The 46,952-nt window shown below is 39.7% G+C and carries 46 protein-coding genes (1 of these 46 only partly in view); 24 read left to right on the forward strand and 22 right to left on the reverse strand.

The features are described 5' to 3' along the window. A protein-coding gene (gene porU / locus ACED20_RS12930; protein ID WP_378104997.1) for a type IX secretion system sortase PorU crosses the window boundary here: on the reverse strand, window positions 1-3,288 show its 5' portion. It extends 618 nt beyond the left edge of the window; 3,288 of the gene's 3,906 nt are visible here — the first part of the coding sequence; it begins with the start codon at window positions 3,286-3,288; the stop codon falls past the left edge of the window. Between the two features lie 164 nt (window positions 3,289-3,452). Between porU and gldJ the strand changes: the two genes are divergently transcribed. After that, window positions 3,453-5,048 (forward strand): gliding motility lipoprotein GldJ, encoded by a 1,596-nt coding sequence (gldJ, locus tag ACED20_RS12935; RefSeq protein ID WP_294203367.1) that lies wholly within the window; start codon window positions 3,453-3,455, stop codon window positions 5,046-5,048. Window positions 5,049-5,112: 64 nt separating this feature from the next. Then, window positions 5,113-6,384 (forward strand): UDP-N-acetylmuramoyl-tripeptide--D-alanyl-D-alanine ligase, encoded by a 1,272-nt coding sequence (gene murF / locus ACED20_RS12940; RefSeq protein ID WP_378104999.1) that lies wholly within the window; start codon window positions 5,113-5,115, stop codon window positions 6,382-6,384. On the opposite strand, the gene ACED20_RS12945 is transcribed toward murF, so the two are convergent. Next, window positions 6,377-6,988, reverse strand: coding sequence for an NUDIX hydrolase (locus tag ACED20_RS12945; protein WP_378105002.1), 612 nt, complete (start codon window positions 6,986-6,988; stop codon window positions 6,377-6,379). The two genes, murF and ACED20_RS12945, sit on opposite strands and share 8 nt — an antisense overlap. A 39-nt stretch (window positions 6,989-7,027) precedes the next feature. Between ACED20_RS12945 and ACED20_RS12950 the strand changes: the two genes are divergently transcribed. Then, window positions 7,028-7,417, forward strand: coding sequence for an SRPBCC family protein (locus ACED20_RS12950; RefSeq protein ID WP_294203372.1), 390 nt, complete (start codon window positions 7,028-7,030; stop codon window positions 7,415-7,417). A gap of 67 nt (window positions 7,418-7,484) precedes the next feature. Here ACED20_RS12950 and ACED20_RS12955 read toward each other — a convergent pair whose 3' ends face one another. Beyond that, window positions 7,485-7,607 carry a hypothetical protein gene (locus ACED20_RS12955; protein ID WP_294203373.1) on the reverse strand — a complete coding sequence of 41 codons (123 nt, stop codon included), beginning with the start codon at window positions 7,605-7,607 and terminating at the stop codon, window positions 7,485-7,487. A 195-nt stretch (window positions 7,608-7,802) separates the two neighbouring features. Here ACED20_RS12955 and ACED20_RS12960 point away from each other — a divergent pair, with 195 nt between their 5' ends. Beyond that, window positions 7,803-8,234, forward strand: a complete 432-nt coding sequence (locus ACED20_RS12960; RefSeq protein ID WP_378105007.1) for a hypothetical protein — start codon at window positions 7,803-7,805, stop codon at window positions 8,232-8,234. A gap of 115 nt (window positions 8,235-8,349) precedes the next feature. On the opposite strand, the gene ACED20_RS12965 is transcribed toward ACED20_RS12960, so the two are convergent. The 3 genes from ACED20_RS12965 to ACED20_RS12975 are packed head-to-tail and all read right to left on the reverse strand — an operon-like array spanning window position 8,350 to window position 11,279. Continuing rightward, window positions 8,350-9,393, reverse strand: a complete 1,044-nt coding sequence (locus ACED20_RS12965; protein ID WP_294232736.1) for an anhydro-N-acetylmuramic acid kinase — start codon at window positions 9,391-9,393, stop codon at window positions 8,350-8,352. Window positions 9,394-9,397: 4 nt separating this feature from the next. Continuing rightward, window positions 9,398-9,991: an LPS export ABC transporter periplasmic protein LptC gene (gene lptC, locus ACED20_RS12970; RefSeq protein WP_294232734.1), complete on the reverse strand. Its 594-nt coding sequence runs from the start codon at window positions 9,989-9,991 to the stop codon at window positions 9,398-9,400. Between the two features lies 1 nt (window position 9,992). Then, window positions 9,993-11,279 (reverse strand): hypothetical protein, encoded by a 1,287-nt coding sequence (locus tag ACED20_RS12975; RefSeq protein ID WP_294232732.1) that lies wholly within the window; start codon window positions 11,277-11,279, stop codon window positions 9,993-9,995. A gap of 457 nt (window positions 11,280-11,736) precedes the next feature. Here ACED20_RS12975 and ACED20_RS12980 point away from each other — a divergent pair, with 457 nt between their 5' ends. Beyond that, the gene (locus ACED20_RS12980; protein WP_295212633.1) at window positions 11,737-12,852 is read left to right on the forward strand and encodes a DNA polymerase III subunit delta'; all 1,116 of its coding nucleotides are present in this window, start codon (window positions 11,737-11,739) and stop codon (window positions 12,850-12,852) included. Between the two features lie 25 nt (window positions 12,853-12,877). Here the strand turns inward: ACED20_RS12980 and ACED20_RS12985 are convergent, their stop codons facing one another. Next, a complete protein-coding gene (locus ACED20_RS12985; RefSeq protein ID WP_378105012.1) occupies window positions 12,878-13,870 on the reverse strand; it encodes a hypothetical protein in 993 nt (330 codons plus the stop codon). 361 nt (window positions 13,871-14,231) lie between these two features. Here ACED20_RS12985 and ACED20_RS12990 point away from each other — a divergent pair, with 361 nt between their 5' ends. The 6 genes from ACED20_RS12990 (at window position 14,232) to ACED20_RS13015 (ending at window position 20,517) form a co-directional block, all read left to right on the forward strand. Beyond that, window positions 14,232-14,858 carry a TetR/AcrR family transcriptional regulator gene (locus ACED20_RS12990; protein WP_345766167.1) on the forward strand — a complete coding sequence of 209 codons (627 nt, stop codon included), beginning with the start codon at window positions 14,232-14,234 and terminating at the stop codon, window positions 14,856-14,858. Then, a complete protein-coding gene (locus ACED20_RS12995; protein ID WP_294220074.1) occupies window positions 14,842-16,152 on the forward strand; it encodes a TolC family protein in 1,311 nt (436 codons plus the stop codon). The genes ACED20_RS12990 and ACED20_RS12995 overlap by 17 nt, the downstream gene beginning before the upstream one ends. A 19-nt stretch (window positions 16,153-16,171) precedes the next feature. Next, on the forward strand, window positions 16,172-17,275 hold the full coding sequence (locus tag ACED20_RS13000; RefSeq protein WP_294225712.1) for an HlyD family secretion protein: 1,104 nt from the start codon (window positions 16,172-16,174) through the stop codon (window positions 17,273-17,275). A 179-nt stretch (window positions 17,276-17,454) separates the two neighbouring features. Beyond that, window positions 17,455-17,604 (forward strand): hypothetical protein, encoded by a 150-nt coding sequence (locus ACED20_RS13005; RefSeq protein ID WP_294241025.1) that lies wholly within the window; start codon window positions 17,455-17,457, stop codon window positions 17,602-17,604. A 544-nt stretch (window positions 17,605-18,148) separates the two neighbouring features. After that, the gene (locus ACED20_RS13010) at window positions 18,149-19,723 is read left to right on the forward strand and encodes a DHA2 family efflux MFS transporter permease subunit (protein WP_294203393.1); all 1,575 of its coding nucleotides are present in this window, start codon (window positions 18,149-18,151) and stop codon (window positions 19,721-19,723) included. 242 nt (window positions 19,724-19,965) lie between these two features. Then, entirely contained in the window at window positions 19,966-20,517 is a 552-nt protein-coding gene (locus tag ACED20_RS13015; protein ID WP_378105019.1) for a DNA-3-methyladenine glycosylase I, read from the forward strand. A 166-nt stretch (window positions 20,518-20,683) separates the two neighbouring features. On the opposite strand, the gene ACED20_RS13020 is transcribed toward ACED20_RS13015, so the two are convergent. The 7 genes from ACED20_RS13020 to ACED20_RS13050 form a co-directional block, all read right to left on the reverse strand. Then, complete coding sequence (locus ACED20_RS13020) at window positions 20,684-21,058, reverse strand: glyoxalase (RefSeq protein WP_294241030.1); 375 nt, start codon at window positions 21,056-21,058, stop codon at window positions 20,684-20,686. Between the two features lie 31 nt (window positions 21,059-21,089). Continuing rightward, window positions 21,090-21,425 (reverse strand): hypothetical protein, encoded by a 336-nt coding sequence (locus ACED20_RS13025; protein ID WP_294241031.1) that lies wholly within the window; start codon window positions 21,423-21,425, stop codon window positions 21,090-21,092. Between the two features lie 10 nt (window positions 21,426-21,435). Further along, window positions 21,436-21,936: a DUF2199 domain-containing protein gene (locus ACED20_RS13030; RefSeq protein WP_294203400.1), complete on the reverse strand. Its 501-nt coding sequence runs from the start codon at window positions 21,934-21,936 to the stop codon at window positions 21,436-21,438. A 146-nt stretch (window positions 21,937-22,082) separates the two neighbouring features. Continuing rightward, window positions 22,083-22,424 (reverse strand): hypothetical protein, encoded by a 342-nt coding sequence (locus ACED20_RS13035; RefSeq protein ID WP_294203401.1) that lies wholly within the window; start codon window positions 22,422-22,424, stop codon window positions 22,083-22,085. A 12-nt stretch (window positions 22,425-22,436) separates the two neighbouring features. After that, window positions 22,437-23,129: a hypothetical protein gene (locus tag ACED20_RS13040; RefSeq protein ID WP_378105023.1), complete on the reverse strand. Its 693-nt coding sequence runs from the start codon at window positions 23,127-23,129 to the stop codon at window positions 22,437-22,439. 166 nt (window positions 23,130-23,295) lie between these two features. After that, window positions 23,296-24,882, reverse strand: a complete 1,587-nt coding sequence (locus ACED20_RS13045; RefSeq protein ID WP_294241036.1) for a patatin-like phospholipase family protein — start codon at window positions 24,880-24,882, stop codon at window positions 23,296-23,298. A 127-nt stretch (window positions 24,883-25,009) separates the two neighbouring features. Beyond that, a complete protein-coding gene (locus ACED20_RS13050) occupies window positions 25,010-25,909 on the reverse strand; it encodes a CorA family divalent cation transporter (protein WP_294225697.1) in 900 nt (299 codons plus the stop codon). A 73-nt stretch (window positions 25,910-25,982) separates the two neighbouring features. Here ACED20_RS13050 and ACED20_RS13055 point away from each other — a divergent pair, with 73 nt between their 5' ends. Then, on the forward strand, window positions 25,983-27,005 hold the full coding sequence (locus ACED20_RS13055) for a 3-oxoacyl-ACP synthase III family protein (RefSeq protein ID WP_294241038.1): 1,023 nt from the start codon (window positions 25,983-25,985) through the stop codon (window positions 27,003-27,005). A 69-nt stretch (window positions 27,006-27,074) separates the two neighbouring features. Here the strand turns inward: ACED20_RS13055 and ACED20_RS13060 are convergent, their stop codons facing one another. Beyond that, window positions 27,075-27,461: a helix-turn-helix domain-containing protein gene (locus ACED20_RS13060; protein WP_294241040.1), complete on the reverse strand. Its 387-nt coding sequence runs from the start codon at window positions 27,459-27,461 to the stop codon at window positions 27,075-27,077. A 175-nt stretch (window positions 27,462-27,636) separates the two neighbouring features. Between ACED20_RS13060 and ACED20_RS13065 the strand changes: the two genes are divergently transcribed. The 4 genes from ACED20_RS13065 (at window position 27,637) to ACED20_RS13080 (ending at window position 29,878) form a co-directional block, all read left to right on the forward strand. Continuing rightward, window positions 27,637-27,885, forward strand: coding sequence for a hypothetical protein (locus ACED20_RS13065; protein ID WP_378105030.1), 249 nt, complete (start codon window positions 27,637-27,639; stop codon window positions 27,883-27,885). A 17-nt stretch (window positions 27,886-27,902) separates the two neighbouring features. Next, the gene (locus ACED20_RS13070) at window positions 27,903-28,685 is read left to right on the forward strand and encodes a GLPGLI family protein (RefSeq protein ID WP_294241042.1); all 783 of its coding nucleotides are present in this window, start codon (window positions 27,903-27,905) and stop codon (window positions 28,683-28,685) included. 114 nt (window positions 28,686-28,799) lie between these two features. Beyond that, the gene (locus tag ACED20_RS13075) at window positions 28,800-29,564 is read left to right on the forward strand and encodes a GLPGLI family protein (protein WP_378105033.1); all 765 of its coding nucleotides are present in this window, start codon (window positions 28,800-28,802) and stop codon (window positions 29,562-29,564) included. 26 nt (window positions 29,565-29,590) lie between these two features. After that, complete coding sequence (locus ACED20_RS13080; protein WP_294315505.1) at window positions 29,591-29,878, forward strand: hypothetical protein; 288 nt, start codon at window positions 29,591-29,593, stop codon at window positions 29,876-29,878. Window positions 29,879-29,995: 117 nt separating this feature from the next. Here ACED20_RS13080 and ACED20_RS13085 read toward each other — a convergent pair whose 3' ends face one another. Further along, window positions 29,996-31,165 carry a thioredoxin family protein gene (locus ACED20_RS13085; RefSeq protein ID WP_378105037.1) on the reverse strand — a complete coding sequence of 390 codons (1,170 nt, stop codon included), beginning with the start codon at window positions 31,163-31,165 and terminating at the stop codon, window positions 29,996-29,998. A gap of 268 nt (window positions 31,166-31,433) precedes the next feature. On the opposite strand from ACED20_RS13085, the gene ACED20_RS13090 reads away from it, so the two are divergent. Together ACED20_RS13090 and ACED20_RS13095 are read left to right on the forward strand one after the other, a co-directional pair. Then, window positions 31,434-32,336, forward strand: coding sequence for an AraC family transcriptional regulator (locus ACED20_RS13090; protein WP_294333298.1), 903 nt, complete (start codon window positions 31,434-31,436; stop codon window positions 32,334-32,336). Between the two features lie 258 nt (window positions 32,337-32,594). Continuing rightward, on the forward strand, window positions 32,595-33,485 hold the full coding sequence (locus tag ACED20_RS13095) for a hypothetical protein (protein WP_294224944.1): 891 nt from the start codon (window positions 32,595-32,597) through the stop codon (window positions 33,483-33,485). Window positions 33,486-33,579: 94 nt separating this feature from the next. Here the strand turns inward: ACED20_RS13095 and ACED20_RS13100 are convergent, their stop codons facing one another. The 6 genes from ACED20_RS13100 to ACED20_RS13125 form a co-directional block, all read right to left on the reverse strand. Further along, window positions 33,580-33,783 (reverse strand): hypothetical protein, encoded by a 204-nt coding sequence (locus ACED20_RS13100; RefSeq protein WP_294199520.1) that lies wholly within the window; start codon window positions 33,781-33,783, stop codon window positions 33,580-33,582. A 254-nt stretch (window positions 33,784-34,037) separates the two neighbouring features. Further along, entirely contained in the window at window positions 34,038-34,241 is a 204-nt protein-coding gene (locus ACED20_RS13105; RefSeq protein ID WP_294224942.1) for a cytochrome C551, read from the reverse strand. Window positions 34,242-34,488: 247 nt separating this feature from the next. After that, complete coding sequence (pruA, locus tag ACED20_RS13110) at window positions 34,489-36,114, reverse strand: L-glutamate gamma-semialdehyde dehydrogenase (protein WP_294241051.1); 1,626 nt, start codon at window positions 36,112-36,114, stop codon at window positions 34,489-34,491. Window positions 36,115-36,749: 635 nt separating this feature from the next. Then, on the reverse strand, window positions 36,750-37,853 hold the full coding sequence (locus ACED20_RS13115; protein WP_294224680.1) for a DNA topoisomerase IB: 1,104 nt from the start codon (window positions 37,851-37,853) through the stop codon (window positions 36,750-36,752). Between the two features lie 9 nt (window positions 37,854-37,862). Further along, window positions 37,863-38,030: a phosphatidate cytidylyltransferase gene (locus ACED20_RS13120; RefSeq protein WP_378105044.1), complete on the reverse strand. Its 168-nt coding sequence runs from the start codon at window positions 38,028-38,030 to the stop codon at window positions 37,863-37,865. A 30-nt stretch (window positions 38,031-38,060) separates the two neighbouring features. Then, window positions 38,061-38,498 (reverse strand): DUF6526 family protein, encoded by a 438-nt coding sequence (locus ACED20_RS13125; RefSeq protein ID WP_294241053.1) that lies wholly within the window; start codon window positions 38,496-38,498, stop codon window positions 38,061-38,063. 194 nt (window positions 38,499-38,692) lie between these two features. Here ACED20_RS13125 and ACED20_RS13130 point away from each other — a divergent pair, with 194 nt between their 5' ends. The 6 genes from ACED20_RS13130 (at window position 38,693) to ACED20_RS13155 (ending at window position 46,912) form a co-directional block, all read left to right on the forward strand. Continuing rightward, entirely contained in the window at window positions 38,693-39,553 is an 861-nt protein-coding gene (locus ACED20_RS13130) for a GLPGLI family protein (RefSeq protein ID WP_294198980.1), read from the forward strand. Between the two features lie 242 nt (window positions 39,554-39,795). Then, the gene (locus ACED20_RS13135; protein ID WP_378105049.1) at window positions 39,796-41,565 is read left to right on the forward strand and encodes an aminopeptidase P family protein; all 1,770 of its coding nucleotides are present in this window, start codon (window positions 39,796-39,798) and stop codon (window positions 41,563-41,565) included. 801 nt (window positions 41,566-42,366) lie between these two features. Then, window positions 42,367-43,752: a tRNA uridine-5-carboxymethylaminomethyl(34) synthesis GTPase MnmE gene (gene mnmE, locus ACED20_RS13140; protein WP_294241061.1), complete on the forward strand. Its 1,386-nt coding sequence runs from the start codon at window positions 42,367-42,369 to the stop codon at window positions 43,750-43,752. Window positions 43,753-44,224: 472 nt separating this feature from the next. Beyond that, entirely contained in the window at window positions 44,225-45,172 is a 948-nt protein-coding gene (locus ACED20_RS13145; protein WP_378105053.1) for a site-specific integrase, read from the forward strand. A gap of 192 nt (window positions 45,173-45,364) precedes the next feature. Then, window positions 45,365-45,649, forward strand: a complete 285-nt coding sequence (locus ACED20_RS13150; protein WP_027374281.1) for an AlpA family transcriptional regulator — start codon at window positions 45,365-45,367, stop codon at window positions 45,647-45,649. A gap of 102 nt (window positions 45,650-45,751) precedes the next feature. Then, window positions 45,752-46,912 carry a VapE domain-containing protein gene (locus tag ACED20_RS13155; RefSeq protein ID WP_294315541.1) on the forward strand — a complete coding sequence of 387 codons (1,161 nt, stop codon included), beginning with the start codon at window positions 45,752-45,754 and terminating at the stop codon, window positions 46,910-46,912. Window positions 46,913-46,952 lie beyond the last annotated feature (40 nt).

Here is a 46,952-nt window from a genome sequence, read left to right on the forward strand (position 1 = left end):
ATCATCGGTAATACACGCCAGCAGCATCGGGTTCTGATCGGTAATACCGCCGTCTGCAAAGTTGGTATTGTTCATGTACAATTTTACCTTCGGCGGCTGATTGTCATTAATCCCGTTCGGGTTAAGATCTCCTACCTGTACCGCCTGGTTATTGAATACATCACTGGCTTTGTTATCCGCATAGGCCAGGATTCTTCCCGTACCTACAGCATAATTGATGTCTTTCGGAACATAGAACTCTACGGTGAATACTCCGTTTACGGCTGTTCCCGAAGCTTTGACGATGGCACTTCCTTCTTCGGTGTACTGAAGAATAGGAGTAAGTCCGTTACTATTATTTAAAGTGGATTTATTTAATCTCTTATCAAAAATGTTGATTACCACTCTTCCGTTAAAGGTAGTATTAACCGTACCGTTCGGGTTATTTACATGGCCTTTGATTTTTACGAAATCTAATCCTCTGATCAGGCCAGGAACCGGTGTATCGATATTATCGATCACCAGTAGCCTTTTCGGTCTGCTGAGCTTCATAGCCGGATCTCCAAGGAAATTTACCTTCAGGTGTTCTGTAGAAGCGCCTTCCTGTTTTTTAGCATTTAAGTGCGCATAGCCCAGCGTATCAAAATCATCGCTGGTAAGCTTGAACATATTCTGGGTAAAGGTATTGGTAAAGGTTACTCCATAAGACACGTCGATGGCACGGCTTGAAGTGATCATCGTGGCGGGGCCGCCCTGTTTCAGCTTAATGAACTGCTCACCTGCCGAAGAGGTGTCGGGATCGTCCCAAAGGGTAAATTCGCAGGTAATGGTAGATACAAAGGGGAATCTACTGTACACCGTTGAGAAATTATTCGCATTCTGAACCTCGCTTAAGGTTAAAACCCTTTCCTGAGCCCAGCCGTTAATCCCTCCGTGCCCGAAGTAAAACATATATAAACTGTTTCCGATATCGTTGGAGATCGCTTGGTTTACCTGCGGATATCGCCGTCCGCCTGCCGTACTCTGTGCCGGGAATGCATCCAGGTAGAGCTTTCTTATATTGTATTCTTTAAGATTTGTAGAGTTGGACTGCTCGAAAACAGACACCAGGGTATTGTTCATTACCGTATGGAAAGGAGTAGAATTTGGTCCGTCGTTGTCATCATCTACGATAAAGTCCAACTTCATTTTCCATTCTCCGAACGGCGTGGACTGTCCCGGTAAACCATTATAATAAGCAAGGGTTTTGTCGATCATATTTCCTGCTTCTGTCACATTTCCTGCCGGAAGCCTTCCTACGGGAAGATCGGGAAGATTGAAATCGATAAACTGGGTAGTCTGCGGTTTGGTCATTACGATGTAGTCGTCTGTAATGAAAGACCGGATCACATCCTGCGAAATCTCACTTTCGTAGCTGGAAACAATATTTGAGTTGCCGGAAATTCTGTTTTTATAATCATAGGAAGCGTCTCCCAAAATAAAAACATATTTAAGGGTTCCGGAAGGTGTATTCAGTCTGGTCACAAAATCACGGATTGCTGTAAGATCCCTGCTGCCGCTGCCAAATTCATTATAAATCTTATCCGTATCTACGATCTGTACATTATAATTGTTTTTGGTCTGATGATAATTGGCCAGCCGCTGGGCCTGTCCCATCATTTCCGGAACCGTAATGATAAGGTAATCCACATTCTGCAGTGCCGAAAGGTTCTGGTTATTGATCCTTCCTACAAACTGGGGGCTGTATGCCGCATCTGCTTTAAATGCCACGAATTCATTGTTGAAATTAGGATCGGAAGCGGTATATCCGAAATTGAAGGTCGTATTTCCTGTTGCTTTATTCACCCTTCTGTTGGCATTCGTAATATCCGTAACATCCCAGATCTGCTCTGCTGCGGAAGCATTGGATAAACTGAAGCCATACGTTGTATTGCTTCCGCTTACGATGGAATAATCCCTGAAATTCATCTGAGTTCCGTTGAAGCTCAGGTTATCTTTATATTGTACCTCAAAATAATCGGGATAGAAAGTTCCGTTCGGGTTTACCGAAATATTCGGTTTTAAATTGAAGGTAATCTGGCTTCCGCTCAATCCGGAAATCGTTCCGTTGTACCGGGTGGTGAAAAATTCATAAGTTCCGCTGGAGTTTGGAGCCGGAATCGCAACAGGAAAAGGATTCTGATTGTTGATATTATACGTAATGCTGTTCTGCTGTGATTTGTAGGCAATTACCTGTGCCCGGTAACGGATCTGGTCACCACTCTGTATAGGAGACGCCGTATTAAAGGTAATCGTTTTATCTGTGGTAAACGGGGTATCTTCCACCCAGATACGGCCCACCTTCATGAGGTTTTTCTGGTCGTTGTTGATAAACTGGTAGTTGTCAAATCTGGTGATCAGTGGAGTAGAAGGCAGGTTCACATCCACAGGCTGCACTCTCTTTCCAGGACCTTTATCGAAATTAATATAATAATAGGAATAATCTTCGTAAATATTTTTAACGTTTTCGCTTCTGTCGTTTCTTGTATCTACTCTTTTATAACCATTACCGTTGGCGGTATTGTACAGGTTATAGCCGTTCGGCCCCTGGGCGTAAAAAAGGGCGTAATCACTGTCATTCCATACCCCGTCATTTTCTCCCACTACCTGGATCGCGTTTTCCTGAAGCGCGCTGTATTTCACATCCTGGTTGTACTCCGGGAGCATAATGCCTCCGTTCCCGTAGATCCTGAAGTTTTTTGGGTTTACGGACGACGGATTGATGCCATTATCCTGCAGGAACTGCTTGGTAATTTTAAAAATCCCTGATTTGTCGACTTTTATTTTATAGAAATTTCCGGCGGAAAGAGGATTGTTGGCGGTTCCCACTTTCATCGTGCTGCCAATGCTGTTGGGTATGTTGCTTTCTGAAATTTCAAATGAAGACAGCCGCTGCACCTGCCCTTTTACATTTTTAAATAAGGAAACATTAATGCTGGCGTAACGGTCTCCATCGAGGTTATAATAAGCCACATCCTTTATTTCATAGTCCGGTAGGAGATCTTTGCTTATTTCATACAAAGCTCCGGCAGAGATGTTTTCCCAAACAGGATTGGAAATTTTCAGCTGCTTTTCGCCAACCTGTTGTTTGGTTGTGATAAAAATGTTATTTTGGCTGAATAAAAATCCTTGATTTTTGAAATTTGGGAGATTAAGTTTTGTATCTCCAAAGTCTCTGATCTTAGAGCCATCCCATTCGATGGTGACCCTTTGAGCCCAGAGCATTGATACAAAGCATAATAGAAATAAAAGTGAGATTTTTTGTTTCATGTTTATGGTTGAAATTTCTGAATTACAAAATAAATGAAAATTTTATAATTAAATTGTGATACAATAAAATTAATTTGTTAACGTTTTTCAAAAAAATCAACTCTTTACTTGATTTATTGAATAATTTACTTTTTCTTTGTACTTTGAAAATATTTATATCGACTATGAAAAAACTAAAGTTGTTTTCATTAATAGCATTAAGTTCTACACTTGCATTAACCAGTTGCGGAGGATCTAATAATGGCGGCGGTACGAAAAAATTTGTCAGCAAAACAGGTTGGAAACCAAACGAGAAACAAGGTTGGTTTTTTGCAGGAAAGCAACAAAAACAAAAAGGTTGGCCGGGAATGGTATATGTAGAAGGTGGAACTTTTACAATGGGATTAGTGAAAGATGATGTTATGCACGATTGGAATAACGCACCGCGCAGAATGCAGGTAAGTTCATTCTTCATCGGGGAAACTGAAATTACTAACTACGAATACCGCGAATACCTTACATGGTTGAAGTATGTATTCCCTCCGAGTGACCCAAGCTTTAAGGAAATCTATAACGGTGCATTGCCGGATACCTTATTGTGGGACAACAAACTATCTAGAAATGATTTCAACGAAACGTATTTCCGTTCTCCTGAATTCGATTACTACCCTGTAGTGGGCGTAACCTGGACCCAGGCCAACAGATATTGCGAATGGTTGTCTGACAGAGCTAATGAAAAAGCGCTGATGCAGGCCGGTATTATTGCGAAAGACCTGTATATCAACGAATCCAATAATCAAGGTGGAACGGCATTCAACATGGATAAATTCAAATCGAATGATCCTGAAATGCAAGGCTACATCAATGAAAAGAGAATGCAGCAGAAAACAGGTATGAAAACTACCAACCAGAGACTGCTTGCTGCAAACAGAGCACCTAACGCTGCCATGGTAACGAAATTCAGGCTTCCTACAGAAGTGGAATGGGAATATGCAGCTCTGGGTATGGCTAAAAACAGAGAGTATAACCAATACCTAGGTAAAAAGCCTGAAATCGATAAGTTAAGAGGTACCAAAGGAAGAGAAAGAGGAATGTTCCTTGAAAACTTCAAGATGGGCGCCGGTGACTATTCTGGTCTTCCAGGATGGAAAAACGACGGATCTGCCAAAACTTCAGACGTAAGACAATATCCTTCCAACGATCTTGGAATCTATGGAATGTACGGAAACGTTGCAGAATGGACGGCTGACGTATACAGACCGATCATCGATGAAGATTTCAGCGATTTCAACTATTACAGAGGAAACATGCCTCAGGCTGTAGTGAAAAATGCAGACGGAACGTATAAAATGGTAGACGAAAGCAGCATCAAATATGATACTTTGGCCGACGGAAGACTGGTTTACAGAAACCTTCCGGGACAGTTTGAAAAAGAAACGATTGCTGATTACAGAAACTATAGAGACGGAGACAGAATGTCTTCCCTGAACTACAGAAATGCTTCGGATTCTGCTTCTTCTTACAACATGTACAATGCTCCTAAATCCAGATTTATTGTAGATGCTAACGGTAAAGTTGTATTGCAGAAAGATAAAAAAGAAAGAACTTCTGACATTACCAACGATATCAGAGTAGTAAAAGGTGGTTCTTGGCAGGATACGGCTTACTGGCTGGATCCGGGACAAAGAAGATACAAATCTCAGGACAGAGCTTTCGGATGGATCGGTTTCCGTGTTGCACAGGATGCCAGAGCTAACGATAAGAGTAGAACAAGAAGATAATTTTATCTAAATAATTTTCAAAAAAACCTTCCAAAATACTGGAAGGTTTTTTTATTTTTGAAGTATGAATATAGAACAGTTTTATCCTTTGTTTTTACAGGCGAATCAGGTGACCATCGACAGCAGGAAAGTAGAAAAAAATGATATTTTCTTCGCTTTCTCCGGAGAAAATTTCAATGCGGCAACATTGGCCGGGGAGGCTTTAGAAAAAGGAGCTTTGGCGGTCATCGTAGAGCAGAAGAATTTTGAAGACAAAGCAAAGAATATTTTTTATGTTCCTTCCACATTAGAATTTTTACAGGAACTGGCCATTCATCACAGAAGGCAGCAGCAGATTCCGGTCATAGGACTTACAGGAAGTAATGGTAAAACTACGACAAAAGAAATTATTCATGCGGTCCTTTCAGAAAAATTCAGCGTTCAGTATACGTTGGGAAACCTTAATAATCATATCGGCGTTCCGCTTACTCTGCTTTCTATTAAGCCTGAGCATGAAATGGCTGTGATTGAGATGGGTGCGAATCATCAGAAAGAAATCGAATTTTTATGCTCCATCGCTCAACCCAATTTCGGGTATATTACCAATTTCGGAAAAGCGCACCTGGAAGGATTCGGCGGGTTTAAAGGGGTGATCAAAGGGAAATCCGAGCTTTACGGTTATCTTAAGAATAACGGACAGACCATTATCGTCAATGAAAACGACCCTGTTCAAGTGGAAAAAACAGAGGGGTATACGCCGAAAATCACTTTCGGAAAGAAAGATTCAGAGTATTATTTTGAATTATTTTCAGAAGGAAATTTTGTAGGCCTGTTCTATGAAGGTGACAGCGCGGTTTCAAAACTTACCGGTGACTACAATTTTACCAATCTGTGTGCTGCAGCAAGCCTGGGACTTCATTTCGGGATCGGTTTCGGTAAAATAAAGGATGCCATCGAAAATTATATGCCGACGAATATGCGTTCCCAGATCGTAAAAAAAGAAGGGAGAACGCTGGTACTGGATACCTACAATGCCAATCCAAGTTCCATGCAGGCTTCTCTTCATAATTTTATTACGTTTGAAGGCTCTAAAACCATCATTATCGGCGATATGCTGGAACTGGGTGATGAAAGTGAAAAAGAACATGCAGCCATCCTGAAACTTGCAGAAGAATTAGGGTTTGACCAGATTATCACCGTAGGCAAAAATTTCAGAAATGTACATTCATCACCTTTAAGCTTTGAGAATACGGCAGCATTAACCGAATATTTAAAGGTTAACAAAATTAAGTCGGAAAATATATTGCTGAAAGGTTCCAGAGGAATCGCGCTGGAAAAATCAGTTAATTTTATTTAGTTTTAAGATCCCAGAATTCCTTTACGATCAGTTTGATATTTTTGAATGTGCTTGGGAAAACTTCATCTTTGATCTGTGCGGTGTTTTTCCAGGCCACTTCGGTGATTCCTTCTTCGATCTGTGGTTTTGAGGTGTCTTCTCCATCAAAGCTCATTTCAAACCAATGCGTGCACTTCAGAACTTTATCTCCATTTCTTTCCACATAAATATGATAGGTGGTATTGATGAATTGTATCAGTTCAACATTTGCCAGTCCGGTCTCCTCTTCAATCTCGCGAACAGCAGATTCCTCGCGCGACTCGCCTTTCTCCATTTTACCTTTCGGAAGATCCCATTTGCCCAGTCTTTTAATGAAAAGAAGGTCTCCCTGTGTATTGTTCACTAATCCTCCCGCCGCTTCAATAATCCTGAAGAGCTTTTGGAATTCGTTCCAAATTTTATCAAGGTTTTCGCCGAAAACATTTAATTCCTTTACCGATGTATTTTCAAGAAGATCAAGGGCGATCTCCAGGCTTGTGACGTTTTCGTATCCAAGCGTTTTTTCTAAGTTTTCAGATTGCTTAGACAACAGTAATTTTTTTTCGTTCACAAAAACTTTATACATATATTTGTAAGAATTAAGAATTTAATACAAAAATAAAAAATGAATTTAGAAGGACGAAAGATTATTGTCAATAAATCATCTAAAGAATTGGTGGAAATCCTGAAATCGCCGGAAAATTACAAAGATTTTATGCCGGATGGTCTTCAGAAGTTTGAGACAAGAGAGGATGGATTTAAATTCGGACTGCAGGGAATGCCGGAAATCGCCCTGAAAATCGATGAAGTGAACGATCAGAAAGCAGTATTGAAATCGGCAAGTTCAAGTCTGGATTTCTCTTTAACGGCAACCATAAATCCTCTGAATGAAAGCCAGACCGAAGTACAGATGCTGTTCGAGGGAAAATTCAACCCGTTCATCAAAATGATGGTTGAAAAGCCGCTTCAGAATTTCATCAATACCTTAACGGATAAGATCGAAGCTTATAAATAATAATAGAAAAACCTTCACTGCTGAAGGTTTTTTTCATTTAATAAGTACCTGTATTAGCTATTGATCCTTATTTCTTAAAAAGTCCGGCATTCAGGTCTTTACCTGTCGAACTTTCTGCCAATTGTAAATAATTGCGCTTGCTCTGGTCTTTTTCGATAACAACGGTTCCGGAAGTCCGTACGTTTTTCATTTCCAGGAAATCCGTTGATGTTGCGTCACTGTCGCTTAACGGCCCGATTCCGTAGCCTGCTGGTTTTTTAAAATCGGTAAAAATACATTCGGTTTAGGTTGCAAAGCACAAAATACAGCAATGGTTCCGTCTGATATAGTAACGTTTCAGGTAACTGTCTAAAAATCTGTTCATAAGGGTAAAGATGCGCTGGCCTTGAAAATAAAAGGCGAACCCGAAGGAGACAAAACCGTCGCAATCCTTAAAAACACTAATTTTTATAATGGGACGATCGAAGCTACCGTTTCCGGACAACCGCTTGCCAACGCCGGAGAGAAGGCCCGTGAATTTGTAGGGATTGCTTTCAGAGCAGCTTCGGATGCTTCTAAAATGGAGGTCTTTTACGTGCGTCCTACCAATGGGCGGGCCAATGACCAATTGCGCAGAAACTATTCCAGCCAGTATATTTCCATTCCCGGATATCCGTGGGAAAAACTCAGGAAGGAAACGCCGGGGGAATATGAAGCTTATGTCGATTTAGTGCCAGCGGAATGGACCGGAATAAAAATTGTGGTAAAGGATGAAACGGCCAGGCTTTACGTTAACGATGCTTCTCAGCCAACATTGATCGTCAACGACCTGAAGTAGGGGAAAGATATGAGGGAAAGTATCGGTTTGTGGATAGGTCCGGGAATATTGGGACATTTTACAGATATAAAAGTAACCAAAGAAGATTGATGTATTAAGCTGTGAAACTGTATTGTTATGCAATAACTCCTGAACAATGATCGGCAGTACTTCCCGTAGCGGAAGATAATACATTAATCTCGTTATTCAGTCTTAAAACGCCCATAAAAGCAAAGATCAGAGCTTCTTTGAAATCAATAATATCTTTATATGGAATAATGATCTCAGCTTTTGTTTTGGCTTTGATTTTTTCGATTAAATAGGCATTATAAGTTCCTCCTCCCGTAAAAAGTACTTTTTTTAACCGGTTTTCATTCAAAACCTTTGAAATCTGTACGGCCGCATGTTCTGTGAAGGTTGCCAGCAGATCAAGCGTATCCGTTTCCTGAAATAAAGGAAAAATACAATCGTTGCACCACTCAATTCCCAGAGATTTCGGATGGGCCTGCTGATAAAATGGCAATGCGTTCAATTCATCCAATAAGGGTTGATTAATTTTTCCTTGTCTCGCCAGATCACCATTTTCATCGAAGTTTTTATTGAATGGCTGGGCCAATGCATTTAAAATAATATTGACGGGTGCAATATCAAAGGCAATCCGCTGATGATTAACTTTCAGGGAAATATTGGAGAAGCCGCCGAGGTTAAGACAGGCATCATACTGTGAAAATAAAAGCTCATCACCAATCGGGACCAGTGGCGCACCGTTTCCGTCCATCAGAATATCCTGGCTCCGGAAATCATAGATCACAGGTAACTGTGTTTCCAGCTTAATGGCCCTGCCGTCGCCGATCTGGAGCGTAAATTTTTTATGGGGTTGATGAAAAACCGTATGACCGTGGGAAGCGATCAGACCTATATGCTCCGGCTGATATTTTTCAATAAAACTTTTAACCGATTTTCCAAGGTAAAAGCCATATTCCGAATGCAGTGCCAATAATTCCTCCGCAGAAAGATGCATGGAATTTCTGAGTTTCTCTTCCCATTCTTCAGGATAGGGAAGGGTTTGGGCTTCCAGGATTTCAAAGCTCCATGCCGTCTGCTTTTCAAATCTTGCGAGACAGATATCAAGCCCGTCTAAGCTTGTTCCGGACATTAATCCGATGGCATGGAAAATCATGATGTTATTTTTTGTTTTGGGAAATTTCAGGAGCGGCAAAATCACCGGAATTCTGGAAGAATACATATTCCGAAAAATCATCTTTAGCTCTCATACCATGGGAGCCGATCAGTGTACTGCCGTCTTTTCTGGTTACATATACCGTATCGCGGGTATAGATGCTTTTCTTGATCTGGTCCCAGTACACACTCTGCATGGCAAATTTATCGCCTTCATTCGTAGTGATCCTTACATTGCCTTTGGCTTCGTAGAATTTTTTATAATCGTAGAACTTGGCATACTTTGCTTTGATGGTTCCCGGGATTTTCGGCTTCTTTTTATCGAAAAACTGAATGTCAATCCCTTTTCTCGCAACCGTATAAGGACTGTCGATGAGCTCATATTTTTCAATGATGGGAGCCTTTGCCCTCATGGTTACAAATCCCGAATCCCGCTGGATAATATAGGCATTGTTAATAATCTGTGAGGCGAAGTTTTTACTTTGCTTGGAATTGGATTTCGTAAGATCTTCTTCACAGGAAGTCATAATAAAAAATATAGCACAACTAAAAAGGCATGCTATATTTTTTTTATGGAGTATGTTTCTAAAAAACATCATATTAGTTGTAAAGCGTTTTTCTGAACCACCTGTCAGCAAAATTGAAGCCGACCTTCAGGTTAATGAAGTTCTGGTTGATCAGATTATTCTTAAGCGTTCCTCTTTTTCCCAGCTCAAGACCGATTTCCAATCCGCTCATCCTGGTGATGCTGCTGTTTTTGAATGGAAGAAGAACCCCTCCGGAAACCCCGAATTTATTGATGTTCTGCCCGGCGATCTGAAGATTTCCTTTTTCATAAAAGGCCCCGTAACGGTAAACGATTCTGGAAAAATAGCTCCTGAAGTTGTTATAGTTCGGCAGATACCATCCTCCTGCAGAAATCCTGTAGGAATTCTGAAGATCCAGGGTATTTCCGAAATACGTTATGCTTTCCCCTTTTTTATAATCTCCCTGTAAGGAAACGAACCATTGGTTCTCCTCACCGTAACCGACTCCTACAGAAGCCTGCAGTGGAAGCAGGTTTTTAGACTTGGTACTTTTCTGTTCAATGATGCTTTCATTGCTCTTTGTATTACCCGCAGCATCCGCATAAAAATAAGTGCTGTTTACATAATCCGTCGTCATGTTGCTGGTGTTTCCGAAAGTTGTCGTGGCACCGATGGTAAACTTACGGTCTGTACTGGTATTCAGGTTCTGGTAACTAGCCCCTAAGGTAAAGTTGAAATTGTGGATGCTGTTTCTGGTCTCATAACCGTTGATCAGTTCCGCATTAGGTTGTGCCAGCTCATTCAGGTCATAAAGATTTCCGAAATAATAATTGGCTCTTGCTCCCAGGGCGAGTTTATCCGTTACCTTATATCCCAAAGCGATCTGGGCGGTATTTAATGTTCCGCTTCCTTTGAACCTGTTGAATCTTATGATTTCACCATTTTCATTTTTATCTTCATGAAGGATGTTGTAGCTTTTTGAGCTGTACGGCTGATAGGAAAGACCCATTTTCAGCTTTGGAGACAAAGGGAAAGCCAGTGAAATATTGGATAAATACGTAGAGTGTTTGGTAGACTTCGTATTGTTATAATCTGTTTTAAAGTAATTGTTTTCGTTGGTAGCCTCCAGTTTGATGCTGGTAAGCTCGAAGTTGGCGTTGTTTGCAGGGTTTGCAAAATTGAAATTACTTGTAAAATCGCTTATAAAAGCGGTTGATATACCTCCCATAGAGGACGTTTCGATCGTATTATCATATTTTACATCTCCGATTCCGTAAGTTGCATAAGGTGAATTACTCAGATTCTGCGCATTAAGGAAATACCCAACTGATATGAATGATAGTACAAAGATTTTTTTCATTCTTTATTTTTAAAACAATGCGCAAATATCTTAAATATTAATGAATTGTAAAAATTATATGAGGTTAAAGTTTGTTAAGGCAGATGCAGAGGGAAACCGCAGGCTTATTATGGTGAACGGTGAATCGTCAATTCACTTCGCTTGTCAATTTTTAGTTTGCTGTATTCTGGAATTTCCAACGCTAAGACCCGCAAAGTTTTATTGTAAAATGCTTCGCCTGTCAATTATCCATTGCTATCATTTGCTGAGTGAATAGTTTACGCTGAGCTTGTCGAAGTACCTTCGCGACCGAAAAATCTACGTTATGCTATTTATGCTATTAAACAAAACCTAGCGATCCCTGCGTTAAAAAATCCGCTACAGGTACTTCACAATTCACCATTGGTTTGCAGTGCAAAATTCACTTATGAAATAAAATTGACATCACAATAACCTACAATTTTTTTATCTTTGACCCATGAATTGGGAAAATATCGCCGGCCAGGAAAACCTTAAAAAACTTCTCAGAGACAGCATCGCCGAAAACAGAGTAAGCCATGCCCAGCTTTTCACAGGAAAAGAAGGATACGGGACGCTGCCTGTCGTTCTGGCGTATGCCCGGGAGGTTCTGAGCCGTGAGAATGAGCACGCCGCTTCAAAAGTAGAACATCTTAACCATCTCGATCTGCATTTCAGCTTTCCCGTTTTTACAGACAATAAAAATTCTTTGAGTAAAAATAAATTTGAAGAATTCCGGGAAATGGTAATGAAATCTCCGTATGCAAGTTATGACGACTGGACTGCTTTTTTACAGTCGGAGAACAAACAGCTGTTTATTTCGGCAGATGAAATCGATGACCAGAACCAGAAGTTTTCATTAAAAAGCTATGAAGGCGGGACCAAGATCCTGATTGTCTGGAGAGCGGATAAAATGAATATTGCTGCGGCCAATAAATTCCTGAAATTCCTGGAAGAGCCGCCGGCTAAAACCATCATTTTGCTTACCGCAGAATCGGTTAACGACATTTTGCCGACCATTCTTTCCAGGACACAGATCGTAGAAGTCCCAAGGATTACCGATGGAGATTTGGAAGCCTATTTGAAAAAAAAATTCAGCATTCCGGAAGAAAAGATCAGAGAAATCGTCCATGAAGCCCAGGGCGATCTGAATGATGCCCTTAAACTGTTACAGTCGGGAAGTAAAAATGAAGAGTTTGAAAAACTGTTTGTACAGTGGGTACGCGATGCTTTCATGGTAAAAAAGAAACCGGAATTTTTAAAAAGCATCATTTTATGGGCGAGGGAAATTGCAGGCTGGAACCGCGAAAAACAGAAGAATTTTTTGAATTACTGTTCGGAGATTTTCAGGCTGGCACTGCTTCAGAATTATCAGTCGGAGGTGCTGGTATACAAAAAAATCGATGCCAACGGTTTCAACTGGACCGGTTTCTCAAAATTCATTTCCGGAGCTAATATAGAAAGCATCCTGGAAGAAATCAGCACTGCCGATCTGCACCTTACCCGAAACGGAAATCCCAAGATCGTATGGACCGACCTTGGGATTAAACTTTCAAGATATATTCATAAAAATTAACGAAACTTCAGTTATAAACCCTTTTTTAATGATTCTTCAGGCTTTGGAATTCCTGAAGTTCCTTTTCCATGAATTCCGGCGAATTCATCTGTTTTCTCATCGAATGGATATTGCTTATCGTGGTTTCGACAGCTTTATTGAACCACGGAAATTCCTGGCTCAATGAAGTAAGCTTTGCCAAAGCCCGCAAAGGCTCGTCTGATTTGGAAAGCTTTACAGCGTGTTCGTATCTGAAAAGCGGACAGTAATAATATTCTTCTGCCAGGATATCCCACTGATCATTTTCTGCTTCGGCAGCTATAAGATAAGACAGGGCAAAAACAGAAGAGTCTACATAATCCTCGGAAAACAGGAAGCATCCGAAAAGGCTGTCCGTATCTTCTCTCTTTAATTTTTTTTCTAAAACTTCCCTGAAAATCTTATGTGCATTTTCCCGTTCATCATGATTTTCTGACAGGTGTAAGACGGTGGCATATTCCACTTTTACCGGATCCTGGTCCGGAAATCTGCGGTAAGCTTCTTTAATATATCTTTGGGCGGTATCATTCTGGATCAGAGAACGATACATTTTTGAAATGGCCACCAGTTCTCTGGCTTCAAATTCTACCTTATCCTTTAAAAATTCTTCCAGATACCGCAGGGCGATCTTGGGATAGCGGTCTTTCGTATACCGTTCCAGTACCTGCCAGTGTTCGGGCCTTTGCGGTTGAGACTGATCCCAGAATTTGTACAGCAGCGACATTCTGTCCCATTTTGACCGGATTCCGGCCCACTCGGCAAAAAGTTCTTCGTAAACCATATGCGGAGGATAAATGTTTCCTTTGTCGTCTTTTATTTCAATCTCTACAGTAAGGGTAGGGTCGGAATAGTATCTCTGAAATGCTTCGGTAATTTCAAGATCAAATTTTTTTCCGGCTTCTGTCAGGGCTTTTACTTGTTCTTCCTGTTGTAATTTCGTTTCTGCAGTTTGTTCCGACTTGTTTTTTTTATTCCCGAAAAGGGAACTGAATAGACCCATAATTAGTTTTTTCCGGTAAATATAATTATTAATTCATTTTAATTGGATTCAATGTTCAAATGAAAGTGGGCATAATCTAGGAAAAGGTCGTTTTTTTCCATGAATACGAATATAAATTCAAATAGAGATATTTCTGAAAAATGATCAGCTGCCTCCTTAAAATAGTAAAACAATTACAGGTAAAATTCTAAAATATTACCCCTCTATAATTATTATTAATATTTTGAATTAATATTAAATATCTGATAGACATATGTTTAAATAATTTAACTTTAAAATTATATTAAAAAATCAATCAATCGTTTGATTTATTCAGAATTGGTCGTAAATTTGCAACCTCAAAAAGTGAGATACACCCAAGATGATTTCAAAAGAAGAAAATATATTGTTTGCTGCCGAAAAGCTTTTTGCGGAAAAAGGTTTTGAAGGAACTTCCACCCGGGAGATTGCTAAGGCAGCAAATGTAAATATTTCCATGATCTCTTACTATTTCGGCTCAAAAGAAAAGCTCTACGAAAAATTGGTAGAATACAGGATGAATGAAGGACAGTTTTTTTCAAAAGATATTCTGGAAAGAACGGATATGAACGAATGGGAAAAGATAGCCAGAATCGTAGACCAGTTTACGGATAGGGTAAGACATCACAAATGTTTTTACAGGATTATGCAACGCGAGCAGCTTCATACCCAGAATCCTCATATTGTGGAATTTCTGAAGCAGACCAAAATCGGATTTATTGCCGTCTACTCGAAGATCCTGGAAATTGGGCTGGAAAAAGGAATATTTACCAAAAATCCTCCGATCTATCTTCTTCATTCCACAGTAAGCGGAACTTTATTTTATGCTTCCAATGCCAAGGAGATGTACAAGGAATTTCTGAACGATACCAATGCCGAAGATGTTTTCGAAGAAAAATATTACACAGAGCTTAACAAACATATTAAATACATATTAAAAGACCTTTTAGGTTATGAAGAAAATAAATAACTCAGTCCTTGCGCTGGCCTTATTCGTAGGGGTTGCATACGCAAATGCCCAGGAGAAAAAAACACTCACGCTGGATGAAGCCGTGCAGCTGGGTATACAGAACAGCAAAAACCTGAAAATTGATGCTGCGAAAATCGAAGAAGCCACCGCAGATCTTCTGGCGGCTAAAAACAGGCAGCTGCCGGAGCTTTCCGTATCGGGAAGTTACCTGTATCTTCCCCTCAAACCTAATGTAAACATTAAGCTTCCCGGAGTTTCGGGTGGCGGACCGGAAATTCACCAGGTCGCTTACGGATCTGCGAACCTCAGTGTTCCGATCTACAGCGGCGGAAGGATAAAATATGGGATTGAGTCCGCAAAGTATCTTGTGGAAGCCTCGAAATTAAGTACTGAAAGCGATAAAGTGGCAATTGCTTACAATGTGGCCCAGGCTTACAATAATTTATTTAAGGCTAACCAGTCGATTAAGGTATTGGAAGAAAACCTTACAGCCTCCCAGAAAAGGGATGAAACGTTCCTGAAACTGGAAAATAACGGAGTTATTGCCAGGAATGACCGTTTAAAAGCAAGTCTGCAGACTGCCAATGTAGAACTTCAGCTGCTGGAAGCCAGAAATAATTACAATATTGCCAACATCAATATGGATTTATTACTTGGGCTTCCTGAAAATACGGAAATTGAAGTGGACCAGAATTATATTGAGGAAGGAAATGAAGTAAAGCCGGTTGATTTTTACATCAGTGAAGCAAGGGAGAACCGCAAGGATCTTCAGGCACTGGATAAGCAAAGGCAGGCTGCCGCATTGGGAACAAAATCTGCCAAGGCAGAAAATCTTCCTTCAATCGCCTTTACCGGAGGATATGTGGCTGCGGATATTCCTAAGTTTTTAACGATTTATAATGCGGTAAACTTCGGGGTCGGGATTTCCTATAACCTTTCCAACCTCTGGAAAGAAAATTCGTCCCTTAAGCAGTCAAAGGCACGGGAAATGCAGCTGGCTGCCACCAACGAGCTTCTGAACGACAATATCAAGCTTGATGTTAACAGGGAATACCAAAATACGGATTATTCTAAAAAGAGAATCGCCGTTTTTGAAAAATCTGCCGAACAGGCCAATGAAAACTACAGGATCACAAAAAATAAATATGATAACGGACTGGCTACCATGACTGAGCTTTTGGATGCAGATGCCGCACAGATTTCGGCCAATGTAGGCGTTATCAATGCCAAAGCAGATGCAGCTCTGGCCTACCGCAAACTATTACAGACTACAGGAACTTTAACAATTAAATAAATAAAGAACGATACCCAACATGGAAAATAATACTACACCAGCCACTGAACCTAAGAAGAAAAAAAGTTTAGTCTTTCCTATTATTTTAGCGGTTGTTTTAATTGGCGGAGGAATCTACGGATTTAATGCCTACACCTACGGACAGTCTCATGAAGAGACCGATGATGCACAGATCGCATCCAATCTTTCCCCGGTGATTTCCAAGATCTCAGGATATGTAACGGAAGTAAAAGTAAAAGATAACCAGTTCGTAAAAAAAGGGGATACCCTGATCGTGCTGGACAGTAGAGACCAGAAGCTGGCTCTTGAACAGGCGGAAGCAGCTCTTGCAACAGCTAAAAGCAATATTTCCAACGCACAGGCCAGTACTACTGCTACTTCCAAAAATATCGGATCTTCCGAAGCCGCGGTAACCACAGCCAATGCACAGATTGAAGCGGCAAAGGTAAATGTCTGGAAAACTTCACAGGATCTTAAAAGATATGCGAATCTTGTAAAAGACCATTCCATTACGGAGCAGCAGTATGAGCAGGCGCTGGCTGCCAAACAAACAGCCGATAAGCAGCTGCAGGTTCTTATCGACCAAAGAAACCAGATTGCCCAGCAGACGAATATCGCTTCTTCACAGACAGCGGCAAGCTCACAGCAGATCAGTGTGGCAGGTTCCGTGGCCAAGCAGAGAGAAGTGGATGTGGAAAATGCCAAATTGAATTTATCCTACACAGTAATTTTAGCACCGGAAGACGGCTACGTAGGAAAAGTGCCGATCCAGGCCGGACAATATTTACAGGCAGGTTCCCAATTGTTTGCTTTGATAAAAAATGACCAGAAGTGGGTTGTAGCCAACTTTAAGGAAACGCAGGTGGATAAAATGGTAGAAGGGCAGAAGGTGAAAATTGAAATTGATGCTTTCCCTGACCAGGAATTTGACGGGGTGGTAAGCTCTTTCTCTCCGGCAACCGGAGCTACTTTTTCTATTCTTCCTCCGGACAATGCGAGTGGTAATTTCGTAAAGGTGGTTCAGCGGCTTCCGGTAAAAATCGATTTTGTAAACCTTGATAAAAACATTGCCAAAAGGTTGAGGACAGGAATGAACGTAAAAGCGGAAGTTTCTTTAAAATAATACAATACAAATGAATTGTCAATGCTGCGGAGGGAAATAGAAGAGGAATCAGGAAGCAGAATTGATGGAAGATGGATAGACCATTGGCAATTCATTTATTCAGAAATAATTTATAAGTGAATTGTCAGTTTGCAGCAGAGCGTCTTAATGATAAATGATGATGAAGAAGCAGACTGGCGATGAAGGGAGCACCCGGATATGAACAAACTGATGAGGTGAAAATGATGAAGAAGCTGATCATGAAGAAGAAACGTTTTAGAGGCAGGTTCCATACGACCAAGGAGGGAGATAGAGAAGCAGGAACCACAGATGTAGGAGGTAACGTTTGAAGATGAAAATCAGCAATGCAGGAGAAATGGAGCAAGGACGTTAATGAAGAAGATTTTGCAAAAGGACCCAGTCAAAATGTGGCGGAAAAATGAAGCTGTTATGGCGATATGAAGAAAGACCGCTGACAATTCACTTTTTATAAAATATAATTAAAATAGAAGAGATCGGGAGATCCGGATCTTAATGACTGTTATTTTGAAGTAAAGAAGAAAATGTGTAAAATAGGCTTTAGCCCGCTTATGAAAAACAAAATTCACCGGCTTTAGCTGAAAATGACGCCGATTAATCTCAGCCCTAACTTCAAATCTGATTTAAAGAGCCCATAAAACCCTAAAAGATTTAGATGTTTTTATTTAATCAATTTAAACACTAAAGTTTTCAAATAATTAAAAATCTTTGATTATTCAAAGGAATGTTTTAAGACAATTATCTTTTATCATATTTGCAGTTAATAGAAAGGAATAAAGTTAGTTCGTTACAGTTTGTTCCAATCACAATTCCGGATCTCATGATCTCTTGATTTTTTAATACCGAAAAAAAACTATGCAGGATTCGTTAGTAGAATATGGAGCCAGAAGGGTAATCATCACGATTACAGCCATTCTTTGTGCTCTTCTTGAAATTGTGGACTCCACAATTGTAAACGTTGCCCTTAACGAAATGAAGGGAAACCTGGGAGCTACGCTTTCGGAAGTGGGCTGGGTGATTACGGCGTATGCGATCGGTAACGTGATCATCGTACCCATGACGAGCTGGCTTTCCCAGCAGTTTGGCCGAAGGAACTACTTTGCGGCATCCATCATTATATTTACCGTATTCTCATTTCTCTGCGGAAACGCCACAAACATATGGGAACTGGTATTTTTCCGCCTGATGCAAGGTATCGGTGGAGGAGCGCTCCTGGTTACATCACAGACCATTATCACGGAATCCTATCCGATAGAAAAAAGAAGTATGGCACAGGCCATCTATGGCCTTGGGGTAATTATCGGGCCGACATTAGGTCCGCCGTTGGGAGGGTATATTGTAGATAACTTCAGCTGGCCGTATATCTTTTACATTAATATTCCCATCGGAATAGCAGCGACTTTAATGACGCTTCAGTTTGTAAGAAGCCCGAAATACGCCGAAAAGCGTAAAGTTTCAGATGTCGATTGGCTGGGAATCGCTTTATTGGCTGTAACCGTGGGATCGTTGCAGTTTATTCTCGAAAGAGGACATGAAGAAGACTGGTTTGCCAGCGGATGGATCGTAACTTTCACGGTATCGGCTGTTCTGGGATTCATCCTGTTTTTATGGAGAGAACTTACCTTCAAGTATCCGATTGTCGAACTGAGGGTTTTGAAGAACAGTAACCTGAGGATCGGAACCATTATGTCATTCGTCTTAGGATTCGGGTTGTACGGCTCAACATTCATTGTTCCTCTGTATACCCAGAGTATCCTTGGTTGGACGGCGCTTCAGTCGGGTGCCCTGATGATTCCCGCGGCATTAACGACCGCTTTCATGATGCCGATCATCGGAAAACTTTTGTCCAAAGGTGCCAAACAACAGCTCCTTGTTTCCCTGGGATTATTTATATTCTTTATCTACAGTTTCTGGGGGTATAAAATATTAACGCCTGACACCGGTAAAGATGCCTTTTTCTGGATGCTCATCGTAAGAGGTGCCGGTCTCGGGCTCCTGTTTATCCCGATTACTTCTCTTTCTTTAAGTACATTGAAAGGCCAGGAAATCGGTCAGGGAGCTGCTTTTACCGGGATGATGAGACAGCTTGGAGGTTCTTTCGGGATTGCGGCGATTACCACGTTCATTGCCAATGCCAGCCAGAAATACCGACTTAACCTGATTTCCCACCTTGATGAAACGGATTTTGCTGTGCAGCAAAGGTTGCAGGCACTGAAAGGAAGTTTTATTGCAAAAGGAATGACACCGGATGCCGCGATGAATGCAGCCTATAAGATGCTCGACCTTTCCGTAACGAAACAGGCAACCGTGCTTTCGTATATGGATGTCTTCCTCTATCTGGGCGTGATCTTTCTGATCTGTATTCCGTTTATCCTTTTCGTGAAAGAAAGGAAAAGCAAGGAAAAGATAGATCTGAGTGGTGTACACTAATTAAATATTCAAAAAACAGAAAACCTCCATCCGGAGGTTTTCTGTTTTTTTACATTTGAATCAATTAATTACAGCATTAACTTCCAGCATCCAGCTTTCTTCTTCCCGCTTCCCGCACTTAATTGGACCTTATGTTAAGTTCCATTATTCTTAAATAACCAGTCAAAATTATCATATTAAAATTTCCTCCTGCCATACCCTTGTCATCATCTGTCTTATCTTTGCATTATAAAAAAACCACTATGAGCTATTGCACTGTTATTGAAACCATGCAGCCCGAAATCAGAAGGGCTCTTCATCAGAATTACCACGACAACCATTATGGTTTTCCGATCCATGACGATAACGAGCTGTTCGGAAGACTGGTCATGGAAATCAATCAGGCAGGGCTAAGCTGGGAAACTATCCTTAAAAAAGAGGAAGGCTTCAGAAAGGCATATGATAATTTTGAGATAAAAAAAGTAGCAGCCTATACTGAGGCCGACCGCGAGCGCCTGCTTGCTGATCCGGGAATTATCAGAAATAAGTTAAAAGTGAACGCCGCCATCGAAAATGCAAAAGCGATCTTGGAATTGCAGCAGGAATGCGGTTCATTCGAAAATTGGCTGGATCATCACCATCCGAAAACCCTGCCGGAATGGATGAAACTTTTTAAGAAAACCTTCAAATTCACCGGCGGGGAAATCGTCAACGAATTCCTGATGAGCACGGGCTATCTGAAGGGCTGCCATTCGGAAAGCTGTCCGGTGTATCAGAAAGTGCTGGAACAGAATCCGAAATGGCTGGAAGGCTGATAGAGATAAACTTATAAATTAAAAGGAATGGAAAGTAAGACTGAAGTAGAATCAGGTTGATAGGCTGGAAGAGGGAAGCTGGGTGCTGGAGGTTTTTCCCAGTTACCTTCATAACTAAGAATCTTTAAGTGAATCATCAATACCTTATCTGATGGTTTGGCTCAAATTAAATGAATTCCAATTGACTTTTAATCCTCTCCGTAAGCATCGAAATAATCCTTTTATTAAATGATTTGATATCGGAAAGATAGATCTCCATTTCTTCCTGAGTCAGCATACCGATGGTCATTCCGATAAAGGTATTGCGGAGGGCATTATCCTTTTGCAGGCTCTGATCGATAAAAAGTATTTTCTTTTCCTTTTTCAGCGTCTCAAAATCTGAAGTTTTACGAAGTGCATAATCTTTGAACAGCATCAGGGAGATGTCATTCTGTAACTTTAAAACAGGGCGGAGCGTCCGGTTTTGAAATAATTCTGTTTTGCTGGTGGAGTCGAATATCGGGAGATCAAGTTTTTCTCTGAGATCGGTTTTATTTATCATTAATGGAAAGTTTTATATTTAAAGTTTGTTTTTAATGCCAGCTGAACCCACAGTATCTGCATTGTTTTGCAGACGGAGTTCTTGCCAGCTTTCCGCAGTCCGGGCAATTGTTGAAAAAGATCTTTTCCGGTGTTTGTGCTACAATACGTTTAGCCACATTGATTTCAAATTCCTCATATCCGTTCTGGAGCAGGTTATCCGTTTCAGGTGTCTGACGGATCCAGCCTTTTTCTGTCATGATTTTCCGTTGCTTTTCATTGTCAGAAGATTTGTACATATACATCTGATATTTCAAGGCTGCTATTTCATCCTCCGTCATAAGATGGCTGAAATAACGAATGATGTATTTTACGATTTCCTGATCCATAAGCTAATCATTATTTGTTTAAAATAGAATTAATTCTCCTTTCTGCCTCTTCTTTCGGAATTCCCTTGTAAAAGTCTCTTACAAAAGGATGATCATGGCTTTCATGAGGATAGATAAATGGTCTTCCTATTTTATTATCGATAAAAACATTGGTGGGAATAGAATTGCTGAAATCATATTCCGGAAAGTAGCTTGCCAGCCATCCGAAACATCCGTCTTCAAATTCTTTGTCGTCATAATGTTCCACGTAATTCTCAAAACTTTTTTTGCTTAAAGAAACCCATATCCCATACTCAAGATCCCGGCAGTCGTTATGCACTTCCTGCACCAGAACAGCCCGGATAAAATAACAGGTTTCATCCGGATACCGGATAATGCAAAGATCGGATGTTAATTCGGAATTCTTTATTTCATCTTCAGATAAACCGAAATAAGGATAGGGCGCAGAATAGGCTATTGCCGGCCAGTCTTCTTTTTCTTCACCACAGCATGGGCAGGTGTATTTTATCATTGTCTTTTGATGATTTTAGAACTGAGAATTTGTTTGTATTTTGAAATATACATATTAAATGTCATATACTGCAACATTAAAGAGGCCATTGCCACAATTTGTGAGAACAGCCTCTGTTAATTTTACTCAGGTATTCGAAATGTCAATTATGAAAACCATTTTCGCGAATAAAACAGAATGAATGATATTCCGATAACAATAAAAAACGGATATAAAAATAGTTTAGTAATCAGAAGGTAAACTGTTAATATAAAGAGAAAGATAATCAACAGATAAACAAAAAAAGATTCTTTATGAATAACTTTTAATGTATTAAAGATCAGGAGTACAAAAAATGCAAAAAATGCAAACTGTCCGATGGTATTCTGTCTGTAATCATAATTCGGATGATCGTTATACGAATCGCTCAGCCAGGTATAACCAAAATAAATAACGCCTAATAATGGAGCAGCGATTCCAACAATTGATTTATATTTATTTGTTCCCATAATTTTATACAATTAACATCCTGCTGCTTCCAGACAATCCTGTAATCCCCAACCGGTTCCTGCAAAGCCAATCACAGCACCGCCCCAGGCACCAAATACCGCGCCCCAACCTCCTCCGCCAAATGCTCCGGAAGCTCCACCAACTATACCACCTAAAATAGTAGCTGTAATCATTCGTAGTTTCCATTTTTTAATACATGCCTGGCAAGGATTGGTTTTAGCTGACTCCAGATCATCGATCTTATTGCAGGCTGCTTCAATAACTTCATTGATGAACATTTCATTACTGCCGTCGTACTTTAGCTGTGGATATTTATCGTATACATTATACAGCAGATCATTCATGATTGCTAATGAGAGATCTATGTCTTCATTTTTATAGCCCGTTAAATTTAAAAAATAATTTTCTCCACCCTTTTTAAAATCTTCTTCATCATAATTTTTTAAAAAGTTTTGTTTATTAGGTATATTACCAATAAAATTAACAAAGCTATTACCAAGATCAATAAATTCTTTGTCCTTTGCCAATTCATCAATTAGTTGTTCCTTCGTCAGGTTTATGGTCCTGGCAGAATAATGGTTGTTTTTTGCATTACCAATCGGTACGTCCGGATTTTCCAGTTCATTTTGCTGATCGCAGGCAGTTACAAATAAAAAGACTGTAATAAGTAACAAATAGAATTTTGTTAAGAATAATTTTTTCATTTTCAATTAGTTTAATATTAATTACTTAATTGTTAAACTTAATGCGCATTTGGTTTTAATGGAACAAATATATTTAAAAAAATGAAATATCCGAAAAAAAATTCCATTCCCTAGATATTTTTTTTATTTATTAAAAATAGTTTAATTTCAGGATGTTGTAGAATTATTACCCCACCGTTTTCGTATCCTCTTCCTTCAGGATCTTTTTCTCTTTCATGGAGAGCATCATCCGTTCGCACTTGTATTTCTGCCAGTCGAATTGATGGAGGAAATCGAGGGCGGCAGAAAAACCGCGGTTGAAGAGTTCTTCCTTTTCGTTTCTTTTCATAAAGAAATTCAGCCAGCTGCTGGTGCCGCAGTTCACGGTCTGGATGCTGAAGAGGTGGTAAAACGTATGCTTGGTGAGGAAGGTTTTGTCGTTAAAACCTTTTAAGGTACTGATGATGTTGCCGGCAAAAGAAAAAGGTGATTTTAAAATCTCGGCGCTGGTTTTTCCTTTTTCTGAAAGGAGGTCGGAATCGCTGGTGAGCTGTACCCCGAAAAGCGGCGTTCTCGGGTAAAAGATATCGGCAGAGTGGAAGAGGTCGATCGGGAAGTTGGAAATGCTGCCGCCGTCAATAAAAATCCCGGCCGGATTAATATCTTCCGGTTTCGTATTCATCCAGAATTTCCAGGCATATTTTACCGAATCGTCATTCCGGTTGATCTGTTTCTGGAAAGGTTCGAAAAAGAACGGAACAGACATTGACGCACGAACAAATTCGGCCGGACTGATGTGTTTGAGCTCTTCTTCAGACCAGTACAGATTGGCCATGGTCGGCAGTTCGACTTTAATCTTTGCGTTGATGTCTGTGGTAATCACGACATATTCCGACTGCAGGAGGTAAAAAGGGTCTTTTTTATAGTAATCATTATTCACCGTACCTTCATAAAAAATCCGGTAGCGGATCTCGTCGATGTGTTCTTTGTTATTGGTATAAATTTCCTCAATGCTTTCCAGTGCCATCTCATAATATTGCATTTCGTTTCCATAGCGGTAATTGAGGTTGAGGTCTTTGCCTTTCTTTACGAATTTTTCGTTCAGCTCGAAAACGGTTTTGATACCAAATCCGTCCAGCACCGATTCCATCTGTTTCAGGAAAACGTTTCCGGGATTCAGCCCGGAATTGGCTTTCTTCAGATCGTTATACAGCTTCAGCAGGCAGGCCATGGCAATAATGATCGGGATGATGGGAACCAGAAACAGCAGTTTGGCGCGCAAAATCGTTTCCGAAGAAATGGCAAACGGCATAATCACCAGGATCAGCATAATGACCATTAGTAGAATGATGTTGTTCCGGATGAAATTTTTATTGTTCAGCATCGAATGGATGGTCGTCCTGATGTACGGCTTTCCATCCATAAAATCAGCAAAGTTCCAGTCGAACAAAATATCCCTGATGGTTTCGCTTTTCGCTTCCTCTTTTGTTTTACACGCCGCTATCAGCATCGTATTGATGGCTCCCGCGCTGGTTCCTGCTACTTTAAGAAATCGGATCCCAAAAATTTCCAGGGCGTACAGATATCCTACTAATGCGCTTCCCCAGACCCCGCCGCCTTCCTGCACGAATTCCACATACTGGTTTCCTTCTTCATCCAGGAGGTCCGAAAATTCTTTGGCTGAAATAAGATCGTGCAATGCAGCCAGCTTTTCTTTGGATTCTTTTGAAAGGGTAGGGTCTTCTAGGACTTTTTGCAGGGCTTCAGGTTTCATGGTGATTGGTGCTTAAGTTATTTTGTTTGACGAAGATAATTTAATTCTGACCTGATAAAGACATCCCGACGACAATTTTTTCAATCTTTGCAGTTGATTTCAGTACATTGCAGACTATCAAGAACCCTTACCATTGCTTCCTTCGTGCATAAATAAACGTACAGATCACAACGACAGCCATTAATCCAAGGGTAAAAAAATACCCGTTTTTGTGGTGGAGTTCAGGCATATTGTCGAAGTTCATCCCGTATACCCCGGCGATAAACGTAATCGGTAAAAAATAGACGGAATACACGGCTAAAACTTTCATCACCTGGTTGGCCTTCTGATCCGAGAGGGCCAGGAACATCCCGATAAGGTTGGTTACCTGGATATTCAGATGGTCGAAATCGGCCACGACATCTTTATGCTTGTCTTTTAAATCATAAACTTCAGAATCCTGAAGGCCCAGCAGTTTAAATTTATCAATGGCATCCGAAGAAACCGTCAGTACCCTGGAATTGAGCCCCGATTTTCTTTTCAGCTTGTATAATCTTTTGATCTGGTTGGTGTGGTTGGTGTTTTTCAGGAAAATCTCATTTTCAATATTGTCCATGGTTTCCAGAAGGCTTACCGATTCGTCATCAAAACTTTTCATGATCAGAAGGGCAATCTTAAGGGCAATATTTTTGGCGGTGGTTTCCGTTTTCTGGCAGGAAAGCTGCTTTTGGGTTTCCGACAGGCTCTTGGTTTTCATCCGGTGAATGGTAATGATCATTCTTCCCAGAATAAAAATCCCGATTTTGGTGCTGATGTCGCTGATGGTGTTTAGGTTTTTCCGTTCCAGTTCAGTACTTTCCCGCAGCAGGAAAAATTTCACGTCGCCGTCCTCCTCATATTTCGGCAGGTGATTCGGATCCAGCGTATCCTCCAAAAGAAGATTGTTGATCTCATATCGTTCATGTAAAAACTTCAGGTCTTCCGCGGTAGGAGCCTCCACATCTATCCATTCGCACTGGGAATCGCGGTAAAGGGTAACAATTGCCATATCGTAAAAATACTAATATTTTGAAAAACTATGTGTCAAATAAGTTTATCTTTACCAAAATTAAAAAAACTATATGATTAAAAGTACCATAAAGGGGATCGGATTCCATGTTCCGGATCACGTTGTTACGAATGATGATTTAGCAAAATTAATGACCACCAATGACGAATGGATTACGGAAAGAACCGGCATCAAAGAAAGAAGACACCGGGAAAACCGCAACGATGCACAGGAAACCACTGCCTACCTGGGTTTTAAAGCCTCCGAAAAAGCCATAGCCAATGCCGGCCTGACTTCAAAAGATATTGATTATATTGTTTTCGCCACCCTTTCACCGGATTACTATTTTCCGGGCTGTGGTGTTTTGCTTCAGGACATGCTGGGCTGCGATACGATCGGCGCCCTGGATGTAAGAAACCAGTGTTCTGGGTTTGTCTATGCGATGAGCGTTGCCAATGCATTCATCAAATCCGGAACGTATAAAAATATTCTGGTCGTAGGTGCCGAAGTTCATTCTTTCGGACTGGATTTTTCCGATGAAGGCAGGGGAGTTTCCGTTATTTTCGGGGACGGCGCAGGTGCCATCGTCCTCTCTGCTACGATCAATGACGATGCAGGAGATGTACTGGCGGTGAATATGCATTCCGAAGGGAAATATGCCGACGAATTGTGTACCCAGTTTCCGGGTTCCAAGTATGGCTGGAGCGACCGTATGAGAAAAGAACCGGAGAATGTAACGAATAAAGAAGTGTACCCGATCATGAACGGAAACTTTGTTTTCAAGCATGCGGTAACACGATTCCCGGAAACGATGAAGGAGGCCCTGGATAAAGCCGGAAAAACGATCGAAGATGTGGATATGTTCATTCCACACCAGGCGAACTTACGGATTGCGCAGTTTGTACAGCAGAAATTCGGTCTGCCGGATGACAAAATCTTCAACAACATCCAGAAGTACGGAAATACGACCGCTGCCTCGATTCCCATCGCATTAAGCGAAGCCATTGAGCTGGGCAAAATCAAAAGAGGAGACCTTGTATTGCTTTCCGCCTTTGGAAGCGGCTTTACATGGGGAAGTGTTTTGTTTGAATATTAATAAAAAACTTTTTGAAATAGAAATCCGCTGTCTGAAAAGGCAGCGGATTTTTTTAGGTATATACAGGATTTAATCTTTCAAGAGCTTTTCGATCAGCTTATTCTGCATTTCCATCAGTTGGTTAATCTGGTGTTGGTTATTAATGACATTTTCTAATAAATTCTGGTCAGTCGTATTGTTGATTGTTGTATCACCAATATTTCCTACAGAAGAATTAGTGCTTTTTTCAACGTTATTGTTAACAATTGTATCTCCTTCTAAAAAATACTGAGGTTCCACTTTAAAAAAATCGGCAATCTTCTGCATAAAAATAAAATCCAGTTTTTCAATGGCTCCATTTTCAATTTTGCTGAGATAGCTCTGGGATACATCCAGCTGAAAAGCCAGGTCTTCCTGTGATATTTCTTTCTGCTCCCTTAATTTTTTTATTTTAAAACCGATACTATTGTTCATCATGATGGAAATTGAAATGTAAAGATAATGTTTTTACCATAATATTTTTATTCCAAAAGGAATAGCCTTTTATTCCTTTTGGAATTGTTAGCTAGGGAACCGTTTTTCATCTTTGGAAAAAGTTTCGCGAAATACTTTTGTTGTAAAAAATTATTATTAATTTCAAAATTCAAAACACATGAAAAGAATTTTTTTATTGGCAGCCTTTGGAGTTGCCGGAATGATGAATGCTAATATTTCAAAAGGAGAGAAAGCTGAATCAAAATTTTTTTATAATCCGATAAAATTTACATCATCTTGTGGTTATACCCAGTTTGTAGAAGTGGGACCTAATGATCAGCAAGACTGTTGGATGACAGACTTGCAGCAAATGGAAGAAGAATGTGCAAGTCCCTTTGAAAATCCTCAATATGGTTATAATCCATAGATTATTAAACTTTAAGAATGCGTAACTATTTTTTAATACTACTGATTTTTTCCTGCTTATTTTCATTTGCTCAGCAAAAAGAAGAAAAGTCTTTTTCTGATATTGAGGTGCAGTTCGAATATTCTTTTACCCGTGACACAACAGATGTTGATTTAAGTCACCGATCGAGAGAAATTATGGTTTTAGATTTTAACCCTAATTCATCTATATTTTACAGCCAACAATATCTTGCTGCAAGAAAAGTTTTTGAGCAAGCCGCTATTGATGCACAGACTTCGGCAAATGTAGAGATTCGTGCTGCTGATCTACCGAAATACAAGATATCTTATTCCATTCTCAGAAATGGATCAAGTATCTTTTACACCGGTAATATTTCACGTGACGTATATACATTTGAAAGTACCTATCTAAAATGGAAAACGGATTATAGTGAAACAAAAACAATTCTTGGTTATAAATGTAACAAAGCGACAACAGTTTTTAATAACAGACTGTTTACGGCTTGGTATACCAAACAAATTCCTATTTCTGAAGGGCCTTATCGATTTAAAGGTCTCACAGGTCTGATCCTTCAGGTCAGTGATGAAAAAAATTATCATTCTTTCAATGCAATAGGCATTGAGAAAAAGCAGGTTGAAATAAAACCTTTTTCTAAAGGTATTCCTGTAACCAGAGAGCAGTATTTAAAAAAGAGGGATGAATTCAAAAGTAATCCATACCCCGAAAGAAAGAATTTTCCAAAGGATAAGAGAGATCAAATGATTGAAGCGTTTAAAAAAGAAATTCCCTTAGAAAGCTAATGCTTATTAAAGGTCTAAAAAAAATCCGCAGAGCGTTCTGCGGATTTTTTTATGAAAGAATTATGTTCTAAAAAGTTAATGAAAAATATATAATATTGTATAACAATTAAACTTATGGTTCGTAAAATTATCTTTTTAATATCGGTTTTCAGTTACCTTTTTTATTCAGCACAAAAGGATCAGGCAAGTCTTGAGGTCGTTTACTATTTTAAAATAATTCCGGACTCATTAAACAGGGCAAATTTTACAGAATCTAATATGATTCTTAGATGCAATAAATACAAATCGATTTATTTTAGTCCTGCAATGGCAAGCTACTATGAGTATTTAAAAGATTATGCACAGAAAATTGATCCGAAAAAAATTGATGTTAATACCAGTAGGCCGAGTATTCCTAAAGTCAGACATAATGTATGGAAAGATGGAGATACTGTTATCGCTACGATTCCATTAGGAATGTATTTTTATACTTTTAGGGAACCTTCACTAAACTGGCAGTTAATGGATGAAATAAAAGAGATTCAGGGTATGAAATGTCAGTTGGCAAAAGTAAAGACCGAACATGATATTTTTTATGCATGGTATACGGCAGAAATTCCTTTTTCGGAGGGTCCTTTCAGATTTAAGGGATTACCCGGATTAATCTTGGAGGTCTACAATAAAAGTAAAACGATCGAATTTTCTGTTGCAAGTATTAAAAAATCTGAAAAAGAGATTGAAAAAATGGAGAGGGTATCCACCATCGATCTACAAGATAAAAAAGATTTTTTAAAAGCGAGAGATAAATGGTTGAAGTATCCATTTAACAATATTGTAAACAAAGAGATTGAGAAAAGAGGTCTGGAAGAAGTTAAAAAACTAAATGTTTTTTTAGATTAATATATAAACTTTTAAAAATGAATTCTATGAAAAAAATTTTTGTTATTGGAGCATTAGCTTTTTCTGCTTTATCATTTGCTAAGCAAAATGTAGAATCTGCTGAATTAAAAGAAAGTGCAAACACAGCATTTTTCAGAGGTGTTTATACTGTGACTTTTACATTACCATGTAACGGTCAAACAATTACTGCATATTATTATACAACAACTACTGAAGGTACACAAGCCTTTAATCAAGATTTAGCTTGGGCAGTAAATGTTACAGTTGATGAAAACTGTGGTGCTGGCGCATCGGGCGTTAATACCGGTTTTTAAGAAACTTCTAAATTTAGAATTACAGCTAAACTATATTTTATTGCTGATAAAATATATTATGCTTAAGTATTCTATTACTGAAAAAAGCCGCCTCAAAATGAGACGGCTTCTACTTTATTATTGTATAGTTAAACTCTTCAACAGCTTCTCAGTATCCGCTGAATCTTCACCTGATTTTTTTGCCAGTGCAATAGACTTTTCTGCCCAAAGCTTAGCGTTTTTCTTATCGCCTACTTTGTTGTAAAGGTTGGCCAAAGTATCGGTATTGGCGTAGTTTTCATTTTTCTTCACCGATTCCTGTGCCCAGGCCACGGCTTTTTCCAGAGACGCTTTATTGGTTACGTTCTCGAAGAAATTCCATGCTAAAGAATTCAGCTCTTCAGAACTCATAGCAGAGGTATCTTTATTCAGTTCAAGCGTCAGCTTTTCGTATGTTGCAATATCTTTATTTCGTAGTGCTCTGCCGGCCTGCGCCTTTTTCAGCGTTTTTTCAGCTTCTTCCTTAGACATGAACTTCTGGGCTTCCGTCAGGAAATAACTGTCGTTCCAGGATTTGGTATCGGCATTGTACGATTTTTTGAAGAGACTGCTGATCTTTATACTTTTATCGATGGCCTCATATTTTTCAGGAGTAATCATGTTGGAAATCTCTGCCTTTTTGGACTGGAATACTTTATACATCGGGCTGTCCGAAGTTTGTATTACCGATAAAAGCATCTGGATATCGTTTCTGTCCAGCTCTGTTTTGCTGTTGAAATAACGCTCCATTACTTTCCCTGAAAATTCAGGATCGCTGTACATGGTAAGGCCTGCCAGATTTTTCAGGAATTCAGGGTCTTTTTCTCCGTTTTCAAATTTCTGCTTTAGAGCGGTTAGCCTTTTGCTTGGATCTCCGGCATCTTTGGCAAACTGGATGAAGTCGTTTTCCTCCACATATCCTAATGTTCTGTGTACCAATTCCCCGTTTCCGTCTACGAAAAGATAAGTAGGAAAAGCTTTTACATTGTATTTTTTGGCAATCTCGATTCCTTCGCCTTTCTCCATATCGATTTTGGCATTTACGAAATTGGCGTTATAATAATCCCCTACAGTTTTCTGTGGAAATACATTTTTAGCCATCAGCTTACAAGGTCCGCACCAGGTGGTGTAAGCATCGATAAAAACCAGTTTGTTTTCTTTTTTGGCTTTGGCAAGAACCGTAGCGAAGTTGGATTCCTCAAATTTTATTCCCTGTGCAAAAGCGAAAGCTCCGATAAACAGGGCTGAGAATATTGCTATTTTTTTCATAATACTTTTTATTGGTTGCAAATGTAATAAATATGTCGACAAATCAGTCTTCATAATATAAAAATAGTTACAGAGATACTTTGATTATTTTCCATACCTTAGGTTAAATTAATCTTATTGACTGCCGGTAAATGTTTAAATTATCTTATAGAATTAATTGGATATATTAAATTTTATTAAAATATAAATTATTCTTAATTTTGTGAAAACTAAAAGACACAATCCGAATGTGATGAATTATTATAATAACCATGATAATTTGTAATTTATGTCTAAAAGTTTTCAGCAACTTTTGTTTTTCATTATTATTTCGATACCGCCGCTGGTCCAGGCAAAAAACGGATTTCAAAACCTATCTCCCAAGACCATACATACCGTTTTTTACGGATATTTTTCGGAAGCCTTAACAACAAATGATTTCCTAAGCGTTCCAGCGGATCTTCCGGAAGTATCGGGAGTTCTTACTGCCAGATCTTCAGAAGCACAGCCAGATCCCGTTTTAAAAAAGAAAAGCGGCGGGCTGAGTCTCGCAAAGGATGCTGCCATTATCATATTAAGCGGAATACTCATCATGTCTTTTTTCAGATTCAGGAAAATCCGTAAAAAGCAGCGTTCCAGACTCCGGCAGATCATCCGGAGCCGTCGGCAGTCGTCTGAAAGTGATCCTAATCCTGCTGCTGAAGAAGAGTATTGTTTTCCCAATATTTCCATAGAAGAAACTTTTGGAGATGAGAAGCAGCCTAACAGGCCGAAAACCGAATCTTTAATGACTCCCGAAACCGAGACCAAACTGCTGGAGCTGCTGGATATTTTTGAAAACGGCACTTTGTACAACAGCAAAAATATGTCTTTGCCTTTTCTCGCAGGAGAACTCAATACCAATACAAAATATCTTTCATTTGTGATCAACCGCTATAAAAGTGCTGATTTCAAAACATACATCAACCGTCTAAGAATACAGTATATCGTTAAGAGGCTTTCCGGAGACGAAAAGTACCGCCAATACAAGATCAGTATACTGGCTGATGAATGCGGTTTCTCTTCCCACAGCAAGTTTGCCTCTGTTTTTAAAACAATGACCGATTATTCGCCTTCGGCCTACATAAAACTGCTGGATGCCGGGAATCAGCCGGAAATCGATGGTTTTTTTGTGGAAGAAATGAGCTTATGACAGTATCCGTTAAGCGGAAAAGCTTTCTGTTTTCATGAAAACTGACATCCGTTTGCTTTCCCGTAAAAGACAAGGCGCCTATATTTGCCGCGGTTTTACGGATCAGACCATCGTTCTGACTCTGCCAATCAACGGAATAGATGCAGCGTAGAGCCTCACCTAAACACGATAACTAAAAAACTGCTGGCTTCATATTGTAAAATGTATAACCCCTATTTTACATCAATTATGAACATGAACAGTAAAAAATTAAAACGGATGAGAACAACTTGTACAGTCGTTTTGGCTGTCGCCTTTTCCAATTTTGCTTTTTCGCAGGTTGGTATCAATACAGTAACACCTTTAACGAGTTTGGATGTCACTGCCGGAAAGAGCGATGGCTCTTCTGCGGAAGGTATTTTGCCGCCGAGACTTACGGGAGATCAGATTAAAATGGCAGACAGCCGGTATTCTGCACAACACGCAGGAGTGATGGTGTATATAACCGCCCCGGTAACTGCAGCCAGTGCCAAAACCGTCAACATGACATCTGTCGGGATGTATATCTTTGATGGGATTGTATGGATGAAAATGATGCAGGGGGACAGCCGTAATTTCCTGACGGTTTCTGCCGGAGATATTAAAAACTCCGTATTGAATACCGATCATGCAGGATGGTACGTTTTAGACGGAAGATCGATTGCAACTCTTCCGGACGGTGCAAAATCCACCGCGCAGCTTTTAGGATTTACGGCAAATATTCCCGATGCCAGAGACCGTGTACTGAAAACGGGCGTAAACGGAGAAATCCCCGGAAGTACAGGGGGAGACAACTACTTATGGATTTCTCAGCTCAACCTGCCCGATATGAACTTCTTAGGAACCATAAGCGGAATTGCGCAAACTGCAGGATCCCACACGCACGGATCACCGGACGGTGGATTTCTATTGGGAGGAACAACAGTGAATAACGGGGCCGGCGGCTATCAGCCCGATCCCAATGCAACAGCCTGGGGCGGTATCGGTATGCTGGTAAATACTGCAGCCGCGGGATCACATATCCATACGGTAACCGGAACGGCAACGGTCCCTACCGGAGGAGCCGGAAAATCGATGGATAACAGGTCGGCCTATATGGTGGTAAATACGTTTATCTATCTGGGAGAATAAGAAGAATTGTAAAATTTTATATATACAGCCGGAAGCGATTGGCCGGTTAGTAAGGTTTGCAAATGCAAAACCGCAGATGTTCTGCGGTTTTGTTCTATTTTGTTGTTACGGTATCCCGTTTCATTGCCGTACTGTCCGAAGCGGAAGATTCAGAGTGGGCACTGGCCGAATCGCCCAGGCTGTTTCTCATATATTCCTTGTTGTGTTCTTCCTTAAATTCTTCCCTGTTCTCTTTTTTATCGGCACAGCTGCCTAAAAATAATAAGCCTAAAATACTGCCTATCCATAATTTTTTCATAGTAAATTCTTTAATGTTTAGTGTATATCAAATATAATGATAAAAAGTAAAAAGTAAAAAGTAAAAAGTAAAAAGTAAAAAGTAAAAAGTAAAAAGTAAAAAGTAAAAAGTAAAAAGTAAAAAGTAAAAAGTAAAAAGTAAAAAGTACCTTTAATAAATTTCAGAAAATGTAGATTATAAAGAGTAGAGGAGAAATGATGTAAAACAAAAAAATCCCCGGATTTTCATCTGAGGATTGGGGGGTAAATTTAATACTATCTCGCAGTAGCGGCAGTATCCATTTTCATTTTAATGCTGTCCGGATTACCGGTAGTCATGGTGTCGGTGGCAGCCGGTGCCATTGTAGCTGTATTATCTACCTTGACAGAATCCGAATTGCTTGTGGACATCGAAGATTCCTTTGTCCCGCAACTGATCGCAAACATTCCGACAGCTGCTATTAACACTAATTTTTTCATAATATTTTGTTTTGGTTGTGTGTCTTGTGCCTCCATCAGTTCAATAACCGTTCCGAAAATGAAGGTTAGCATTAATTATCAATAAATTAAATGGAAAATTATTGAAAAACTTCAGATTGTTTGATCTGTTCCTTCGGCTATTCCTTCGGGATTTACCTAAATTTATAAAAAATATGTAACCAAAATAAAAGCCCTGGAACCGAAATTCCAGGGCCTTATATCATTCATTGATGTCATTCATCATTTATTATCCGAGATACGGATATTTATAATCTTTAGGCGAAACAAATGTTTCTTTGACTGATCTTACGGACGTCCATCTCAACAGGTTCATTTTAGAACCCGCCTTATCATTCGTTCCTGAAGCTCTTCCGCCTCCGAAAGGCTGCTGACCAACTACGGCTCCTGTCGGTTTGTCGTTGATATAAAAGTTTCCGGATGCATTTTCCAATGCTTTGAAAGCTTCATTGATGGCATAACGGTCCTGTGCGAAAACAGACCCCGTCAATGAATAAGGAGATGAAGAATCTACCAGTTTAAGGGTTTCTTCCCATTGTGCATCTTCATACACGTAAACCGATAAAATCGGGCCGAAGATTTCCTCAACCATACTTTCGTACTGAGGATTTGTGGTTTCGATAACGGTAGGGTGTACAAACCATCCTTTGGAATCATCGGTTTTTCCGCCGATTACTACGTTTGCCTCTTCCGATGCATGGGCTCTGTCGATATATCCTTTGCACTTCTCGAAAGAGTTTTTATCAATTACTGCGTTTACAAAGTTAGACGGATCTTCAGGAGAACCTACTTTAATAGAAGAAATCTGTGTTTCCATTACTTTTTTTACGCCGGCCCAAAGAGACTGCGGAATATAAGCTCTGGAAGCTGCAGAACATTTCTGTCCCTGATATTCGAAGGCTCCTCTCACCAACGCCGTGGCTACTGCTTCCACATTAGCCGAAGGATGGGCAATCACAAAGTCTTTTCCTCCGGTTTCCCCAACGATTCTAGGATAAGTTCTGTAATTGTGAATTTGATCACCGATCATTTTCCACATGCCCTGGAATACTTTGGTAGAACCTGTAAAGTGAAGCCCGGCAAAATCACGGTGGGCCAATACTTTTTCAGCGGTTTCTTTTCCGTCGGTAAAGATCATGTTGATGACCCCTTTCGGAAGACCTGCCTCTGTAAGAACGTCCATGATTACTTTTGCAGAATAGATCTGCTTATCGGAAGGTTTCCAAACCACGACGTTTCCAAGCATGGCCATACAGGTCGGTAAATTACCGGAAATCGCCGTAAAGTTGAATGGGGTTACCGCAAAGCAGAACCCTTCCAGCGGTCTGTATTCCACACGGTTCCAGATTCCTGCATCGGACACCGGCTGCTCGGAATACATTTCCGTCATAAACTCTACATTGAATCTTAAGAAATCGATGAATTCACATGCCGCATCGATTTCAGCCTGATGAACATTTTTAGACTGTCCGATCATGGTGGCCGCGTTGATCACATCTCTGTACGGTCCGGCCAAAAGGTCGGCTGCTTTTAAGAAAATCGCTGCACGGTGTTCCCAGCCCAGTTCGTTCCATTCTTTTTTGGCTGCAAGGGCTGCGTTGATGGCGTCATCCACGTGCTGCATCGTTCCTCTGTGATAAAACCCGAAGTCATGGGCATGATCCTGAGGCGACTGAAGCTGAACTTTGTCTCCTGTCGTTACTTCTTCACCATTGATGATCATGGGGATTTCCACTTTCTCAGCCCACATTTTCCTGTATTGGGCGATCAGGCTTTTTACTTCCGGAGTTCCCGGAGCATAAGAATTTACCGGCTCGTTTACCGCAAAAGGTACTTGCGAAATTGCTTTTGCCATATTAGTTGTCTGTTTTTATTTGCTATGATACAAATTTACAACATTTATTTGAGGTCTCCGGCAAAGAGCGCGACGAATGGTGGATCGTCAATAGTCAATGGTGAATAGTCAATCCGCTCCACTTATCAATTTATTGTTATTGAATATAAAACCAGTTATTAAATTGGAATAAAAAGACCGTAATCAAAGCTTTCAACGCAATTCCACTCCTCCGGAGGGGTGGCGAAAATTATGAAATAATTTTTGACGGGGTGGTTTTTGAACGGCGAATTTTAATGCGCAGGAGAATAGTGAATAGCGAAATCGCCAATCAGTTTTTATGAGTCAAACACTTCCGACGCTCATAAAGTTTTTTGCAGAAAAAAAATCGCCTATTTTTCCTCTGCAAGGACACTCAGATAGGCCCAGCGTAAACTTTACACTCAGCAAATGACAGCAGGGGATAATGTGAATAGTTAATTTGGTACACTTGTCAATTGGTAAATGACGGGGTGCTTTTATAATGAATGATCAATAGTGAATGATCAATTTATGGCAGTCTTCACTTAAATTCTGTTTTAGTAAAACATTATTAAATTTTATTTTTTCTTAAAAAAATTCACCAGCAAAGCGATTGACAGTTCGCTATTGACCTTCTAAATCTTTTCGTTTTCCAGAATCTTCAGCACCAGCTTTTCCTCGTGAGTGAGACCGGCTTTCCCGTCATTTTGTTCGATTTGTTCGAGTTCGTCGAGGTATTTTTTGATGGTGTTGTTTTCGTAAAGGTTGATCACCAAAGGATGGACGTAGTATTTACGGCAGACCGTGCTGGTATTTCCCAAATGGGAAGCCACCATTTCCAGGGCCTCTTTTACTTTTTTCTTATATTCCGTATGGGTTTCCGCGTAACCGATTTCTTTAAAAGCAATCAGGGCACTTACCGTTCCAGACCAGGTTCTGAAATCTTTTGCCGTAAAATCTTCACCGCTGATTTCTTTGATATAATCATTTACCATTCCCGAATCTACGGTATGGCGATTTCCTTCATCATCAATATACTGGAAAAGTTCTCTCCCCGGAATATCTTTGCATTTCTGGATCAGCTTGGAAAGACGCCGGCTTTTTAGGTCGATGTCATGCATCACCCCTTTTTTGCCTTTGAAATGAAACATAATTTTCTGACCCTGTACTTTAACGTGTTTACCTTTTAAGGTTGTCAATCCGAAAGACCCGTAGAGTTTTTCATAAGCGTTGTTTCCGATCCGGATATTCGTTTTTTGCATTAAACTGACGATCAGTGCGAGGATTTTTCTTTTTTCGAAATTCCGGAGTGCCAGATCTTTTTCCACCTGAAGCCTTATATCAGGCAAGGCATATCCGAACTGAAGCATCCTGTAAAATTTGGTGTGGTTTCTCAGTGCGCTCCAAAGCGGATGGTAACGGTACTGTTTTCTTTGTTTCAGATCAAAACCCGTAGCCTGAAGATGGCCGTTATCCAAAGCACAAATCCAGACATTTTCCCAAGCAGGGGGTATCACCAGTTTGTTAATCCTGGTAATTTCTTCTTTATCCTTGATTTTTTCGCCGTCCTTGTAATAGGAATATTTTTTACCCGTTTTCTTCCGGGTAATTCCGGCTGTTTCTGCATCGGAGGTATATATAAGATGTACCGCCTTTGCAGAGGCCACCGGATCTTTCATAATTTTTACAATCTTTGAAGGCTTCAGATGTGAAATGAGGTCTAGGTCTGAATTTTCCATAAGACTTGGTTAAGAGTTCTTACCCCTTGAGAACAGCCACAAAATAATGGCTATTACGCCGACAACTACAATAATGCCCCACCACATACCTGCTTTAAAGATTGTTTCTACTGCTTCGCAGCTTGTTAACATCAGCAGACAAAATACTGTCATGCTGTATAAGCTCAAGTTTTTCATAATAATTTATTTTTGATGTTTATTATTTATTTAAATACGACGATGGTCAGCCTTCCATTTTTTAATGGATCTCTTAATTTCATCTCCGGAAATATTTTCATGAAGCGCTTTATAAAGCAGTTCTTTGAATTCATCGTCATAGGTAAATCTCAATGCTGCGATCTGGTCAAATGTCAATTTGCTTTCCACTTCATCAGACCTCAGCTGGAAAATCTCGAAATACCGCTGCTTAAATTCCAGCCTTACCATCCGGTCCTGCAGACCAAGTGCATAATGCTGTCTCATCATGATTGCCAGATAAAAAATCAGAAAAACAACAACGGAAAATAAAATCCAGATCAGCTCATGCGATTCATCATTAAAAATTTTATAAATCCCGAAAATTTCCAGGATCATCAATAGAGGAAGATAAATAAAATGATGTGGCGGATAAAATTTCCGGTGATTTTTATAATTCTGGCTTTCCATATTCTGGTATAAGCAATAACCTTTCCAAAAACTTTCAATTTCTGATCCGAACAGCATTTTGGACTGAAGAAATAGTGATTTTAAGGCTTAAATATAACGTAAGGTATAATTTTGTTATAAAATCTGAAATTTAATTCACCTGTACGTGGTTATATTTGAGTATATTAACGTCTTAATTTAAATGTCTTTCCCAAATGATCAGAAAAGGAATATTCATACTTGGTTTTTTAGTTTCCGCATTTTGTTTTAGTCAAAAATACAATTTTACTTACGCGTACACATTCAAGCCTGATTCGTTAAATTTAGAAAAAACAGAGACCGAACTGATGGGTCTGTTTATCGATAAGAACGGATCTACTTATTTCAGCCTGGCAAAAGTAAGAAGAGATTCTGCGATTGCACAGAAAATAGAACCAGACGCGATTTCCTCAGATAGGGCAGTATCAACAAACATCTTTCCCCAGGGAAAAATTCGTGGCATAATCCGGAAAAACTGGCGATCTAATGAAGTAATATCTTATCTTCCTGTGGGCACAGACCGGTTTAAAATCATGCAGCATATTACCTTGAATTGGCAGATCGGAACAGAAACTGCCCTTATACAAGGCAGGAAATGCCAGCTGGCAACCTTAGAATATAAAGGCAGAAAATATAATGCATGGTTTACCAATGAGATTCCTGTTTCCGAAGGGCCTTATAAATTTTGGGGACTTCCGGGATTGATCGTAAAGATCGAAGACACCAAAAAACAGCACATCTGGGAATTGAAAGGAATTGAAAAGTTCAGAAATATTAAACTTAATTTGTCTACATACATACCCGTAACAGAAAGCCGGTATAAAAAAGCCGTTGAAGATTACATGAAAGATCCGATGAGCAGGATGAGGGAACTTAAGCAAAGGTATAATATTACCAGTTTCACTTCAACTATGCCTGACGGGAGTTCATATTCAGATATGGAATATGAGAAAATGAGAACCAAGAAGATACAAGAAAGTTTTAGAGAAAATAATAATTCCATAGAGCTTACTGAACATGAATATTTTAAAGAATAAACTATTAATTACGGACAAAAATTAAAAACATTTCTGATCAGATCTGTAATTATTTTTAAACACCATATATCCGGCTTGTTTTATCTAGATTTTACTTAGAAAAAACGATACGGCAAGATGATGTTTATCTGAACGTTAATCCTGGCAGGCTTTATGCTGCAATAAAATCCGATAAAACATCACCAAACGCTGTCCGATAACCTTTAAATTCGTAACTTCACCTTTTTAAAATTATAGAAAAAATGACTTCAAAGGAAAAAGTAGCTGCGCTTCGTGAAGAGATGCAGAAAAATAATGTTGATGCATTTATAGTATACTCCGCGGACCCGCACATGAGCGAATATCTTCCTCAGGAGTGGCAGGAAAGAGCCTGGCTGTCAGGGTTTTTAGGCTCGGCAGGTTTTGTGGTAATAACCAAAGACAAAGCCGGGCTCTGGACCGACGGGCGGTATTTTACCCAGGCACCGATCGAACTGGCCGGATCGGGAATCGATCTTTTCAAAGATGGCATGGAGGGAACTCCCAACTACATCGACTGGATTATTTCTGAAATTCCTGAGAACGGAAAAGTAGCCGTGAATGCCCAGGCGACTTCCCACGCCAACTGGGAACTTCTGACTGAAAAATTAAACGCTAAAAATATTACCCTGGCCGATCTTCCTTTGCTGAAGGAAATCTGGAAAGACAGGGGAACACCTTCTAAAAATCCGATCTTCGTGCATCCTGTGGAAAGAGCAGGAAAATCGGTGATCGATAAAATAGCTGCCATCCGACAGAAAATGGAGGAGCAGTGTGCTACAGTACATATCATTTCGAGCCTGGATGATGTGGCCTGGACCTTAAATTTGAGAGGAAGTGATGTGGAAAGCAATCCTGTATTTTTAGGATATCTGTTGATTACAAAAAATGATGCGAAACTTTTCACAGACCTGGATAAACTGGATGTGGAATCGAGAAGGCAGATGGATGAAGCCTGGGTGAAAATGATGCCGTATGAAGAATTCTACAACTGCCTGAAAGCATTCAGCAATGAAAAAGTGTTGGTTTCGCCGAACAGCAACCAGTCGATTTTTGAAGCGCTGAAACCGGATAATGAATTCATCAAAGCGGCAGTACCGGGAAATCTGATGAAGGCCCAAAAGAATGAAACGGAGCTGGAAGGCTTCCGAAAAGTGATGGTACGCGACGGTGTTGCGATGGTGAAATTCCTGTACTGGCTAACGCACAATGCCGGAAAAGAAACCATGAACGAATATTCCATCGGAGAAAAGCTGAGGGGGTTTCGTGCGGAAGGAGAGAATTTTGTAGGCGAAAGCTTCGGAAGCATTATCGGCTACAAAGATAACGGTGCGATCATGCATTACTCTGCGAAAAAAGAAGGCAGCAAGGAAGTGACCAACGACGCCAGCATTCTGGTAGATTCCGGAGGACAATACCTTGAAGGAACAACGGATATTACAAGAACTTTGGCTTTAGGAGCCGTATCTGAGGAATTTAAAAGAAACTCCACTTTAGTACTGCAGGGACTAATCCGTCTTTCGATGGTGAAATTCCCAAAAGGAACGAGAGGAGTACAGCTTGATGCGATTGCCCGGCTGCCATTGTGGATGGAAGGTAAAGACTACAACCACGGTACCGGCCATGGCGTAGGAAGTTTCATGAACGTACATGAAGGTCCTCAGAATATCAGAAAAGACATGAATCCGCAGGAACTGATGTTAGGAATGGTGTGTTCCAACGAGCCGGGGTACTACCTGGAAGGCGAATACGGCATCCGTCATGAAAACCTGATCGCGGTAAAAGAATCCGCAACCACGATTCACGGGACTTTTTATGAATTTGAAACACTCACGTTCTGTCCGTTCTTTAAGGATACGATCGTTAAGGAAATCCTTTCCGAAGAAGAAATCACCTGGCTGAATACCTATCACAAAACCTGTGAGGAAAAATTGGCTTCATTCCTGGAAGGGGAGGTTAAAGAATGGTTCCTGGAACAGGTAAGTCCGCTTTAAAAGAACGTCAAGGCTTGAAGAGGTAAAAGGTTTTAATGCCGGAAGCTTTTCCGGTCGGTATACCTGCTAAATTTAAAGCAGCCTTGAAAAAAAATTACATAAAGAATCGTCCTGCTATTTTTTTGCGGGGCGATTCTTTTTTTAGAAATTACCGTATTTTATGGATGCTGTTTTAGCGGTTATCCTAAAAAACATAAGGAAAGCGGCCGATCTTATCCTTATATTAACAAAACATCGTCCATATCTTCCATAGTAAATTCAAAGCAGGAAAATAATCTCAATCTTTAAAGATGTTCTTTGATTAAGTAGCTGTTAATCATTTGATTTGACTTTTCCTTTGCAGAGTGGTTTAAAATGGGGAATAACCCCACACTGAGTTTTGCTGACACAAGGGAATGGTGAATTCTTCTTGTCAATGGGGTCAATTGTTAATTTTATATGCCCGCGCCAGTACATATTTGGTAAAAAGAAATCATGCGGCCGGTAAACATGTACCAATGGTCATATTATTCACGGCCTCATAGCCCGGATAGTAACGGATACCCCGCAGCATGGAAGGGAAATGATAGCTTAAGCCCGGGCCGGGAAAGGTGTGAGGAGTATGAGTGGATAGCCGGAAAAAGCTCCTGAAAAAAGACAGGTTTGCTTTACAGTGAATGGTTTAAAAAACGGGCAATCAGGTCATGAGACACCCATAATTAATTTTGTTTCCTTATAGAATTTGCCACTGACCTGTCTCCCCAATTGTGGCCATAGATAAACGGTATGGTGCATTGCAATTAAAAACCGTAAATTTGCAGCATGAATAACGATACGATTTGTGCGCTGGCTACGGCCAACGGCGTAGGTGCTCTGGGAATTATCCGTGTTTCAGGAAATGAAGCGTTGGCTGTGGTTCAGAAGTCTTTTCCGGGAAAAAATCTGGCCAGACAGAAGTCCCATACGATTCATTATGGCTATTTTATGGATGGAGAAGAGGCGATCGATGAGGTCATGCTTTCGATTTTCCTGGCGCCGAAAAGCTTTACGACCGAGAATTCCGTGGAAATTGCTTTTCACGGGTCGCCGCATATCGGAAAACGCATTCTGGAAACACTGATTAAAAACGGCGCGCGGATGGCCAAAGCCGGGGAATTTACGCTGCGGGCTTTCATCAACGGCCGGATCGACCTTTCCCAGGCCGAAGCCATTGCCGATGTGATTGCTTCAGAAAACGAAGCTTCAAGGAAAGTCGCCATCAGTCAGCTGAAAGGAGGGATTACGAATGAGATTTCATTTCTGAGAACGGACCTGCTTAATTTTGTTTCGCTGATCGAACTGGAGCTGGATTTTGCAGAAGAAGATGTGGAATTCGCCGACCGTACCGCTCTGAACCAACTTCTTGATAAGATCACTTTGAAATTAAACTCGCTGATTGAAAGTTTCCAGTACGGAAACGCCATCAAGAACGGAACTGCCGTGGCAATCATCGGAAAGCCCAACGCAGGAAAATCAACGCTGCTGAATGCACTTTTAAAAGAAGAGCGTGCGATCGTCAGCAACATCGCAGGAACAACACGGGATACGATTGAAGAGGTACTCCATATCAAAGGCCATGCATTCCGCCTGATCGATACGGCCGGATTGCGTGAAACCATGGATGAAATTGAAGCGATCGGGGTAAAAAAAGCGAGGGAAAAAGTGGCTGATGCCAATATTCTCGTTTACCTGGCCGATGCCGGAACTTCTGATTTTTCGGAAGATATCGAAATGATTCAATCATTATTGCGCGAAGATCTGAAACTGATTATCTGCGCTACAAAGATCGATGAAGTGATCCCGACCCAATATGAGAAAACAGAAAATGTCTTCCGGAAGGCCATTGCCCACGAATTTGATTTCATTAAAATTTCTGCGGTCGAAAACCAGAATATCCAGGATCTTAAAAACGAACTGTCTTCGTACGTCGAACAGCTTAAAGCTTCAGAAAACAACATCGTCATCACCAACCAGCGGCATTTTGAAGCGCTGCAGAAATCCCTGGAAGCCGTAGAGAAAGTCAAAGAAGCCATCACTTTCCGGATTTTTACCGAATTACTGGCCTATGAGCTGCGTAATGCACTGGAGCATCTCGGTGAGATCTCAGGAGAAGTGACGAATGATGAGGTGCTAGGGAATATTTTCAGTAAGTTTTGTATCGGGAAATAATTTAGCTTTTCTTTGATTTCTCTTTCTTTCTTTCTTTCTTTCTTTTATTTGATTATCAATTATTTACAAAAATTTTATTTTCTCTTTTTGGAGTTTATTTATATATTTGTACTACTTCTGTACCACTTCAGGCTATCAAAATAGTGAAAAGTAGTACAGAAGTAGTACAAATCCAAAATTATGAAAATATCACTTAGTCAAAGAAAATTGAAAGATGGAAGAATCAGTCTGTCGATTGAGTTTTATCGTGGTTCCGAAATTACTGAAGACGGAAAAAGAAAACATCTGAGAAGTTTTGAGAATCTAGATTCTTATTTAATTTCAGATCCAAAAACTGCAAAAGAAAAAAAAGAAAATAAAGAAGCTTTAGAATTTGCAGAAAACGTACTTGCAATTAGAAAAGCTGAATATGCCCAAGGAAGATTTGAATTAAAAAACACAGCAAAATCCAAAAGAATATTTCTAAACTTTTTTGCTNGAAAACGTACTTGCAATTAGAAAAGCTGAATATGCCCAAGGAAGATTTGAATTAAAAAACACAGCAAAATCCAAAAGAATATTTCTAAACTTTTTTGCTGAACTCACGGAAGAAAAGCAAAAGCAAGATACTTCTAATAATTACGGTAATTGGTTTTCTACGTTACAACATCTCAAAAAGATTGTTCCAAAAAATATGACTTTCGAAGAAATTGATGAAAGCTTCGTCAAGAAAGTTCATCGATATTTCGAAAAAGATGCTCTCACTAAAAGTGAGCTGCCACTTTCTCAGAACTCAAAATATTCATATTTCAACAAGTTTAAAGCTGCTCTAAGGAGTGCTTTCGATAATGGATATTTGACGATTAATTATGCTTCAAAAGTCAAATCCTTTGAACAAGCTGAAAGCCAAAGAGAATATCTGATTTTTGATGAATTACAACGATTAGCAAAAGCAGAATGTAAATATCCGGTTTTGAAAAAAGCTTTTCTTTTTTCGTGTTTATCAGGGTTGCGTTGGTCGGATATTAATACTTTGACCTGGAAAGAAGTTCGTGATGAAGGTGATGTTTCCAGAGTCAATTTCAGACAGGAAAAAACGGATGGTGTAGAATATCTTTATATCTCAAAACAAGCTAGAGAATTGTTGGGCGAAAGACAAGATCCACAAGAAAGAGTTTTCAAAGGTTTGAAATATGGAATGACCTATAATACTGAAATTATCCGTTGGTGTAATCGAGCTGCAGTTCCTAAGCATATTACTTTTCATTCAGCGAGACATACGAACGCCGTTCTGTTGTTGGAAAACGGTGCAGATATTTACACGGTTTCCAAAAGACTGGGACATCGGGAATTAAGAACAACACAGATTTACGCAAAAATTGTGGATAGCAAAATGAAGGAAGCTGCTGAGATTATTCCGGAATTAAATATCGAGTTATGAAAACTCCGCATTCTTTTTAAACTCGGTGCAAATCGCTTTTTAATCCAGTTGAATCCGGAATAATCTTTTTTAATCTTTTTACTTTTAAAATTAATCCAAAGTATTCTTATTTAACCCACAAGCTGTTGATAGTCTTTTATTTATGGTTTTTAATGTTGACTTTTGTTTCGTTAAATCAATTAAAAGAAACAGATGGAAAATAACGAAATCATCATTCATAAGCTCAATCGAATTGAAAAGCATATTTTCGGATTGAAAGCAATTCTTAATGTAGAAGAGCTTTCGGATTACACAGGATTCAAGAAATCCTATATCTATAAATTGGTTCATACCAACTCTATCCCATTTTCAAAACCTTCCGGAAAAATTCTATTCTTTGAACGAAAAAAGATTGACGAATGGCTTCTGAAAAACAGTCATAAATCTAACGATGAGATCCAACAGGAAGCAATAGAATTTTCTTTACGCAAAAAATAAAACCTAACTACTGCCATAGTTAGGTTTAAATGTTTGTTTTACTGGAAGTAAAGAGCAAATATAAAAATTATTTGTGACTCCTTCCAAAATCAAAAATGCTTTATGGAAGGAAATAAAATCCTGTATCAAATCGAGACAGAAACGAAAACCATATTCGACAGAGCGATTAATTATTTAAATTCAAAATATTCAATAAGATTCAACACAATCTCTCTTGAGCTTGAAATTAAACTTGTTTCGGATAAAAAATGGTCAGCACTCAATTTGAACTCATTATTTATAGAACTTGTCAGATCAGGAATTGATATTCCGATTAATAAATTGGAGATTCTGGTCAGAAGTCATTTGATTCAGCAGTACAATCCGATTCGGGAATATTTCGAAAACTTGGAAAATTGGGACAACGATAACCATATCAGTAAGCTTTGCAGTTATGTAAAGACGACCGATGATAAATCCTTCCAAAAATATTTCGAAAAATGGCTGACCAGGACTGTAAACTGCGCATTGAAACCTGGCTACATCAACAAACAGTGTTTTGTGCTGTTCAATACTAAGCAGAATAGTGGAAAGACGAGTTTTCTGCGATTTCTCATTCCTGCAAATCTTGAACAGTATTATACAGAAGACATTGGTGTTGATAAAGACGGCTTAATTTCTTTATGCAAAAATCTTCTGGTCAATATTGATGAGCTTTCAGTAATGTCAAAAACAGATGTTAATATTCTTAAGTCCTTCATTTCAAAAAATACCGTCAATGCAAGATTGCCTTACGATAGAAAATCGTCATTGATGCACCGAACGGCGTCGTTTTGTGGCTCTACCAACCGGTCGGATTTTTTAACCGATGAAACCGGAAGTGTACGTTGGCAGATTTTTGAAGTTTTAGAGATTGATTTCAATTATTCAAAGGAAATCAATATTGAAAAAGTTTGGTCTCAAGCATACTATAATGCTTTTGAAAGGAAAAATTATAATCCGGAACTCACGGCTGAAGATATCCAGGAAAATGAAAAGCGGAATGAAAAATTCAAGCAGGTATCCCTGGAACAAGAAATTATCCTTAGTCATTTCGAAAAATCCAAACTGCAAAGTGAATTTCTAACACCTTCGGACATTATGCTTGCTATGAATAATGCGCTCGGTGTACGGCTGAACATCATAAAAATTGGTAAAGCCTTGACTGCACTAAACTACGACAGAATAAAACATCCTAAAAGACAAGTCTATGGATATTTGATCCGAAGGAAAATTGACGAATGATATAATCTAAGAAGCTGTTTGAGTTATTTATTTTGAAAAA

Origin of the sequence: Chryseobacterium sp. sg2396 (assembly GCF_042610505.1) — a bacterium.
In the GTDB taxonomy this organism is placed as follows: Bacteria; Bacteroidota; Bacteroidia; order Flavobacteriales; family Weeksellaceae; genus Chryseobacterium.

Coding starts and splice junctions, on each gene's coding strand:
- gldJ (WP_294203367.1), top strand. CDS start 3,453: ATGAAAAAACTAAAGTTGTTTTCATTAATAGCATTAAGTTCTACACTT.
- murF (WP_378104999.1), top strand. CDS start 5,113: ATGAATATAGAACAGTTTTATCCTTTGTTTTTACAGGCGAATCAGGTG.
- ACED20_RS12945 (WP_378105002.1), bottom strand. CDS start 6,988: ATGTATAAAGTTTTTGTGAACGAAAAAAAATTACTGTTGTCTAAGCAA.
- ACED20_RS12950 (WP_294203372.1), top strand. CDS start 7,028: ATGAATTTAGAAGGACGAAAGATTATTGTCAATAAATCATCTAAAGAA.
- ACED20_RS12955 (WP_294203373.1), bottom strand. CDS start 7,607: ATGAAAAACGTACGGACTTCCGGAACCGTTGTTATCGAAAAAGACCAG.
- ACED20_RS12965 (WP_294232736.1), bottom strand. CDS start 9,393: ATGATTTTCCATGCCATCGGATTAATGTCCGGAACAAGCTTAGACGGG.
- lptC (WP_294232734.1), bottom strand. CDS start 9,991: ATGATGTTTTTTAGAAACATACTCCATAAAAAAAATATAGCATGCCTT.
- ACED20_RS12975 (WP_294232732.1), bottom strand. CDS start 11,279: ATGAAAAAAATCTTTGTACTATCATTCATATCAGTTGGGTATTTCCTT.
- ACED20_RS12980 (WP_295212633.1), top strand. CDS start 11,737: ATGAATTGGGAAAATATCGCCGGCCAGGAAAACCTTAAAAAACTTCTC.
- ACED20_RS12985 (WP_378105012.1), bottom strand. CDS start 13,870: ATGGGTCTATTCAGTTCCCTTTTCGGGAATAAAAAAAACAAGTCGGAA.
- ACED20_RS12990 (WP_345766167.1), top strand. CDS start 14,232: ATGATTTCAAAAGAAGAAAATATATTGTTTGCTGCCGAAAAGCTTTTT.
- ACED20_RS12995 (WP_294220074.1), top strand. CDS start 14,842: ATGAAGAAAATAAATAACTCAGTCCTTGCGCTGGCCTTATTCGTAGGG.
- ACED20_RS13000 (WP_294225712.1), top strand. CDS start 16,172: ATGGAAAATAATACTACACCAGCCACTGAACCTAAGAAGAAAAAAAGT.
- ACED20_RS13005 (WP_294241025.1), top strand. CDS start 17,455: ATGAAGGGAGCACCCGGATATGAACAAACTGATGAGGTGAAAATGATG.
- ACED20_RS13010 (WP_294203393.1), top strand. CDS start 18,149: ATGCAGGATTCGTTAGTAGAATATGGAGCCAGAAGGGTAATCATCACG.
- ACED20_RS13015 (WP_378105019.1), top strand. CDS start 19,966: ATGAGCTATTGCACTGTTATTGAAACCATGCAGCCCGAAATCAGAAGG.
- ACED20_RS13020 (WP_294241030.1), bottom strand. CDS start 21,058: ATGATAAATAAAACCGATCTCAGAGAAAAACTTGATCTCCCGATATTC.
- ACED20_RS13025 (WP_294241031.1), bottom strand. CDS start 21,425: ATGGATCAGGAAATCGTAAAATACATCATTCGTTATTTCAGCCATCTT.
- ACED20_RS13030 (WP_294203400.1), bottom strand. CDS start 21,936: ATGATAAAATACACCTGCCCATGCTGTGGTGAAGAAAAAGAAGACTGG.
- ACED20_RS13035 (WP_294203401.1), bottom strand. CDS start 22,424: ATGGGAACAAATAAATATAAATCAATTGTTGGAATCGCTGCTCCATTA.
- ACED20_RS13040 (WP_378105023.1), bottom strand. CDS start 23,129: ATGAAAAAATTATTCTTAACAAAATTCTATTTGTTACTTATTACAGTC.
- ACED20_RS13045 (WP_294241036.1), bottom strand. CDS start 24,882: ATGAAACCTGAAGCCCTGCAAAAAGTCCTAGAAGACCCTACCCTTTCA.
- ACED20_RS13050 (WP_294225697.1), bottom strand. CDS start 25,909: ATGGCAATTGTTACCCTTTACCGCGATTCCCAGTGCGAATGGATAGAT.
- ACED20_RS13055 (WP_294241038.1), top strand. CDS start 25,983: ATGATTAAAAGTACCATAAAGGGGATCGGATTCCATGTTCCGGATCAC.
- ACED20_RS13060 (WP_294241040.1), bottom strand. CDS start 27,461: ATGATGAACAATAGTATCGGTTTTAAAATAAAAAAATTAAGGGAGCAG.
- ACED20_RS13065 (WP_378105030.1), top strand. CDS start 27,637: ATGAAAAGAATTTTTTTATTGGCAGCCTTTGGAGTTGCCGGAATGATG.
- ACED20_RS13070 (WP_294241042.1), top strand. CDS start 27,903: ATGCGTAACTATTTTTTAATACTACTGATTTTTTCCTGCTTATTTTCA.
- ACED20_RS13075 (WP_378105033.1), top strand. CDS start 28,800: ATGGTTCGTAAAATTATCTTTTTAATATCGGTTTTCAGTTACCTTTTT.
- ACED20_RS13080 (WP_294315505.1), top strand. CDS start 29,591: ATGAAAAAAATTTTTGTTATTGGAGCATTAGCTTTTTCTGCTTTATCA.
- ACED20_RS13085 (WP_378105037.1), bottom strand. CDS start 31,165: ATGAAAAAAATAGCAATATTCTCAGCCCTGTTTATCGGAGCTTTCGCT.
- ACED20_RS13090 (WP_294333298.1), top strand. CDS start 31,434: ATGTCTAAAAGTTTTCAGCAACTTTTGTTTTTCATTATTATTTCGATA.
- ACED20_RS13095 (WP_294224944.1), top strand. CDS start 32,595: ATGAGAACAACTTGTACAGTCGTTTTGGCTGTCGCCTTTTCCAATTTT.
- ACED20_RS13100 (WP_294199520.1), bottom strand. CDS start 33,783: ATGAAAAAATTATGGATAGGCAGTATTTTAGGCTTATTATTTTTAGGC.
- ACED20_RS13105 (WP_294224942.1), bottom strand. CDS start 34,241: ATGAAAAAATTAGTGTTAATAGCAGCTGTCGGAATGTTTGCGATCAGT.
- pruA (WP_294241051.1), bottom strand. CDS start 36,114: ATGGCAAAAGCAATTTCGCAAGTACCTTTTGCGGTAAACGAGCCGGTA.
- ACED20_RS13115 (WP_294224680.1), bottom strand. CDS start 37,853: ATGGAAAATTCAGACCTAGACCTCATTTCACATCTGAAGCCTTCAAAG.
- ACED20_RS13120 (WP_378105044.1), bottom strand. CDS start 38,030: ATGAAAAACTTGAGCTTATACAGCATGACAGTATTTTGTCTGCTGATG.
- ACED20_RS13125 (WP_294241053.1), bottom strand. CDS start 38,498: ATGGAAAGCCAGAATTATAAAAATCACCGGAAATTTTATCCGCCACAT.
- ACED20_RS13130 (WP_294198980.1), top strand. CDS start 38,693: ATGATCAGAAAAGGAATATTCATACTTGGTTTTTTAGTTTCCGCATTT.
- ACED20_RS13135 (WP_378105049.1), top strand. CDS start 39,796: ATGACTTCAAAGGAAAAAGTAGCTGCGCTTCGTGAAGAGATGCAGAAA.
- mnmE (WP_294241061.1), top strand. CDS start 42,367: ATGAATAACGATACGATTTGTGCGCTGGCTACGGCCAACGGCGTAGGT.
- ACED20_RS13150 (WP_027374281.1), top strand. CDS start 45,365: ATGGAAAATAACGAAATCATCATTCATAAGCTCAATCGAATTGAAAAG.
- ACED20_RS13155 (WP_294315541.1), top strand. CDS start 45,752: ATGGAAGGAAATAAAATCCTGTATCAAATCGAGACAGAAACGAAAACC.